Source organism: Actinoallomurus liliacearum (assembly GCF_039542035.1).
Lineage (GTDB): Bacteria > Actinomycetota > Actinomycetes > Streptosporangiales > Streptosporangiaceae > Actinoallomurus > Actinoallomurus liliacearum.
Genome location: NZ_BAABHJ010000004.1, coordinates 57672 through 100251, shown reverse-complemented (window position 1 = coordinate 100251; position 42580 = coordinate 57672). Strand labels below are relative to the sequence as shown.

At 71.6% G+C, this 42580-nt stretch carries 40 protein-coding genes (1 of these 40 running past the window's edge); 14 read left to right on the top strand and 26 right to left on the bottom strand.

What is annotated here, in order from left to right; all coding sequences use genetic code 11:
- Positions 1-281 precede the first annotated feature (281 nt).
- Positions 282-467 carry a hypothetical protein gene (locus tag ABD978_RS07660; RefSeq protein ID WP_345350615.1) on the top strand — a complete coding sequence of 62 codons (186 nt, stop codon included), beginning with the start codon at positions 282-284 and terminating at the stop codon, positions 465-467.
- A 69-nt stretch (positions 468-536) separates the two neighbouring features.
- A complete protein-coding gene (locus tag ABD978_RS07655) occupies positions 537-974 on the top strand; it encodes an HNH endonuclease (protein WP_345350612.1) in 438 nt (145 codons plus the stop codon).
- A 249-nt stretch (positions 975-1223) separates the two neighbouring features.
- Here ABD978_RS07655 and ABD978_RS07650 read toward each other — a convergent pair whose 3' ends face one another.
- Positions 1224-2015, bottom strand: coding sequence for a class II aldolase/adducin family protein (locus tag ABD978_RS07650; RefSeq protein WP_345350609.1), 792 nt, complete (start codon positions 2013-2015; stop codon positions 1224-1226).
- A 108-nt stretch (positions 2016-2123) separates the two neighbouring features.
- Here ABD978_RS07650 and ABD978_RS07645 point away from each other — a divergent pair, with 108 nt between their 5' ends.
- On the top strand, positions 2124-3209 hold the full coding sequence (locus ABD978_RS07645) for a PucR family transcriptional regulator (protein WP_345350606.1): 1086 nt from the start codon (positions 2124-2126) through the stop codon (positions 3207-3209).
- 208 nt (positions 3210-3417) lie between these two features.
- On the opposite strand, the gene ABD978_RS07640 is transcribed toward ABD978_RS07645, so the two are convergent.
- The 4 genes from ABD978_RS07640 to ABD978_RS07625 form a co-directional block, all read right to left on the bottom strand.
- Positions 3418-4185, bottom strand: coding sequence for a LysE family translocator (locus ABD978_RS07640; protein ID WP_345350603.1), 768 nt, complete (start codon positions 4183-4185; stop codon positions 3418-3420).
- A 281-nt stretch (positions 4186-4466) separates the two neighbouring features.
- The gene (locus tag ABD978_RS07635; RefSeq protein ID WP_345350600.1) at positions 4467-4703 is read right to left on the bottom strand and encodes a hypothetical protein; all 237 of its coding nucleotides are present in this window, start codon (positions 4701-4703) and stop codon (positions 4467-4469) included.
- 468 nt (positions 4704-5171) lie between these two features.
- Positions 5172-6581 (bottom strand): aldehyde dehydrogenase family protein, encoded by a 1410-nt coding sequence (locus ABD978_RS07630; protein ID WP_345350597.1) that lies wholly within the window; start codon positions 6579-6581, stop codon positions 5172-5174.
- A 69-nt stretch (positions 6582-6650) separates the two neighbouring features.
- The gene (locus tag ABD978_RS07625) at positions 6651-7421 is read right to left on the bottom strand and encodes an NEW3 domain-containing protein (RefSeq protein ID WP_345350594.1); all 771 of its coding nucleotides are present in this window, start codon (positions 7419-7421) and stop codon (positions 6651-6653) included.
- Between the two features lie 270 nt (positions 7422-7691).
- Between ABD978_RS07625 and ABD978_RS07620 the strand changes: the two genes are divergently transcribed.
- Together ABD978_RS07620 and ABD978_RS07615 are read left to right on the top strand one after the other, a co-directional pair.
- Positions 7692-9155 (top strand): alpha/beta hydrolase, encoded by a 1464-nt coding sequence (locus tag ABD978_RS07620; RefSeq protein ID WP_345350591.1) that lies wholly within the window; start codon positions 7692-7694, stop codon positions 9153-9155.
- Between the two features lie 218 nt (positions 9156-9373).
- Positions 9374-10453, top strand: a complete 1080-nt coding sequence (locus ABD978_RS07615) for an alpha/beta hydrolase (protein WP_345350588.1) — start codon at positions 9374-9376, stop codon at positions 10451-10453.
- Positions 10454-10629: 176 nt separating this feature from the next.
- On the opposite strand, the gene ABD978_RS07610 is transcribed toward ABD978_RS07615, so the two are convergent.
- The 3 genes from ABD978_RS07610 to ABD978_RS07600 all read right to left on the bottom strand — a co-directional run bounded on the left by ABD978_RS07610 (position 10630) and on the right by ABD978_RS07600 (position 13261).
- Positions 10630-11460, bottom strand: coding sequence for a hypothetical protein (locus tag ABD978_RS07610; protein ID WP_345350585.1), 831 nt, complete (start codon positions 11458-11460; stop codon positions 10630-10632).
- Entirely contained in the window at positions 11457-12215 is a 759-nt protein-coding gene (locus tag ABD978_RS07605) for a hypothetical protein (protein WP_345350582.1), read from the bottom strand. Before ABD978_RS07605 ends, ABD978_RS07610 begins: the two co-directional genes overlap by 4 nt.
- A gap of 143 nt (positions 12216-12358) precedes the next feature.
- On the bottom strand, positions 12359-13261 hold the full coding sequence (locus ABD978_RS07600) for a CDP-alcohol phosphatidyltransferase family protein (RefSeq protein ID WP_345350579.1): 903 nt from the start codon (positions 13259-13261) through the stop codon (positions 12359-12361).
- A gap of 262 nt (positions 13262-13523) precedes the next feature.
- Here ABD978_RS07600 and ABD978_RS07595 point away from each other — a divergent pair, with 262 nt between their 5' ends.
- A complete protein-coding gene (locus tag ABD978_RS07595; RefSeq protein ID WP_345350624.1) occupies positions 13524-14945 on the top strand; it encodes an NAD-dependent succinate-semialdehyde dehydrogenase in 1422 nt (473 codons plus the stop codon).
- Positions 14946-14994: 49 nt separating this feature from the next.
- On the opposite strand, the gene ABD978_RS07590 is transcribed toward ABD978_RS07595, so the two are convergent.
- The 3 genes from ABD978_RS07590 to ABD978_RS07580 form a co-directional block, all read right to left on the bottom strand.
- A complete protein-coding gene (locus tag ABD978_RS07590; protein WP_345350576.1) occupies positions 14995-16050 on the bottom strand; it encodes an ABC transporter substrate-binding protein in 1056 nt (351 codons plus the stop codon).
- Between the two features lie 80 nt (positions 16051-16130).
- Positions 16131-16979: an ABC transporter permease gene (locus tag ABD978_RS07585; protein WP_345350573.1), complete on the bottom strand. Its 849-nt coding sequence runs from the start codon at positions 16977-16979 to the stop codon at positions 16131-16133.
- A complete protein-coding gene (locus ABD978_RS07580; protein WP_345350570.1) occupies positions 16969-17814 on the bottom strand; it encodes an ABC transporter ATP-binding protein in 846 nt (281 codons plus the stop codon). Before ABD978_RS07580 ends, ABD978_RS07585 begins: the two co-directional genes overlap by 11 nt.
- Positions 17815-17971: 157 nt before the next feature.
- On the opposite strand from ABD978_RS07580, the gene ABD978_RS07575 reads away from it, so the two are divergent.
- Together ABD978_RS07575 and ABD978_RS07570 are read left to right on the top strand one after the other, a co-directional pair.
- Entirely contained in the window at positions 17972-19567 is a 1596-nt protein-coding gene (locus tag ABD978_RS07575) for an ATP-binding protein (protein WP_345350567.1), read from the top strand.
- Entirely contained in the window at positions 19564-20223 is a 660-nt protein-coding gene (locus ABD978_RS07570; RefSeq protein WP_345350564.1) for a response regulator, read from the top strand. The genes ABD978_RS07575 and ABD978_RS07570 overlap by 4 nt, the downstream gene beginning before the upstream one ends.
- A gap of 520 nt (positions 20224-20743) precedes the next feature.
- On the opposite strand, the gene ABD978_RS07565 is transcribed toward ABD978_RS07570, so the two are convergent.
- Both ABD978_RS07565 and ABD978_RS07560 read right to left on the bottom strand, forming a co-directional pair.
- Positions 20744-21229 carry a hypothetical protein gene (locus tag ABD978_RS07565; protein WP_345350561.1) on the bottom strand — a complete coding sequence of 162 codons (486 nt, stop codon included), beginning with the start codon at positions 21227-21229 and terminating at the stop codon, positions 20744-20746.
- 285 nt (positions 21230-21514) lie between these two features.
- On the bottom strand, positions 21515-22801 hold the full coding sequence (locus ABD978_RS07560; protein ID WP_345350558.1) for a nucleotide sugar dehydrogenase: 1287 nt from the start codon (positions 22799-22801) through the stop codon (positions 21515-21517).
- Positions 22802-22961: 160 nt separating this feature from the next.
- Between ABD978_RS07560 and ABD978_RS07555 the strand changes: the two genes are divergently transcribed.
- On the top strand, positions 22962-23930 hold the full coding sequence (locus ABD978_RS07555; protein WP_345350555.1) for a ribonuclease Z: 969 nt from the start codon (positions 22962-22964) through the stop codon (positions 23928-23930).
- A gap of 110 nt (positions 23931-24040) precedes the next feature.
- On the opposite strand, the gene ABD978_RS07550 is transcribed toward ABD978_RS07555, so the two are convergent.
- The 5 genes from ABD978_RS07550 to ABD978_RS07530 form a co-directional block, all read right to left on the bottom strand.
- Positions 24041-24997: an NAD-dependent epimerase/dehydratase family protein gene (locus ABD978_RS07550; protein ID WP_345350552.1), complete on the bottom strand. Its 957-nt coding sequence runs from the start codon at positions 24995-24997 to the stop codon at positions 24041-24043.
- Entirely contained in the window at positions 24994-26148 is a 1155-nt protein-coding gene (locus ABD978_RS07545) for a glycosyltransferase (protein ID WP_345350549.1), read from the bottom strand. Before ABD978_RS07545 ends, ABD978_RS07550 begins: the two co-directional genes overlap by 4 nt.
- A gap of 177 nt (positions 26149-26325) precedes the next feature.
- A complete protein-coding gene (locus ABD978_RS07540) occupies positions 26326-26919 on the bottom strand; it encodes an arsenate reductase/protein-tyrosine-phosphatase family protein (RefSeq protein WP_345350546.1) in 594 nt (197 codons plus the stop codon).
- A gap of 121 nt (positions 26920-27040) precedes the next feature.
- Complete coding sequence (locus ABD978_RS07535; RefSeq protein WP_345350543.1) at positions 27041-28042, bottom strand: endonuclease/exonuclease/phosphatase family protein; 1002 nt, start codon at positions 28040-28042, stop codon at positions 27041-27043.
- Positions 28043-28170: 128 nt separating this feature from the next.
- Positions 28171-29181: an LCP family protein gene (locus ABD978_RS07530; protein ID WP_345350540.1), complete on the bottom strand. Its 1011-nt coding sequence runs from the start codon at positions 29179-29181 to the stop codon at positions 28171-28173.
- A 234-nt stretch (positions 29182-29415) separates the two neighbouring features.
- Between ABD978_RS07530 and ABD978_RS07525 the strand changes: the two genes are divergently transcribed.
- Both ABD978_RS07525 and ABD978_RS07520 read left to right on the top strand, forming a co-directional pair.
- The gene (locus tag ABD978_RS07525; RefSeq protein WP_345350537.1) at positions 29416-30813 is read left to right on the top strand and encodes an O-antigen ligase family protein; all 1398 of its coding nucleotides are present in this window, start codon (positions 29416-29418) and stop codon (positions 30811-30813) included.
- Complete coding sequence (locus ABD978_RS07520) at positions 30800-31636, top strand: class I SAM-dependent methyltransferase (protein ID WP_345350534.1); 837 nt, start codon at positions 30800-30802, stop codon at positions 31634-31636. Before ABD978_RS07525 ends, ABD978_RS07520 begins: the two co-directional genes overlap by 14 nt.
- 129 nt (positions 31637-31765) lie before the next feature.
- Here the strand turns inward: ABD978_RS07520 and ABD978_RS07515 are convergent, their stop codons facing one another.
- A complete protein-coding gene (locus tag ABD978_RS07515; protein WP_345350531.1) occupies positions 31766-32947 on the bottom strand; it encodes a glycosyltransferase in 1182 nt (393 codons plus the stop codon).
- A gap of 195 nt (positions 32948-33142) precedes the next feature.
- Between ABD978_RS07515 and ABD978_RS07510 the strand changes: the two genes are divergently transcribed.
- Positions 33143-34417 (top strand): MATE family efflux transporter, encoded by a 1275-nt coding sequence (locus ABD978_RS07510; RefSeq protein WP_345350528.1) that lies wholly within the window; start codon positions 33143-33145, stop codon positions 34415-34417.
- Here ABD978_RS07510 and ABD978_RS07505 read toward each other — a convergent pair.
- From ABD978_RS07505 to ABD978_RS07480, 6 genes are all read right to left on the bottom strand, one after another.
- On the bottom strand, positions 34366-35319 hold the full coding sequence (locus tag ABD978_RS07505) for a glycosyltransferase family 2 protein (RefSeq protein ID WP_345350525.1): 954 nt from the start codon (positions 35317-35319) through the stop codon (positions 34366-34368). The genes ABD978_RS07510 and ABD978_RS07505 overlap by 52 nt on opposite strands.
- Before the next feature lie 74 nt (positions 35320-35393).
- Entirely contained in the window at positions 35394-36338 is a 945-nt protein-coding gene (locus ABD978_RS07500; RefSeq protein WP_345350621.1) for a glycosyltransferase family 2 protein, read from the bottom strand.
- A 19-nt stretch (positions 36339-36357) separates the two neighbouring features.
- Entirely contained in the window at positions 36358-36816 is a 459-nt protein-coding gene (locus tag ABD978_RS07495; RefSeq protein ID WP_345350522.1) for a GtrA family protein, read from the bottom strand.
- A gap of 23 nt (positions 36817-36839) precedes the next feature.
- Positions 36840-37547, bottom strand: coding sequence for a WbqC family protein (locus tag ABD978_RS07490; protein WP_345350519.1), 708 nt, complete (start codon positions 37545-37547; stop codon positions 36840-36842).
- A gap of 14 nt (positions 37548-37561) precedes the next feature.
- Positions 37562-38536, bottom strand: a complete 975-nt coding sequence (locus tag ABD978_RS07485; RefSeq protein WP_345350516.1) for a glycosyltransferase family 2 protein — start codon at positions 38534-38536, stop codon at positions 37562-37564.
- A gap of 42 nt (positions 38537-38578) precedes the next feature.
- Positions 38579-39196 (bottom strand): class I SAM-dependent methyltransferase, encoded by a 618-nt coding sequence (locus ABD978_RS07480; protein WP_345350513.1) that lies wholly within the window; start codon positions 39194-39196, stop codon positions 38579-38581.
- 235 nt (positions 39197-39431) lie between these two features.
- Between ABD978_RS07480 and ABD978_RS07475 the strand changes: the two genes are divergently transcribed.
- Positions 39432-40499, top strand: a complete 1068-nt coding sequence (locus ABD978_RS07475; protein ID WP_345350510.1) for a glucose-1-phosphate thymidylyltransferase — start codon at positions 39432-39434, stop codon at positions 40497-40499.
- Positions 40496-41488, top strand: a complete 993-nt coding sequence (gene rfbB, locus ABD978_RS07470; RefSeq protein ID WP_345350507.1) for a dTDP-glucose 4,6-dehydratase — start codon at positions 40496-40498, stop codon at positions 41486-41488. The genes ABD978_RS07475 and rfbB overlap by 4 nt, the downstream gene beginning before the upstream one ends.
- Here the strand turns inward: rfbB and ABD978_RS07465 are convergent.
- Positions 41476-42580, bottom strand: the final stretch of a protein-coding gene (locus tag ABD978_RS07465; RefSeq protein WP_345350504.1) for a hypothetical protein. Its footprint extends 1181 nt past the window's final position; 1105 of the gene's 2286 nt are visible here — the last part of the coding sequence; its start codon lies beyond the right edge, outside the window; the stop codon is at positions 41476-41478. The genes rfbB and ABD978_RS07465 overlap by 13 nt on opposite strands.

Genomic DNA, 42580 nt, shown 5'->3' with positions numbered 1-42580 from the left:
CGGCGGTGCGGCGGTGCGGCGGTGCGGCGGTGCGGCGGTGCGGCGGTGCGGTGGTGCGGCCACGGGTGGGCGGCACGCGACGTCGCCGGACGACCGGCCGGTGCGGCCGTGCGGCTCAGAGGTGGGCGGCCGCACCGGCGGTCGGCGTGGGGTCGCGTGCGGCTGACCGATATGCCCATTGCCGCGGACCGCATCCCGTGGGATATTCCGAAAAAGGCGTTGCCTGCGGTGCCTCCGTTGAATCATGCTATTCCCGATTTCGGGGAAGAAAGGGGGAGAGGGTGTACGACCACATCGAGTCGGCGGACGAGACGCCGAGCGACGCGCCGGCCGCGCACACCCCGCCGGGGCGGCGCTCACGCATGTCCACCGAGGTTCTGACCTGCGGTGACCCGGCCGAGTACGGTCCGGACGAGCACCGGAGACACGATCGAATAGCCGACGGAGACCACCGCCAGGGCGATTGACGCCCTGGTACGACGTCGGCCGCCTCCGGACCTCCGGGAGCGGCCCTTTTCATTCGATAGGGGATTTCGGTGCACGTACTCGTTCTGAACGCGTCGTACGAGCCGCTGCACAAGGTCGACGTGCGGCACGCGGTGCGGATGCTCGTACGCGGCGTCGCGGTGGTCGAGGAGGCGGTGGAGGGCCGGCGGATCGGGCACTTCCCGTTACCGCGGGTGCTGCGGCTCGTCCGCTACGTGGCCATGCGGTGGCGGCACGGCCACCGGCCGGCGTGGGGCAAGCGGGGGCTCCGGCGCCGGGACGGCGGGTTGTGCGCCTACTGCGGTGGGCGGGGGAACACCGTCGACCACATCTTCCCCCAATCGCGCGGCGGCGGGTCGACCTGGGAGAACACCGTCCTGGCCTGCGGTCCCTGCAACAACCGCAAGCGGGACCGTACCCCCGAAGAGGCGGGAATGCTGCTGCTGGTCGAGCCGCGGATCCCGCTGTGGAGCGAGCTCCTGCCGTGACGAACGTCCGTGAGGCACGGGCGACGTGCCGTAGGGAGGGGCGGCGATCGCGTGGATCGCCGCCCCGCCCCGGCACGCCGTGGCCGCGGGGCCGGATCGCAAGGGGATCACTGGAAGGACACCGGCCGTACGACCAGGGCAGAGGCAACTTAGCGCCCGGCCCGCGGTCCCGGAAGGGCGACGGGCCTGACGATAATTTGCAACCGGCGTCAGCGCCGCCGGGTGGGTATCCGCCCGGCGGGCCCGCCGTCACTCGAACAGGTCGGGCTGCTCGCGGACGATCTGGTCGTACAGCGGCTGGTAGTTGATCCACGCCACCAGGTCGTTGCCGAGCTGGTCGTGGGTGAGCTTGGCGTTCTCCTCGGAGATGTGCACGACCCGGCCGGCGGCCTTGGCCAGCAGCTGGACCTGGCAGGAGCGCTCCATCGTGATGAACCACCAGGCGGCGGCGTCGACCGAGTCACCGACGGTGAGAAGGCCGTGGTTGCGCAGGATCACGGCCTTGCGGTCGCCGAGGGCGGTGGCGATGCGCCGGCCCTCCTCCAGGTCCGTCACCACGCCGGTGTAGTCGTCGAACAGGGCGTGGTCCTCGTAGAACGCGCACACGTCCTGCGTGATCGGCTCCAGCAGCTCGCCGAGGGCCGAGATCGCCCGGCCGTGTACGGAGTGGCTGTGGGCGGCCGCCACGACGTCGGGCCGCGCCTGGTGGATCTGGGAGTGGATGGCGAACGCCGCCTCGTTGACGGGGTAGCGGCCCTGGACGACCTTGCCCTCGTGGTTGACGAGGATGAGGTCGCTCACCCGGATGTGCTTGAACGACATCCCGAACGGGTTCACCCAGAAGTGGTCGGTGAGCTCGGGGTCGCGCGCGGTGATGTGCCCGGCGACGCCCTCCTCGAAGCCGAACTTGCCGAACAGCCGCAGCGCCGCCGCGAGCCGCTCCTTGCGATGCCGCCGCTCCTCCTCGACCGTCTCGAAGGTCGGGGGCAGGTTGAAGATCAGCTCTTGCGGGGGCAGTTTGTCCAGGAACTCGTCTGCCATGGGTTGACTCCTCCGATGTTCGTCTCCTAATACCAAACCTGATCGCACGACGTTTCGCCTAGCCGCACCGGCACCAAGGATGCGGAAGGTGATTATCCGAGAGAGCCAATGAACCGCTTCAGCGAGCTGTTGAGAGACGACGACGGCGTGATCGCGGACGCGGCCGTGCGGGCCGCGCGGGTGCACTCGCCGCCGGTCGCGGCCCTCCCGGAGGCCGAGGTCCGCCGGCACGTGCGGGCGGTGGTCCAGGCCGCGATCGGCGCGATCACGGCGGGAGGGGAACTGGCCGAGGCGGACCTGCGGGCCGCCGGGCGGCTCGGCGCCGACCGCGCCCGCCAGGGCGTGCCGGTCGCGGCGCTGCTCGACGGTTTCCAGGCCGGGCGGGCACTGATCGTGCGCACGGTCGTGGAGCGCGGCCGCGCCGCCGGCCTGCCCGCAGACGACCTCCTCGAGGGGATGATCAGGATCGACGCGGTCGCGACGGCGCTGGAGCACCGCATGGTTCACGCGCACCGGATCGCCGAGCTGGAGATGGCGCGGACGACCCGTGACGCGCACGCTCAGGTGCTGCGCCGGGTCCTGCACGGCGAGAGCGGTGACCCCGCGCCGCTCGACGCCGCACGCCCCTATCACTGCCTGGTCGGCGATGTCAGCGATCCGCGAACGGCCGCGTCTCTGGAGCGGCTGCTGACCGGCGGGCTGTGCGCGCTCGTCGACGGCCGCCTCGCCGCGCTCGTGCCGCTGGTGCCGGACCTGCCGACCGGCGCGCCGCTGTTCGTCGCGTCTCCGGCGGTTCCCCTGGCCGATGTCCCCTCGATGTACGCGCTCTGCCGGGCGGCACTGCGGGCGGTCGCGGGCGAGGGCGGCCTGCACCGGCTGCCCGACCTGGCCCTCGCGGTGGCGGCCGCGGGCGCGCCGGACCTCGGGCGGCTGCTGGCCGACACCCTCCTGGACCGCCTGGACCCGGCCGACGACTTCCACCGGCAGCTCGCCGAGACCGCCTTGGCCTACCTGGACAACGACAAACGGATCGAGCCCACGGCCGGTGCCCTGCACGTCCATCCGAACACCGTGAAGTACCGCGTGCGGCGGTTCGGCGACATCACCGGCCGGTCCCTGGTACCGCCGACCGGAGCGGCGGTCGCCCACTCCGCGCACTGGTGGTGGGCGTTGCGCACCTGGCTGGCGCGCTGACGCGCCTTCCAGCCGGAAGGCCGCCCCGCCGGGAAGACGCCTGCGCGCCTCCCCGGCGGGGCTCGTCCGTCAGGAGACGGTGCCCTGGTTCACGCCCAGCGTGATCGTCGCGATCAGGCCGCGCGAGAGGTCGCCGGGTTGCACGGCCGTGAGCCGTACGACGCCGGCGGGGCCGCCGGCCTGGTAGATCCAGGGTCCGGGGCGGCTGCTAGCGGTCGCCGTCGAGGGCCACCGCGGCGCTGATGGCGAGCAGGGCGGAGCCGGCCAGACCGTCGAGGGCCCGGCGGGCGGCGCCGCCGCGCAGCACCCGGGAGATCGGGCCGATCGCCAGCGAGAACGTCCGCCACCACACGACCGCGATCGCGAGGAAGATCACGGCGAGCGTCGCGGTGGTGCGCAGGCGTGGTTCGTCGTGCGCCACGAACTGCGGCAGGAGCGTCAGGAAGAGCAGCGCGATCTTCGGGTTGAGGAGGTTGGTGAACAGGCCCTGCCGGAACATCGCCCCGCTGGTGAGGGGCGCGGATCGGACGCCGTCCGCCGTGCCCGGCGTGGCGGCCGGAGCGGGCGCCGCCGCGGTCGGCCGCGCGGTGCCGGCCGACTCCGCCACGGCCGGCCCGGGAACCGTCGCCTCCGGCAGGGCGGCCGCCGCCGCAGCGATGTCGGCCTCCGCCTCCGCGGCCGGGTCGACGGACATGATGGCCGAGATCAACATCCGGATGCCCAGGTAGGCCAGATAGGCCGCGCCGGCCAGCTTCACCACGGTGTACGCGGTCGCGGACGCGGCGAGGATCGCGGACAGTCCGAGCACCGCCGCGGTCGCGTGGATCGAGATGCCCAGGCAGCAGCCCAGCCCGGTCAGCCAGGCCGCACGGCTGCCGGCGCTCAGGCCGTTGCGTACGACGAGGAGCATGTCCGGGCCAGGGGTCACGGTGAGGAGCGCGACGACGCCCAGGAAGGGGAACAACAGTTCGGGCACGCGCTCATCGTAGGCCGTCGGGTCGGCCCTGACCCGGCACATTCCCCGGCTTTGCGGCGAACTTGACGAATCCGAAATGACCCGACGATGCCCGTCTCGCCGCGGCGACCCCGGACGCGCCCAGGGGTCTGCCGCTTTCACCTACGCGACGCGCCCATCGGCGATCACGTCGTGATCGCCGATGGGCGCCGCACAATGCCGGGGACGCCTGTCTCACGATGTGAGAACTCCGGTAAGTCGCGGGGCAGCACCGGGTCGAGTGCCGTGATCCGGTGGCGTGGTCACCACGGGTACAGGCCATAGCCGCCGTCGTACGGCAGGCAGGAGAATCCGTGCAGCTTGCCCAGTTGGGCGAGGACGTTTCCGCTGTACTGGCACTCTCCGTACGTCGAGTACCAGCGGGGAGACCAGCCTCCGTCGGCGGCGGACGCGGATGCGGCGCCGGAGAGGGAGAGTGCCGCAGCCGCCACGGTGAGGCCGGTGGCGATGCCAAGCCTGCCAAGAGCGGCACGTCGCATGGGTTGCCTCATTTCGGAAGTCGACGATCCTTGCCGAAGGTCCGAATCGACGATAATGGCAGAGTCATCCTTGTGCGAGCATCTCGCAATGACGCCGAGTGGACTTAAGTGCAATTCTGCACGTGAACGGCCATTCTGTCTTGACCTGCCGAGCTATTGTGATATATACCACGCAAAGTGGTATGTCGGAGGTCGGCGACAAAAAGAATTTCCAATCCACTGACCTGCGGAAATAAATCGTCGTCGACATGTCGCGCGGCCGATCCAAAGGTGCGGCGGAAAATGGCGCATCCGCGAGTGAACCGTTTCGCCCCCACATCCGTATGCGGAATTAAGCCGTCATCGGTCAGTGCCGGCCCATGCGCGGCCTTTCGCCGCAGATGACAGCGGACCGCGCAAATTCCTCCCGGCCCGGCCACCGCCCGGCCGGGAGAACTCGCGAGTCGTTCAGCGGACTCCTGGGGGCGGTCAGCGCTTGGCGCGGTGCACGACCTGGGTCTCGGTGAAGCCGACGAGGCCCCACGTGCCGTTCTCGACGCCGATGCCGCTCCACTTGAACCCACCGAACGGCTGGTGCGGCGCGAGGGCCAGATGCGTGTTCACCCACGCGGTACCGCACTCCAGGCGCTCGGCGACCTCGGCGGCACGGTCGGCGTCGGTTCCCCAGACAGAGCCGGACAGCCCGAAGTCGGTGGCGTTCGCGCGGGCGACCGCGTCCTCGACGTCGGTGTACCGGAGTACGGGCAGGGCCGGGCCGAACTGCTCCTCATCGACGATCCGCACCCCTTCGGCGACGTCCGTCAGGATGGTCGGCGCGAAGAAGTAGCCGGGACCGTCGATCGGCGCCCCGCCGGCCGCCGCCCGCGCCCCGTTCGCGAGCGCGTCCGCCACCAGTTCCTGGACCCGCTCGTACTGCGGCCGGTTGTTGATCGGGCCGTACTGGACGCCCTCCTCCAGACCGTTCCCGACCTTCACGGACCGCGCCTTCGCGGCGAGCGCCTCGACGACGTCGTCGTACAGCCGTTCCGGGACGTACACCCGCTTGATGGCCGAGCAGACCTGGCCGTTGTTGGCGAAGGCCTGGTCGAAGACCTTGTCGGCGACCACCGCGGGGTCGGCGTCGTCGAGCACGATCGCCGGGTCGTTGCCGCCGAGCTCCAGTGTGGTCCGCTTGAGGTCCGGGGCCGCCGCGGCGGCGACCTTCTTCCCCGTCTCGATCGACCCGGTGAAGCTGATCTTGCGGGGGACCGGGTGCGAGGTCATCCACGCGCCCAGGTCGTCGCCGCCGCTGACGACGTTCAGCACGCCCGGCGGGAGAACATCGCGCAGCAGCTCGCCGACCTTCAGCGTCGCGAGCGGCGTGTACGGGGACGGCTTGAGGACGAGGGTGTTCCCGGCCAGCAGCGCCGGGGCGATCTTCCACGCGGCGAGGACGAGCGGGAAGTTCCACGGCGTGATCGCCGCGACGACCCCGAGCGGGCGGCGTACGACCTCGACCTTCGCCCGGTCGTCGTCCTGGATGACCTCGCGGGGGATCTCCAGGTCGGCGAAGTACTGGAGCCAGATGGCGGCGCCCATGACCTCGAACCGGGCGTCCTGGAGGGGCTTGCCCTGCTCCGCCGTCAGGGTCTCGGCCAGGTCGCCGCCGGCCGCGGCCAGCAGCACGTCGGCCGCGGCCTTCAGCGCGGTGCGCCGGGCGGTCTCATCGGACCGCCACGCCGGGTACGCCGTCGCCGCCGCGTCGAAGGCCGCGTCGAGCTGGGCTCGCGAGCAGTCCGGCGCGGCGGCGTGCGGCGACCCGGTCGCCGGATTGATCACGTCGAACGCGGCCGTGGTCTCCACGGCGGCGCCGCCGATCGTCATGGTGAACTCGGGCATCGGTACCTCCTGGGAAGCCAAACCGAATAGCGTTCAGTTTGGCCCCAGGAGGTCCGTCTTGGCCAGAACCTATCGACGGCCGGTGACCACGACGCGGAACGACGTCGTCGGACCCGGGATGGTCAGCGAACCCGCCGTCGCCCGCGACCACGCGGCCAGCCGCACCGCTCCGGGCTGCCCCTGCACGACCATCGGAACGAGGACGGCCGAGCTCCGCCCCGGCTCGAGCCCGCCGAGGTCACAGCCGAGGTACTCGCCGTGGCGGGCGCAGCCCTGCCCCTCACGCACCGACCAGCCGGCCGGGATCGCGGCCACCAGCTGCACGTGCTCGAGCGGCCGGTTGCCGGTGTTGGTGAGCGTCCAGCGCACGGTCTGCAGCTCGCCGGGCGAGACCTCCCAGTGCGTGGCCTGACCGGTCATGTGCATGGCGTAGGCCGGCCGGACCGGCATCGGCTGCGGGTCGGCGGGCACGATCCGCACCGGGTGCTCGGCGACCGGCCGGACCTGTTGCGCGTTCCCCGACCGGACGTTCGTGTTCTGCTCACCGGGCCGGTCGGGCCGCGGCTCGGCCCGCCGCGCCTGGACGGCGGTGTGCGCCGGCTGCTGTGCCTGCCCGTGAGCGGCCTCGGCCGACGGCCGGTTCTGCTGCGCCTGCGCGTGGCCGGCGGACTGGGACTGGGACTGGGATAGCTGCCGGGCGTGCTGCGGCTGTGTACGGACGGCGGGCCGGGCCGGCTCAGGCTGTGGGTCCGCCGGCCGGGCGTGCGACGCGGCCTGGGCCTGCGGCGCGAGGCCGAGCAGGCCGGTCCCGATGAGTGCGGTGATCGCGTATGAGCGCATGACGTCCCCCCTGATGGTGATCAGCGCAGACGCTAGCCGGACCCGCCCCGGGCGGCGTGCCGACCGCGCGTGACTTGGCCCAGTCCTGGCGTGGTCGCGATCCTCGATTGACATCGGCCCCGGACCGCTCGCGTCCGCCGGCGGCCGCCGCACGCGTCCCGGACGCCCGGAGCGGCGGTACGGCGTACCGCGTGGCCACCAGAGGTCAAGGAAGCACCGACCGGCGAGTCAGGGATGTTCCTCGGCGCCGTCGATCGTCAGAATCCGCACATGCGATCACGACTCCTCGTCACCGCGGTCGTCGCCACCGCCGTGGCCGCGGTCGGCGGCCCGGCCGCCGCGGACGGCACCCCGTCGCCGACGACCGGCAGCGCTCCGCGACCCGCCGGAGCCCCGGCCGCCCCGGGCCGGCCACGGCTGGCCGACCCGCACCCGTGCCCGGACCAGCCCGGCTTCACCTGCTCCACCCTGCGGGTACCCCTCGACCACCGCGGCAAGGTGCCCGGCACGCTCGACCTCCAGGTCGCCACCGCGGACAATGCCGGCGCGCCGAAGGGCGTCCTGCTGTTCCTCACCGGCGGGCCCGGGCAGCCCGGCGTGCCGTTCATCACCCGGATCGCCACGCAGCGGCTGCCGGAGCTCGCCAAGGACTACCGGTTCGTCATGCTGGACCAGCGCGGCACCGGGGAGTTCGGCGCGATCGACTGTCCGCAGCTGCAGGCCCAGGTCGGCAGCTCCGACATCGCCGCGCCCACCCCCGCCGCCATCGAGGAGTGCTCCGACATCCTCGGTGACCGGCGTGGCCTCTACAGCACCGAGCAGACGGTCGCCGACTACGACGCGCTCCGCCAGGCGCTCGGCGTGCCCAAGATGGTCGTCGACGGCGTCTCGTACGGCTCGTTCACCGCCGCGCGCTACGCCGCCGTCCATCCGACCCACGTCCGCAAGGTCGTCCTCGACTCGGTGCTGCCGCACGTCGACCCGCAGGCCGACGACGGCCTGTACTTCGTCGGCCTGCACGCCCAGGCCCGCGTACTGCGCGACGCGTGCGCGACCGGGCCCGCCTGCGCGTCCGACCCGGCCGAGGACCTGGCCTGGGTGGTCCGCCACCGTACGGCCGCGGACGGCGTCAAGATCTTCGACGCCATCGTCTCCTACGAGTTCCTCGACCCGACCTACCGCGACCCGAACCCGCCCGGCCTGCCCGCCGGGCACGGTGACCTCGTCGGCGCGCTGCACGCCGCCCGGCAGGGCGATCCGGCCCGGCTCGACACGATCATCGCCGACATGGCGCCGGGTGGGGATCCCGTCGCGTCCTACAGTTCCGGACTGCACATCGACGCGTTCTGCTCCGACGGCGCCTTCCCGTGGGGCCGGTCCGACGCGCCCCTGGGCAGCCGGCAGGCGAAGCTGGACCGGGCGCTGCGGCACACCGACCCGCACCGTGTGTGGCCGTACACGCTCGCGACGTCGGCGGGCAGCGGATTCACCCAGGAGTGCCTGCGCTGGTCCGCGCGCCCGGCCGCGGAGCCGCCGGCCCGCCTGCCGAACGTCCCGGTGCTGCTGCTGAACGGTGACCACGACCTGTCCACGCCGCTCGAGTGGGCGTATGAGGAGGCGACGCACGCGCCGAACGGCAAGGTCGTCGTCGTGAAGGGCGCCTCGCACTCGATCCAGAACCGCGAGCGCGGGCACGCCGGACGGGACGCGGTGATCGCGTTCCTCGCCCACTGACCGCCCACGGCGACCGGCAGGGGCCGGGCGGTTCACCCGCCCGGCCCCTCGGGCATACGGATGGGGGAACACGGCGGGTCCCCGGCGCTCCTCTCGCGGGCGGAGCCGAGCGGATTCCCGGGTGAACATCGCTCGAAAAGCGGATGAATCAGGAGCCGGGGCCGCGAGCCGCCACTTAGCCTCGGCCTGCTCGCGTCAACGGTTCTTCGGGGGACGACATGGGACTGATGGGCTGGCCGCTTCTCATCGCGGTCGTCCTGCTCGCCATCGGGGGGCCGGTGGCCTGCCTGTACGTGTGGAACCGCGTGAAGGGACGGCTCGCCGTCACGGTCCGGCTGTTCATGATCGTGATGTGCCAGGTCTTCGCGCTGTTCGTCGGCGGCGTCAGCCTCAACCACTACTTCGAGTTCTACGCCTCCTGGAGCGATCTGTTCGGCGGCGGCAAGGGCGAGGGCACCCCGATCGAGCAGGTCGGCGCGGGAGGCGTGGGCGGCGGGCCGGCGCGCTTCGAGCGCACGCCGAAACTGGACCCGGACGTCTACACCGCGACGATCACCGGCGAACACTCCGGGGTGCGCTCGCGAATCCTGGTCTGGGTGCCGCCCGGGTACGGTTCGCCGGCCAACGCCCACCAGACCTATCCCGTCGTCGAACTCCTGCCCGGCTACCCCGGGACCCCCTCGACCTGGTTCCACGCCGTGCACGGCGCCGCCGCCCTCAAGGAGGCCATCACGGCCGGCCGCGCGCACCCCTTCATCCTCGTCGCTCCGGTGACGACGGTCGTGCACGGCCGCGACACCGAGTGCGTCGACTTCCCCGGCGGGCCACGCGTCGAGACCTGGCTCACCGACGACGTGCGCCAGGCGGTGACCAGGGCGTTCCGCGTCCAGCCGGACCGAAGCGGCTGGGGGCTCATGGGGTTCTCCACCGGCGGCTACTGCGCGGCGAAGATGGCGATCCGCCGGCCGGACCTGTTCAGCGCGGCCGTCACCATGCAGGGAGACGCCGTTCCGCAGACTCCGGAGGTCCGCCGGGACCACGCGTTGTTCGCGCAGAACTCGGTGCTCGACCTGCTGCGCGCGCACCGTCCGCCGGTCAGCCTGCTGCTGGCCGGCACCCGGCAGGACCGCAACTCCGACCAGGCGATCAACCAGATCATGCCGCTCGTGAAGCCACCGACGGCGGCCTTCCTGTACGTCCTGCCCAAGGGCGGCCACAACGCCTCGGTCTGGAACTCGATGCTGCCCCAGGCGTACGCCTGGCTGAGCGGCCGCCTGTCCGCTCCGCACCCGGCCTGACGAGCGGGACGACCGTCACGCCCGCGAGCGGAACGCTCGGAGCAGCCGCTGCCGCCCTCGCCGTCCGTCCTGATCCGGCAGGCGCCCTCGGCGGCCGGGACCGACTCGCCGGCCGCCCGAACAGAAGCGGCGGGCACCCGAGGGCGCCCGCCGCTTCGACGGCCTGGTCGGCGGGGTCAGAGGGAGGTGAGACGTCCGAGCAGGTCACCGTACGCGCGCAGCGCCGTGCGCAGGCGTTCGGTGTCGGCGTCGCCGTTCCACCGCTCCCGCAGGCCCCGCTGCTGGTCCTCCAGGGCGGTGGTCAGCGCGGTCACGGCCTCTTCGCACAGGGCGCCGGCCTGCTCGACCGAGGCGCGGGGATCGTCGACGAAGCCGGCCTTGACCTCACGCCACCGCGAGTCGAACCGGTCGGCGTCGTCCCGGCCGAAGAACCGCTCGGCGGCCGTCTCACCGGCCGGGATGTCCGGAGCGGTCTCCTCCGCCACGGCGTCCGCGCCGGACCCGGCCGGCAGGGAGGTGCCGGACTCGCCGGCGACGGTGGCGGGGTCGGAGCCGTCCGCCGCGACGGCCACGCCGGGGGAGTCGGCCGGCGGCCGCTCGTCGTCGGCGCGGGCCGGGGTCGTCCAGGGCGCCGGGCCGACTCCGTCGCCGGCGGGTCCCGCGTCCGTCGGCGCGGAGCCCGTCGACTCGGCCGGCGAGCCGCCAGGAGCGTACGACCGGGCGGTGGCCGTGGGCCCGGCCGTACGCTCGCCCAGCGGGTCGGCCGGGCTGCCCGGCTCGATCCGGGGCTCGCGAGTGTCGTCGCGTCCGGACCCGGTGGCCTCGCGGGTCTCGTCCTCCGTGCGGCTCGACAGGATGATCTTGTCCGGTTCCGTGTCGTGGTCCTCGGTACGGTCGGCCGTCCGACCGCGCCCCTCGTCGGCGCCGGTCATCGGCATGCCCGCGACGGGCCGGTCGCCGGGCATGGGACGGGCGCGCTCGTCCGTCCGGTCCTGGTAGTCCTTCATCGTCTCCGTCCCTCCGCGACCTCCGCGTCCCTCCTTGACTCGGCCGACTCGTCGGCCCGCCGCCCGTCGGCCGACCCGCGGGGGTCGGCGTCCCGCCGGGACGGGGCCCGCTCGGTCGATACGACGGGCCCATCGGTCCGGGCCTCCCGCGCGTGTCCGGCGGCATCCGTCCGGGCGGAGTCCGTGTCGGAGACATCCGTACGAGAGGCGCCAGTGAGCGACTCGCCGTCGCCGAGCAGTTCGGCGAACAGGGCGCGGTAGTGGACCATCGCCTGGCGGAGATCCTCGGTGCTCGCCCGGCCCGCGTCGGCTCGGCCCCGGATGTCGTGGGCCGTGCGATACCGGTCGATCGTGCCGGCGTGCTCCACGGACAGGTCGGCGACCTGCTGTTCGTAGTCCTCGGTGGGGTAACCGCGGTCCTTCATGACCCGGACGAGGAGGTTGTCCGCCTCGGCGACGGCGCTCTGGGGGGAGTCCACGAAGTGCTCCTGCACCCGCTGCCAGTCCGCGCGGTACCGATCGCGTACCGTCGGGTCGAGGTCGCGGATCCGCAGTTCCCGGTGACGCTGCTCGCGGGCGCGCAGTTCCTGCTCGGCCTCGCGGGCGCTGTTATGACGTTCCACGGTGCGGTCGTATTCGGGCCCGAACCTCTCGCGCAGCCGGCGGCGCTGCTGCTGCCGCCAGACGAAGAGGCCCAGGGCCGCTACGACCAGAACCGCGACGATCACGATGACGGCCACTGTGGCGGTCGACATGATTGCCTCCGGTGGGTGGGCGGTGATGGACGCCACGTGCCCGTAAAAAGCGGGTCAAAACACATCGCCCGGGTCGTGGGCCGCCGCGCGGCGGCCCACGACCCGGGCGATGTGCTCGGACTACGGGAGGCAGGGAGGACCGGTCACCCGACCCGCGCGGGCTGGGAATCGCCGGCCCGGATCTCCGCGAGGGCGCGGGTGAAGTCACGGGAGGACAGCCACAGCTTGTACATGATCGCGAACTCGAACACGAGCAGCAGCGCCGCCGCGCCGATGGTGACGGGGATGATCTGGTTCACCAGCGGTCCGATGATGAACACGGCCATCTGGAACTCGATGCCGCTCACCAGGTGCGTACGGACGCGGTGGTCGCGCAGCCAGTCACGGACCCGGATGTACCACGCGAAGCGGGAGCGGAACTCCTGCTGCAGGTCGATCACCTCGACGGTGCGGGTCTTGATCTCGTCCGGGTCCAGGTCGGGGTCCTCGCGCAGCAGGTCCTCGGCGAAGACGGGCGTCTGGGTGGCGGCCGACTCGGCGATGGCCTTGGTCAGCTCGCCGCGCATCTGCCGCCGGACCTTCGCCACCTGCAGGGCGTCGACGTAGCGGAGCATGTCGAGGAAGACGACCGCGACGCCCAGGAGGAGGTAGATCTCCTTGTCGGTGGCGCGGTACTCCCCCCACATCAGCGCGAGGGTGCAGGTGAGGACGCGGATGCGGTCGAAGACGTAGTCGAGCCAGCCGCCGAGCACGGTACCGGTGCCCTTGAGCCGGGCGATCTTGCCGTCCATGCAGTCCAGGACGAAGCTCAGGTGGTAGAGCACGGCACCCAGCACCAGCCACTTCCAGTCCGCCGTGAGGAAGCAGCCGGCCGAGCCGAGGCCGAGGAAGAGCGCGCCCCAGGTGATCTGGTTCGGCGTGATGGAGGTCCTGTTCGCGGTTCCGACGACGAGTCGGCCGGCCAGGGGGTCCACGAGGAACACCGTCCACCAGGCGTCCCGAGCCTTGAAGGTCTGGGACTTCACCTCTTCGAGCGTGAACTTCATACGGTTGGCCCCTTGGTCATATGAGGGATGGCCCGGAACTCGCCGAGCCCGGGGATTTTGATTGGTACTCCGTCAGACGCTCCGGCGAACTTCAAGGTTTACCCCCTGTTTACGCGAATTTTGGCTTCGGTCGGTTTATCGCCTGGTGGGCGACCACGGGAGCGACCGCACCACGGTCGGCCGACCGGTGCCCGACCTGCGATGGGTTGCCCTCGGCCTGGCGGGTAACGTGCGGTGCGAGAGGCTCTGGGAGGCGATCGGCATGGAGAACCGGCTTTACATCGGCGGCACGTGGACGGCGGCGGAGGGGACCTTCGACGTCATCGATCCGTCGACCGGCGAGGTGTTCGCCTCGGTCGCGGACGCCGACGCGGACGCCGCCGTACGCGCGCTCGACGCCGCCGCGGCCGCTCAGGCCTCCTGGGCCGCGACCGCTCCACGCGACCGCTCGGAGATCCTGCGCCGGGCGTACGAGCTGATGCACGAGCGTGCCGAGAAGCTGGCCCGGCTCACCACCCGGGAGATGGGACGGCCGATGGCCGAGTCGCTGGGTGAGGTCTCCTACGCCGCCGAGTTCCTGCGCTGGTTCGCCGAGGAGGCCGTCCGCGTCGGTGGCGAGTACCGGGTCGCGCCGGGCGGCGACTACCGGATCCTGACCACCCGGCAGCCGGTCGGTCCGGCCTATCTGGTCACGCCGTGGAACTTCCCGCTGTCGATGGTCACCAGGAAGGTCGGCCCGGCGATCGCCGCGGGCTGCACGATGATCATCAAGCCGGCCGAGGCCACCCCCCTGTCCGCGCTGGCCCTGGGCCGGCTGCTGGCCGACGCCGGCGTGCCGGACGGCGTTCTCAGCGTGCTGCCGACGAACCGCGCCCCCGAGGTGACGAACGCCCTGATCGCGGACGGGCGACTGCGGCTGCTCTCGTTCACCGGCTCGACCCCGGTCGGCAAGAGGCTCATGGAGCAGGCCGCGGGCAAGGTGCTGAGGACGACGATGGAACTGGGCGGGAACGCCCCCTTCCTCGTCTTCGACGACGCGGACCTGGACGCCGCGCTGAACGGCGCGGTGGTGGCGAAGATGCGCAACACCGGAGAGTCGTGCGTCGCGGCGAACCGGTTCATCGTCCACGAGGCCGTCGCCGAGGAGTTCGCGGCGGGTCTCGCGGAGCGGCTCGGTTCCCTGCGGCTCGGTCCCGGACTCGACCCGGAGACGGAGGTCGGCCCGCTGATCGACGAGCGGGCGCGCGACCGCGTCGCCGGTCTGGTGGCCGACGCCCTCGAACGCGGCGCGACCCTTCGTACGGGCGGGAAGGTGTCGGACGGCCCGGGATGGTTCTACCCGCCTACCGTGCTCGGCGACGTGCCGGTGGACGCCCGGGTGATGCGCGAGGAGATCTTCGCTCCGGTCGCGCCGATCGCCGTCTTCCCGGACGAGGAGTCCATGATCGCGGCGGCCAACGACACCGAGGCGGGCCTGGTCGCCTACGCCTACACCCGTGACCTGAAGCGCGCGCTGCGGGTCGGGGAGGCGCTCGAGACCGGGATGGTCGGGCTCAACCGCGGGCTCGTCTCCAACCCGGCCGCGCCGTTCGGCGGGGTGAAGGAGTCCGGGATCGGCCGCGAGGGCGGCTTCGAGGGCATCGACGACTACGTCGAGCTGAAGTACCTCGCCGTCGACATGTGACGACGACGCGTACGGCCCCGGGAACCCGTTCCCGGGGCCGTACGTTCGGTCACTGCTTCGGCGCCTTGGAGACGTACTCGGTGGTGTAGGTCTTGGACAGGTCGACGGTGTCCTGCTTGCCCTTCACGTTCGGCGAGAACTGGGCGAGCACGTTCAGGACGTTCTTCGCCCCGTCGGCGGGCATGACGCCGTCCGCGGTGAACATGCCGATGGTGTCGTTGACCGCCTGCTCGTACAGCTTGGGGTCACCGCCGGCGTAGTCCGCCGGCATCTTCGCGGCGATCTCCGCCGGCTTGTGCGCCTTGATCCAGCCCAGCGTCTTGACGAACGCGTTGGCCAGCTTCTGCACGGTCGCCGCGTTGTTCTTGACGTAGTCGCAGTTCATGTACAGGGAGCTGGACGGGTACAGGCCGCCGAGCGCCGCCTTGGTGCCCGCCTCCGTCCGCATGTCGAGCATGACCTTCCCCTTGCCGGTGCTGACGAGCTTGGCGACCGTCGGGTCGGTGGTCATGCCCGCGTCGATGCCGCCGTTGTTCAGGGTGGCGATGAACGTCTGGCCGGCGCCCGCCTTGACGGTCGTGTACCCGGAGGTCGGCACGCCGTTCTTGGTCGCCAGGTACTGCGTCAGGAAGTCGGTGGAGGAGCCGGGGCTGGTGACGCCGAGCTTCTTGCCCTTGAAGTCGGCCGGGGACTTGATCTGGCCGGCCTTCCCGGCCGCCACGACCTCCACCTCGCCCGGCACGTCGGCGAACTGGACGACGCTCTCGATGCACTTGCCCTTGGTCTGCAGGTCGATCGTGTGGTCGTAGAACCCGACGACGCCCTGGACGTCGCCCGAGATGAGGACGTTCTCGGCCTGCGCGCCCGCCGGCTCGGTCAGCAGCTGCACGTCGAGGCCCTGCTCCTTGAAATAGCCGAGCTGCTCGGTCAGCTTGGCCGGCAGGTAGATGACCTTGTCGATGCCGCCGACCATGATCTGGACGGTGCCGCCCTGCTTGCCCCCGCCGCTCCCGCCGGACGAGGTGCGCGAGTCGCGGCAGGCGGCGAGGGACAGGGCGGTCGTGGCGGCGAGCGCCGCCGCGGCGATACGGGTGGTGGTGCGCATGTGAGCTCTCCTTGGGTACGCGCCCGTCCGCGACGGTGCGGACGGCGGGCGGGGGAGGGTGAGGTTTTGGGGGAGGGGGGTCAGATCCGTGCCTCGTTGCCGGCGACGGGCGGGCGCCACCGCAGCAGCCGGCGTTCGAGGAGGGTCAGGAGCCACTCGGCGAGCAGCGCGATCACCGTGATGACGATCATCCCGGCGTAGATGCCGGCCGAGTCGAAGGTGCCCTGGGCGTGGTTGATCAGCAGGCCGAGACCCTTGTCCGCGCCGCTGTACTCGCCGACGATCGCGCCGATGATGGCGAACCCGAACGCCGAGTGCAGGGAGGCGAGGATCCAGGAGGTGGCGCTGGGCACGACGATCGTGCGCAGCACGGCGGTACGGCTCGCGCCGAGGATCCGCGCGTTGTTCACCAGGTTGCGGTCGACCTCGCGGGCGCCCTGGAAGGCGTTGAAGAACACCGCGAAGAACACCAGGATGAACGCGGTCGCGACCTTCGACGACATGCCCAGGCCGAACCAGATGACGAACAGCGACGCCAGGATGATGCGGGGGATCGCGTTGGCGGCCTTGATGAACGGCGCGCACACGTCGGACAGGAACCGGCTGCGGCCCAGGACGATGCCCAGCACCACGCCGCCGACACTGCCGAGCACGAACCCGATCAGGGCCTCTTCCAGCGTGTAGGCGATCTGCGTCCAGATCGACCCCTGCGACGTGCCGTTCGTGAACCAGTCGACGAGCCGGTGCCAGATCGCGCTGGGCTTGGAATAGTAGAACGGGTCGATCCAGTACGTCGCCGCCAGCTCCCACGAGCCCAGCACGGCGACGACCAGCAGGACCCGGACGGCGTTCACGGAGAACGCCCGGCGGCGGCCCGCGGCGCGGGCCTGGGCGACGGCGGTCGCGTGGTCGTCCAGCTCAAGCAGCATTGCCGGTACCCCTCTCCCGGGTGATCTGGACCTCTTCGCGCAGCGACTCCCACACCTCGCGGTAGATCTCGAGGAACTCGGGGGTGAGCCGGATCTCCTCGGCGTCGCGCGGCCGCTTCAGCGGCACGTCGAAGGACGCCTTGACGGTGGCGGGGCTCGCGGTCATCACCACGACCCGGTCGCCGAGCACGACGGCCTCTTCCAGGTCGTGCGTGACGAAGACGACGGCCGCGCCGCCGCCCTTTCCGAGAGGGTCGTCACCGGCCCACAGGCGGAGCAGCTCGTCCTGCATCAGCCCGCGGGTCTGCACGTCCAGGGCGGAGAACGGCTCGTCCATGAGCAGAATGGACGGCTCGTTGACGAGCGTCTGAGCCAGGGCGACGCGCTTGCGCATGCCGCCCGAGAGCTGGTGCGGGTAGTACGACTCGAAGCCGCCGAGACCCACTCGGCGGACCCAGTCGCGCGCCTGCTCGCGCGCCTGTCGCTTGGGGACGCCGCGATACCGGGGGCCGGCGGCGACGTTGTCGAGGACCGTGCGCCAGGGCAGCACGGCGTCGGTCTGGAACATGTACCCGACCCCGTCGGGGATGCCGTCGACCGGCCGCCCGTGCACGAGGACCTCGCCGGCCGACGGAGGCTCCAGGCCGGAGACGAGGGACAGGGTGGTCGACTTGCCGCACCCGGTGGGGCCGACCACGGCGACGAACTCACCGGCGCGCACCGTCAGGTCGAGGTCGCGGACGGCGGTGTGCACTCCACCCGACGAGGAGCGGAAGCGCTTGGTCGCGTCGCGGAGCTCGATCGCGGGGCCGTCAGGCTCTGCTTGCGTTGGCATGCCGGGAGGTTACGAGTGCGTTTCCGGGCCGTTAAGTCTTGCTCGCGATGTAATCGCAAGCCGTGTTTCCGGAGGTTAGCGATCTTTGCGACGTTTATCGCATTGTGCTCACCCGATTCGGCGGAAGCAGGCCTGCTTAGGGCTAGTGTGCACGTTGATGTCCTCCCGTATCCGGATCCGCTTCGCGCACCAGGTTCTGATCCTGCAGATCAGCGTCGTGGTGCTCGTCGCCCTGACCGGGTACTCCCTGGCCGCGTGGATGCAGCGCGACGAGCTGCGCAACCAGTACGCCTGGCGGGCCCTCACCGTGGCCCGTTCGGTCGCGGCCGATCCGTTGATCGGCGACACGGTGGCGACCGGCGGCGACCCGAACGGCGTCGTGCAGAGCCGGGCCGAGCGGGTCCGGCGGGCCACCGGCGCGCTGTTCGTCGTCGTCACCGACCGGAACGGCATCCGCCTCTCCCATCCGACCCGCGCGCTCATCGGCAAGCGGGTCAGCACCGACCCCTCGGCCCCGCTGTCCGGCCGGGAGGTGAGGGTGATCGAGCGCGGCACCCTCGGCCTGTCCGCACGCGGGAAGGTCCCGCTGTACGACCAGCGGGGCGACCTCGTCGGCGAGGTGAGCGTGGGCATCGACGCCGGGGAGATCGACCGGCGGGTGCACCGCACGATGGCCGTCGCCGCCCTGTTCGCCGCGGCCGCCGTCGCGCTGGGCGTGGTCGCGTCGTTCGCGATCGGGCGCCGCCTCAAACGCCAGACACTGGGCCTCGAGCCGTACGAGCTGGCCGAGCTGGTGCAGGAACGCGCGGCGGTCCTCCACGGCATCAATGAGGGGGTGCTCGCGGTGGACGCGGCCAACCGGGTCACCGCCTGCAACGCCGAGGCGGCGCGGCTGCTGGGCGTCACCCCGGCCCGCGGCGAGCCGGTCACCGAACTGCCCGTACGCGGCCGGCTGAGGTCGGTGCTCGACGGCAAGGAGGAGGCGCACAACCTGTTCGTCGTCGCCGGCGAGCGCGTCCTGGTCGTCAACCGGCGGGAGGTCCGGCACGACGGGCGCCTGCTCGGCACGGTGATCACGCTGCGGGACCGCACGGACGTCGAGTCCCTCGCCCGGGAACTCGACGCGGTGCGCGCGCTGTTCGACGCGCTGCGCGCGCAGCGGCACGAGTACGCCAACCGCATGCACACGCTGTCCGGACTCCTCCGGCTCGGGCACTACGAGGAGGCGGCCGGCTACATCCAGGCCCTCGCCGAGGTCCCGGAGGCCCGCGAGGCGCCGCCGGACAACCTTCCCGATCCCTACCTCCGGGCGTTCCTCGCCGCCAAGGCTGCCGTCGCGACGGAGAAGGGCGTCGCCCTGGAGATCGCCGAGACGAGCTGGGTGCCCGGCCGGGTCGTCGACCCGCTGGACGTGACCACCGTGCTCGGCAACCTCGTCGAGAACGCCATCGAGGCGGCACGGCTCGGCACGTGCCGCCCGGCGCGGGTGGAGGTCGAACTGCTCGGCGACGGCACCGACCTCCACGTCACCGTCGCGGACTCCGGCGAAGGCGTGCGGGAGGAGCTCAGAGAGGCCGTCTTCCGCGAGGGCGTGTCCACCCGCCGATCCGAGGACGGCCGGCCGCGCGGGCTCGGCCTCGCCCTCGCCCGGCAGGCGGCCCGCGCGCGGGGCGGCGACGTCGGCATCGCCGACCCGGAACCCGGCGGCCAGGGCGCCGTCTTCGTGGCGAGCCTCCCGGAGGTGTTGCAGTGATCGAGGTGCTGGTCGTCGACGATGACTTCCGGGTGGCGCAGATCCACGCCGGGTTCGTCGAACTGGTCCCCGGCTTCCGCGTCGCCGGGCGGGCGCACACCGCCGCCGACGCCCGCGCCGGCGCGGCAGGGGTCGACCTGGTGCTCCTCGACGTCTACCTGCCGGACGAGTCGGGGCTGTCCCTGCTGCCGGAGCTCGAGGCCGACGTCATCATGGCCACCGCGGCGACCGACCCGCACTCCGTGCGCACGGCGTTCTCCCACGGCGCGCTGCACTACCTCATCAAACCGTTCACCGCGGAGGAGCTGGGACAGCGGCTGCAGGCGTACGCCCGCTACCGGGAACACCTGGCGGCGGCCGGTGAACTCGGCCAGGCCGACGTGGACCGCGCCGTCCGAGCCCTGCACACGGTGCCGCGCCCCGAGGGCCGGGCGGTGAAGGGCCAGTCGTCGGTCACCGCCCGCCTCGTCGCCGAGGCGCTGCAGCGCGCCGGCGTGCCGCGGTCGGCCGCCGAGATCTCCGACGAGGTGGGCATCTCCCGCGCCACCGCGCAGCGCTACCTGGCATCGCTCGCCCAGTCCGGACGGGTCCGCGTCACCCTGCGGTACGGCAGCACCGGCCGTCCCGAGCACCAGTACACCTGGCGAACCCGCTGACCCTCGGCCGGGCCGTCCCCCGCGCGGACACCGTGCTCGCGCGGCACGTCGCCTCGGCTCGGCGATTGCATGACACCGAAAAGTGCCTCGCGGTCGGATACTTGGCGGGCTTCCGGAAATGCCGTTTATTCTGCGTGAGGCGGAGGCGGTATTGCTCGATCATTAACCCGGTATATGTCCCGTTGGACGGCGAGACGGGTATCCCTAATCTCGTCAGCTCCATTACGGCATGAAAAGCCGGATACTCGTCAGGATGAAGGTGTCGAAATTGACGTACTGCCATAAGCAACGACCGGCTGAAGCGACCATCAGACTGCGTCCGCTGGCTCTGGCCGCGGTCATGGCGTTCAGCGGTCTCGCGGTCGCCGCGGCCGCGGCGACGCCGGCCGAGGCGGCGCGCGGGGCGCAGCCGAACAACCGGGGATCGGCCGCTGTCAGCGCCTACTGCGAGGGCATGCCTCGCGAATACGCGAGCGATTGCACGGAGAGCGTCGGCCGGTTCCTTCCGCCCAAGAGCCAATCAGCCCAAGATGACAAGGCCAGCCCGGACGACGTAAACCTGGATAATCACCCACACGTCATTCGAGACAGGGACGTCCGTGAGTCCGGGGGCGAGACCAGGAGCCCACGGCGCCGCCACGGCCGGCGGGGCGGGGCGGGCGAGGCCCACAAGGGACGGCGGGCCGGTCACCACCCGCGCAGGACCGAGGGCGCGCAATCCGCGCATGGCTCGCGCCGGGGTGAGGGCGATCAGTTCGCGCAGAGCCCGCGCCGAGGGGAGAACGTCCAGTTCGCGCAGGGTCCGCGTCGGGGTGAGGGCGATCAGTTCGCGCAGAGCCCGCGTCGGGGTGAGGGCGACCAGTTCGCGCAGAGCCCGCGCCGAGGGGAGAACGTCCAGTTCGCGCAGGAGCCGCGCCGGGGTGAGGACGCGCGACAGGGCGAGGGTGACCAACTCACTCAGAGTCCGTACCGGGGTGAGGGCGCACAGCGCGGTGAGGGCGACCAACTCGCCCAGAGCCCGCGCCGGGGCGAGGGCGCGCAGAACGTCCGCAAGCCGCAGAAATCGCAGCGCCCCGTGATCCGCATGAGCATCACTCGGCGTTAACACGGTGCGCGGCGTCCGGTCTCGCCGCCTTAGGCGTAACCGACGGCCGCCGCGGTGGCAGACATCACGGGCGGGTGCCGGCGTCCGGCGCGGCACCCGCCGCGTTTCCGCGGTCATCCTGGCCGCCGCGTCGTCGCGGCCGCTCCGGTCGCCCGCCTCGGCCGCCCAGGGTGGCTCGACGGCCGGTCAGAGCCGCTCCACGTGGTCCGAGACCGGCAGCACGCCGCGGGTGTCCAGCAGCAGGCGGGCCCGGGCGGCGACCAGGTCGAGGTCGAAGGCGCGGTGGGGCTGGAGCAGGATCGCGAGGTCGGCCGCCCCCAGTGCCGTCTCGAGGTCGCGCCGCCGGACGACCTCGACGCCCTCGACCGTCCAGTCGTCGACCAGCGGATCGACGTAGTGGACCTTCGCCCCGGAGGCGTGCAGGCGCCGGGCGAGCGGCCGGGCCGGCGACTCCCGGTCGTCGGCGACGTCGGGCTTGTAGGTGACGCCGAGCAGCACGATCGTCGCCCCGTTGACGCAGTGGTGGTAGCGGTGCAGCAGCCGAGCGGCGCGTTCGGCGACGTACGCGGGCATCCGATCGTTGATCTGCTGCGCGAGCTCGGCGAACTGGAACTGGTACCCGAGCCGCCGCACCCGGTGCGACAGGTAGCTCGGGTCGATCGGGATGCAGTGCCCGCCGACACCGGGGCCCGGCCGGAACGCCTCGTAGCCGAACGGTTTGGTGGCCGCCGCCGAGATCGTCTCCCAGACGTCGACGCCGAGTTCGTCGCAGAACATCGCGATCTCGTTGACCAGGCCGATGTTGACCTGGCGGTAGGTGTTCTCCAGCAGTTTGGCCATCTCGGCCTCGCGGGTGCCGCGGACGGGCACGACCCGCTCGACGAACTTGCCGTAGAACGACACGGCCCGGTCGAGACAGGCGGGCGTCAGGCCGCCGACGACCTTCGGGGTGTTGCGCAGGCCGAAGACCGGGTTGCCCGGGTCGATGCGCTCCGGTGAGTAGGCGAGGTGGAAGTCGATGCCCGCGCTCAGCCCGCTCTTCTCCAACAGCGGCCGGACGACCTCCTCCGTCGTCCCCGGCCAGGTGGTCGACTCCAGGACGACCAGGGTGCCGGGCCGCAGCCGCCCGGCCACCATCTCGGCCGCGCCGGTGACGGCGCCGAGATCGGGCCGCCGGTCGCCGTCGAGCGGCGTGGGCACACAGATGATCGCCGTGCCCGCCCCGGCCAGCACCCGCGGATCGGTCGTCGCGTGGAATCCCCGGGCGAGCAGGCCCGCGACCTCCTCGTCGGAGACGTCGTCGACGTGGGAGACGCCCGCGTTCAGGCCGTCGACGCGACGCTGGTCGACGTCCACTCCGACCACGCGCATTCCACTGCGCGATACCTCGCGGACGATCGGCATCCCCACGTAGCCGAGTCCGATCACGGCGAGGTCCCATTCGACCGCTCGATCGTCTCGTGGCTGGTCCATCGCACCTCACCGAGATCGTCACCCATGGTCAACATTCGAATGCTAAGCGTGATGTCCGATCGGGCCGGTGATCGACACGCTCCCCGCCCTGGTGGGGTCCGACCGGTCCCACCGGTCGCCGTCCAGCGACGCGTCCCCTCGTCGGGAGCATGATGGGACCATGTCAACGCGCGATCTCGTCGTTCTCGGCACGGCCAGCGCCGTGCCGACCCGGGCCCGGAACCACAACGGCTACCTGTTGCGCTGGGACGGACACGGCATCCTCTTCGACCCGGGGGAGGGCACCCAGCGGCAGATGCTGCACGCCGGCGTGAGCGCGAACGACATCACCTGCCTGTGCCTCACCCACTTCCACGGCGACCACTGCCTCGGCGTGCCCGGGGTGGTCCAGCGCATCGCCCGGGACGGCGTCGCCCACCGCGTCCGCGCGGTCTTCCCCGCGAGCGGCGCGGAGTACTGGCGACGACTCCGGCATGCGGCGGTCTTCGCCGACACCGAGGTCATCGACGAGGAGCCGATCGCCGGCGGCGAGGTCCGGATCGACCTGCCCGGGGCGCCGTTCACGCTCACCGCGCGTCGCCTGTCGCACGGGGTCGAGTCGTACGGCTACCGGATCGAGGAGCCGGACGGCGTCACCATGCTGCCGGAGCGGCTGGCCGCCCACGGCGTGACCGGACCGCTCGTCGGGACCCTGCAGCGCGAGGGGGCGGTGACGGCGCCGAGCGGCCGTACGGTCACGCTCGAGGAGTGCGCCGTCCCGCGTCCCGGCCAGAAGGCGGCGTTCGTGATGGACACCCGTGTCTGCGACGCGATCGCACCGCTCGCCGCGGGCGCCGACCTCCTGGTGATCGAGTCCACGTTCCTCGACGCGGACGCCCGCCTGGCGGACGAGTACGGGCACCTGACCGCGGCGCAGGCGGGCGCGATCGCGGCCGCGGCGGGGGTCCGCCGTCTCGTCCTGACGCACTTCTCCGAGCGGTATCCCGCGGCGGAGCAGCCGAGGTTCGCCGAGGAGGCGGCCGCCGCGTTCGACGGCGACATCGTCGTCGCGCGCGACCTCGACCGGGTGCCCATGCCGCCCCGCCGCCGGCTCGCGCCGGTGCCCGCCGTGGGGGCCGGCCCCGTCTGACCGTCGTACCGCTCCGCGCGTACGGCCCGACGGGCCGCGGGACCTGGGAGTGGACCGGCGCCGCCGGATCGCCGCGCGCGTCCCGAGGACGCGTTCATCGGTCCGGCACGTCAGCGGGCCGTAGGGTCCTGGAGGTGGACCGGCCGGTCGCGGAACCACGCGACCGTCCGCTCGAGTCCCGTCTCCAGCGGCACCGCCTCGATGCCGGGGAAGAGGCGGCGCAGCCGGCCGTCGGCGGCCTGTGAGTCGTGGACGTCTCCCGGGCGCGGCGGAACGTGGACGACCTCGACCGGCCGTCCCAGCACGGCGGACAGCCGCCCTGTCAGTTCGAGGATCGACACTCGCGTGCCGAACGCCAGGTTGACCGGCCGCGCACTGGTCACCCCGCGGAGGACCGAGTCGGCGAGCACCGCCACGACGGTGCCGACGTAGGTGAAGTCACGGGTCTGTGAACCGTCGCCGTGCACGGTCAGCGGTTCGCCGCGTAATGCGCCGTCGATGAAGGCCGGGACCACGGCCGCGTACGCGTGGTCCGCGGGCTGCAGGGGGCCGTACACGTTGAAGAAGCGGAGAGCCAGGACCGGAAGGCCGAAGCTGGCGCCGTACGCCAGGACGTACGCCTCGGCGGCGAGTTTGCTCGCTCCGTAGGGGCTGAGCGGACGCGTGGGCAGGTCCTCGTGCTTGGGCAGGTCCGGTACTCCGCCGTAGACCGAGGAGGACGAGGCGGCGACGACGTGGACGGAGCGCCGACGGCACGCCTCGAGAAGCAGGAGCGTGCCGGTGGCGTTGGCGGCGTGACTCGCCACCGGAGCCGCCAGCGAACGCGGGATCGACGGGCGCGCGGCGAGGTGCACGACCGCGTCCGCGTCGGCCAGGACGTCAGAGACGAGCCCCTGGTCGAGGATGCTGCCCTCGACGAGGTCCGCCCCGGAACCCTCGAGGTTGTCCACCCGGCCGGTGCTGAGGTCGTCGAGGGCGACGACCTCGTCGATGCCCGGCCGGGCCATGAGCTCCCGGCACAGGTTGGCGCCGATGAAGCCGGCGCCGCCGGTGACCACGACCTTCACCGGGCGGCCTCCTCGGCCCGCGCCGGCCGCCGGCCCCACGCCTCGGCGATCGACGCGTAGATCTCGGCGATGTCGGACACCAGCCGCTCCGGGCCGAACCGCGTCGTCGTCCACGCCCGCGCCTCGTCGCCCATCTTGCGGCGCAGCGGCTCGTCCTCGAGCAGCCGCACGATGTGCCGGGTGAGCTCGTGCGTGTCGCGTCGGGCGAGCAGCCCGGTCTCCCCGTCCCGCACCACCTCCGCGACGCTGCCCACCTGCGTCGCGACGCAGGGCAGTCCGGCCATCCCGGCCTCGATGAGCGAGACCGGCATGCCCTCGTTGTCGGACGTGAGGATCACCAGGTCGGCCGCCGCGTAGACGGTCTCGACGTCGGCGCGCCAGCCCAGCATGGTGCACATGCCGCCGAAGGTCCGGGCGGCGGCCTCCGTCGCCGGCATGGCGTCACCGCCGCCGGCGATGACGAACCGCACCTCGGGGTGGAGGCGGCGGACCTGGCGCGCCACCGCCACCAGCCGGTCCGGCCGCTTGATCCTCGTCAGCCGGCCGACGTACGCCACGACCGGGCCGTCGACGGGGATCCCCAGCTCGAGCCGGGCCTCGGCGCGGCCGGGGAGCGGGCCGAGCGAGGTGCCCGGCGGCACCACGGCGTACTGCTCGGGACCGCCGATCCCGGCGGCGATGAGCTCGTCGCGGACGCGGGCGCCGACCGCGACGAGCCGGTCCGTCATCGCGGCCGCGGCCCGCTCGGCCGTCACCACGAGCCGGGTCTTGGCGGGCGAGAAATAGCCGTGCAGCAGGTGACCGTGGTACGTGTGCACGCGCGTGGGCACGCGTGTCAGTACGGCGGCGGCCCGGCCCAGCAGGCCGGCCTTGGCGGTATGGGTGTGCACGATGTGCGGCCGGTACCGACGCATCTCGGTGACCAGTGCGGCGATGGCGCGGGCGTCGTCGCCCGGCCGCACCGTACGTCCGAGGGCCGGTATCCGGTTCGGGGTGACGTCGGCGCCGCGAAGGTCGAGGTGGTCCGCCTCGCCCGGTTCGACGGTCCCCGTGTACAGACGCTGGTCGAAGAGCCCGGGGTCGAGGCCGCGCATCAGCTCCACCGCCTGGAGTGCCGGGCCGCCGACGTTCATCCGGGTGATGACCCGCATTACTCTGATCCGATCGTCCACCACCATGCGCCCCCCGGCACCTAAAGTGATCACTTACGTACCTCTCCGTTGCTCGCTTTACGAACGATCCGGCTTCGCTAAAGAAAGCGGAATGGACGCCGCGCGCCACCCGATGAATCGGACGGCGCGGGATATCGCCCGCGTAACCCCCAGAGATCACGCCGGCTCGGACAGGATGTACCGGAGCGGCCGATCGAGGGCCCGGTCGATCGCCGTGGCGCAGGCGCGGTACTCCCCGTCCGAGCGCTGGTAGGGGTCAGGGATGTCATCGGCGCCGGCCGCGCCGGGCGGGGTCAGGCCGCGCGTGCGGGCGGCCTCCCGTACCAGCGACACGGCCCGGGAGACGACGCAGGTGCCGGTGAGCCGGCCCGCGTCGAGGCGGTCGACGAGTCGCGCGAACTCCAGGATCGTGAACACCCTGGAATGAGACGCCGGCCGGCACGCGACGACGGCCTCCAGGTGCCGGCGCTCGGCGGTGAGGACCAGGTCGGCCGTTGCCGCCACGGCGGCGGTGACGGCCCGGGCGGAGAACCCCGCCGTGTCCCCGCCGAGGGACCGCAGCAGCGCGACGGCGCGCGGATCCATCGCGGCCCCGTCGCGTCCGCGAGTGCCGGCGCTGCTCACGGCGAGGCGCGACCCGTCGGACCGTCCGGTCGTGCGGATCTTAAGCCGGGTCAGTTCGGCCGCGATCGGCGACCGGCAGATGTTCGCGGTACAGACGAACAGCAGGTGGAACCGCTCAGGCGTCATCACGGGCCCTCCGGTCTCCGCGTCCTCGAGGCGGGCCTCCGCCGGCCCGGGAAACTCGAGGCGGGGCCTTCGCCGGCCCGGGGAGGCTGACCGGGACGGAGGCCGGCGGCCGTCGGGCTGGTCACGGCAACCGCACCCGTGCGAACACGGCGCGGTGGTCGCTGCGGGGCAGGGCGTACACGTCGGCCCGCCGGACCGCGCAGCGCGCGTCGACCAGGATGTGGTCCAGGGTGATCGGGGGGACCCACCAGGCCTTCCGGAAGGTCGGGACCAGTCCCTTGCCCGTCAGGTCGGCCGCGTCGGCGTACCCCTCGCCGAGCAGGCCGCGCAGCGGAGCGTGGTCCAGCGTGGCGTTGAAGTCACCGGCCAGGATCCGTACGACGCCGTGCCGAGCGCCGGGGAGCAGCACGAACGCGCGACGCCATTGCCCGACCCCGGACGGGCTCAGCGGCCGGGCCAGATGCACGCCGAACAACTCCACCCGGCGACCGCCGGGCAGCCTCATCTCCGCGTGCGGCATCGCGAGCCCGATCTCGCTCACCGGGAAGGTCGGCAGCGCGCGCAGCGGATGGCGCGCGTACAGGGCCGTCCCCTGCGCGCCCGCCATCGGCATGGCGACCTTGTACGGCAACAGCCTCGTCAGTCCGGCCCGGTCGAGACCGGCGTCGGCCCGGGCGGTGAACTCCTGCACGCTCAGCACGTCCGCGCCGGTCCGGCGTACGAGACCGACGATCGCGTGTGGATCCGCCAGACCGAGGCGAAGGTTCGCGGTGAGCACCCGCAGGGACGGCCCGTCGGCCGCGGGCCCGGAGCCGCCGACCGCCCGAGGCACCACCGCGATCGCGAAGGCCGCCGTGACCGCGACCGTCACGGCCAGCGCCCGCCAGCGCCGGAGCACCAGGGCGCAGCCGATGAACACGGTTGACAATGCGGCGGCATACGGCGTGAAGGCCAGCACCGGGACGAGTATCCCGGTGAGGAAGGAGATCCGGTCGCCCCCGGTCAGGCGCGCCACCGCCCAGAGGGCCAGGATGACGACCGACCACCGCACCAGCACGCGCGTCACCTCGCGCGTGCGCGTCCGTGGCGTCGTGCCGGTCGGGGCCGCCGTCGCCGTTCTCAAGGAATCCCACCTCTTCCGACTCCGGTCGCACCCGGTCCGCGACACACTGCTGTCGTTCCGTCGCGGAGAGTAGCAGACGCCTGGTCGCGTCACTCGCATGGCCGCGCGCCGCGGCGGATCGAGCCGGGTCAACGATCCGGACAGCCGGGACTCGGGCAGTCGGTCACCAGGACCCTGGCGATCTCGCTGACCTCCGCCGGGCTCAGCGTCACGACCCGACCGACGCCGGGGACCCATCCGTGCCCGACGGTGGAGATCACGGTGGGCGGGAGGTCGCCCGTTTCGCGCAGGGTGAGCGCCAGGCGGATGAGGTCGTACAGGTGGGCGCCCTCGTCGGTCGTGACCATGCCGGTGCCGTGCGCCACGAGCGAGAGACCGCGCACCGGGTTGAGGGCCACGCCGGATCCGGCCATCGCGCGGACCAGCGCCGTGACCAGCCTGCGTTGATGTTCGGCGTGGTCCAGGTCGCCGCGGGCGTCTGCGGCGGCGCGCAGGTACGCGAGCGCCTGTGGCCCGGAGAGACGGGGGCAGGCCGCCGGCGGGCCGGGCGCCCTCGCCCTTCTCGCCGTGCCGGACGGCCGCGGCCCGGCCGTGGTCGCGACGGTCGGGCGGGCGCAGATCCGCACGCCACCGACCAGGTCGACGAGCGTCGCGAGGCCGGTCAGGCCGATCTCCAGGTACCGTTCGACGCCGACATGCGTGACGGACTCCGTCGTCCGTACGAGCAGCTTGGGGCCGCCCCACGCGAACGCGGCCCGGAGAGAGCCGGCGCCGTGCCCGGCCACCGCCGGGGCGTAGGCGTCGGGCGGCAGGTCGATCAGCGTCGGCCTCCTGCCGTTGGAGGGGAGGTGGAGCAGCATGATGGTGTCGACCTGACGCCGCCCCGTGCCGATCCCGAGCGTCGCGCCCGCGCGACGCTCGTCGCGGCGGGGCCCGTCGTGCCGGAGCTGATCGGCGCCGGACCGGTCGGCGCGGGGCCGGCCGTGGTCCGGCTCGTCGTAGAGGACGAGCAGCCAGTCCTGCCCGAGCCCCCACGTGGGTCTGCCGGGGTAGTAGCCCCCGATCGCGTCCACCCGGCGCGGTGCCGTCTCGGCGAAGGCGCAGCAGCCGATCAGTAACACGATGAGGACGTCGAGCACGGCGAACGGCCACCGCCCGCGGCCGTACGGAGACCACCGCGTCCACCGGGGGCGCGGCGGCACGTCTCCGCGCGCTCGGGACGCTTCCTGGGATTCGTCTTCCATGGCACCCCCGGATGTCGGCCGTCCGGCCGGCACGTCGACTGCTACGCTCCGTAGTTATATCCGTTCGCACCGTGCGGGACGGCCACGGCCTTCCGGGTGTTCCCGCCGCCTCGGACAGGAGGGACCGGCGTGGGGGTGTTCCGCCGCGGCCGTGGCGAAGGCTCCCGGGACGGCGCGTCGCCCGGCGCCGCACGCGCGGCGGCCGCGGGCTTCCGAGACCTGTGGCGACCGGCGACGGTCGTGCTGCTGCTCGTGCCCGTGAGCATGCTCGGCGCGACGTCGGCCGACGGCCGGTTCGCCGCGGTGGCCGGGACCGCCGCGCTCACGCCGGTGGCCGCCGGCCTGCTCGCGACGGGCGTCCTGCCGTTCCGGCTCTGCTACCTGTGGATCGCGCTGTTCGCCGGCCTGCTCCTCGTGAGCTTCTTCCGCCCCGCGATGACGATCCGGGTGGCACCGCCGGTGCGCCCCCGGTTCGCCGACCACCTGCACATCCTCGGCGGAGCGGCCCCGCTCCAGCTCAGCCGTCTCGCCGATCTCGTGGGGCTGCTGTCCGGGCTGGCGCTGACGGGCCTCCTCATCGCGTCGAGGCCGCATCCTCGGCAGGTCGCCCGCGTCATCGTCCTGTCCGGCGCCGCCGCGGCCGCGTACGTGCTCGTCCGCGGCGAGTTCGTCCACGCGCGCCTCGCGGGGCTCGGCTGCAATCCGAACTATCTCGGCTGCCTGCTCGCGGCTCCGCTGGTCGCCGCCGTGGGGCTGCTGCGGTACGCCCGCAACGTGAGGTGGCTCCTGCCCGCCGCGGTCTGCGCCCTCGCGCTGGTCCAGACCCACTCCCGGAGCGCGTTCCTGGCGGCGGCCGTCGGCGCCGCCTGCGTGCTCTTCCTCGACCGGTCGTGGCATGCCCATGTCGTCCTCGTCGCCGGACTCGGCGCGGGGGCGGGCGTGGCGGTGGCGACCGGGATGTTCGGCCGGTTGTCACGGCACGTCGCGAACCTCGGGGCGGCCAACCGGACGGCCACGGATCTCAGCGCCAGCAACGGACAGCGCGCGCAGGTGGCGGAGCTCGCCGCGCGCGTCATCGCGGACCACCCGTTCCGGGGGATCGGGTACGCGATGTTCCCCGCCTACGCGCAGCGGTCTCCCGGGTTCGCCGTCTATCTCGGTACCCACAACGACTACCTGCGGCTGGCGGCCGAGGCGGGCGTACCGACGCTCCTCGTCTTCCTCGTCCTCTTCGGCCTTGGGATCTTCCACCGGCGCCCCGGCGAACTGGCGGTGCAGCAGGCCGTCATGCTGACCTTCGGGGTGTTGCTCATGTTCGCCAATCCGCTGGCGAATCCCGTCGTCAGCGCGCCGTTCTGGGGAGCGCTCGGGTGCCTGCTGGCATGGCGACCTCGCCGGGCCCCGGATCCGTCGTGGCCCTCGATCGCGTCTCGCCTCCGCAGAGCGTCCGGCCACGGGCGCGGAGGCCCGCCGGTGCCCGGACCGATCGCATCGTGGGAAGGGACCGAATCGCATGCTCCGCACTGAAACGGAGGGCCGCCGGGCCGACCGGTTCGCGTTCGGCAGGAACTGGCGTTCGTTCGCGGCGCTGGTCGACGACGCGCGGATCGAGGCCGCCGGCGATTCGCTGCTCGGACCGCTGGAACGAGCCGACCTGGCAGGCTGCGCCTTCCTCGATGTCGGGTGCGGCAGCGGGCTGTTCTCCCTCGCCGCCCACCGGCTCGGGGCCCGCGTCCGCTCGTTCGACTTCGACCCCGACTCCGTCGCGACGGCGGCCGGACTGCGGGACCGGTTCGCGCCGGGGAGCGACTGGCTCATCGAACAGGGGTCGATCCTCGACGCGGGATTCACCGAGGCGCTCGGCACGTACGAGATCGTCTACGCGTGGGGGGTCCTGCACCATACCGGGGACCTGTGGGGTGCGATGGACGCGACGTCCCGCCTGGTGGCGCCGGGCGGCCTGCTCTATGTCTCCGTGTACAACGACCAGGGGCCGCGCAGCCGGAGGTGGTGGCGGGTCAAGCGCCGCTACAACAGGTCCGGTCCGCTGACGCGTCGCCTGCTCCTGGCGGGCAGCGCCGCCTACCTCGCCCGGCGCCTGCCACTGCGCCTGCTCGAACGACTCGTCCGCCCGGCCGGCCGCCTACCGGCCGGGCTGGTCCGGGCGCGCGGCATGTCCGCGTGGCATGACCTCCTCGACTGGGTCGGCGGGTTCCCGTTCGAGGTGGCCAGGCCCGAGGAGGTGTTCGACTTCCTGCGGTCCCGCGGTTTCGCGCTGTGCCGCATGACGACCTGCGGAGGCGGTCTCGGGTGCAACGAGTTCGTCTTCGAACGCTCCCACGGGGCCTGAGGCCGCGTCCCGGTCGACCGGCCGTGCGCGTCGTCAGGTGGTGTCGCGGTCGACGGAGCGGCGTGCGTGTCGTCAGGCGGTGTCGCGGCGGGTCCTCGGCGCCGGGCGTCGGCGAGTCGGCCGGTACGCCTACGGGCGCCGCGCCCGCCCGACGAGGTCGGCGTAGAGGCGGACGTGCTGCTCGACCATGGCATCGGCGCTCAGGTGGACGCGGCTCCACGCGCGGGCCCTCGCCGCCAGGTCGGCCGCGAGCCCGGGATCGCCCAGCAGCCGTTCGAGGCCGTCGGCCAGCGCCTCCGGGTCGGCCGGAGGCACGAGCAGGCCACGGCCGTCGAGGAGCTCGCCGGTGCCGCCGACGTCCGTCGCGACGACCGGGCGTCCCGCCGCCATCGCCTCCATCACCGCGTTGCTCATGCCCTCCTCGAGCGAGGCCAGGGCCACGACGTCGGCCCGCGCCAGCAACGGCCCGACGTCGGTGCGGACGCCGAGGAATCGGACGTCGATCCCCAGCCGTGCCGCCTGGTCCTCCAGCGCGGGTCGCTCGGGCCCGTCGCCGACGAGTACGAGGGTGCAGGCCGCGCCGCGCGACCGCAGTCGCGCGATGGCGTCCAGGAGATGCCGGTGACCCTTGTACGCGATGAGGTTGCCCACGCACAGGACGACGGGCGACGAAGCCGGGAGGGCCGCCGGGACCACGGGGTCGAAGGCCGAAGCGGGCAGCCCGTTGCGGACCACGGTGATCTTGGAGCGGCGGACCCATCCGTCGCGGAGCGCGTCCTCGGCGACGAGGCGGGCGTTCGCCACCAGGTGATCGGTCATCCGCGTCGCCACCGCCTCGACGACCCGCAGCAGCGGGCGGGCCCGGACGAGGTTCGCCAGGCTGCGGCGGCCCGCCACGAGCACCGGCGTCCCGGCCAGCCGAGCGGCCGGCGCGGCGGTCACGTAACTGTGGAAGAGGAACGCGTGCAATGCCTGTGGCCGGGTGCGGCGCAGGTAGCCGACCAGCCGCACGAAGGCGGCGACGTTTCCGGCGAGCATCCGGGGGCCCGCCGGCCTGCGCCGGAAACCGAGATGCTCGACGGGGACGCCCCGGGCGCGAAGCTCGTCCTCGCGAGGGCCGCCCTCGAACATCACCAGCACACGCGCGTCGACGCCCCGGGCGCGCAGCCCGTCCGCGAGGAGGACCACCTGCTTCTCGGTGCCGCCGAGGCCGAGCTGGCCGATCAGCAGGAAGACCCGCCCGAGCCGGGTCGCGGCCGCGCCGCGGGGCTCGGCCGGGACCGTGGTCGGATCGTCGGTGCGCGGCTTCATCTTCTCCGTATTCTCCGCGCCGCGGCGGCTTCCCGCCGTCCGGCCCCGCGTGTCGCCACATCTGTTGAGAAGGTGTTTGTCGAACCGTTTCAGAAGCGTTGATCGCGGCCTGATCGCCTGCCATTAGCGGCCTGATACACAGATGACGTCGGCGCGAAATCCCTGGTGGCCAACGACGAAAAAGGCGCGGTATTGATGATCAAAGCACCCTTGCGGCGCAGTGGTTGGGTCCTGGCCGATTACGGGGTCTCCGCGGCGACCAACATGCTGCTGACCGTCATGGTGGCGCGAAATGTCACGCGCGCCGAGTTCGGCGTGTTCGCCGTGCTGTACGGCTATTACGTCCTCGTCGTCGAGTTGTCGCGGGCGACGTTCAGCGAGCCGCTGCTGGTTCGCGTCTCCGGCGCGTCGCGCGACAGACGGAACCTGGCCGACAGCGCCGGCGCCGCGGCGGTCTTCGGCGCCGTGGCCGCGACGGTCCTCATCCCGCTGTCCATCATGGTGCGCGGCGGCCTGGACCCCGCGGCCGTGGTCCTGGCGCTGGCGCTGCCCGGCCTGTTGGTCCAGGACGCGCTGCGCGTGGGGTTCATCGCGCACGGACAGGCCGCGAGGTCTCTGGCGAACGACCTGTTCTGGGGGGCGTCGCAGGCCGTGGCGCTGGTCCTGCTGTTCACCGCCGGCGCCGGGCTGGTGTGGGCGCTGGCGATGTGGGCGGGCGCCGGGCTCGCGGCGGCCGTGCTCGGCATGGCTCAGGCCGGTGTCGTGCCGCGCTGCACCGCCGTACGCGGGTGGTGGCGCGACTACGGGAGGCTGTCCCGCCCGTACGCGGTCGAGGTCGCCGTCATCGCGACCGCCGCCTACGCGGGCACGCTCGCGGTCAGCGTGGTGGCGGGCGTCGCGGCCGTGGGCGCCCTGCGGGCCGGGAACACGCTGCTGGGACCGGTCGGTCTGGTCTGCGCCGCCGGACGCACCATCGCGATCTCGGAATGCCGCCGGGCGATCGCCCACTCGCCGAGCCGGCTCGTGCCGACGATGCTGGTGATCGGCGGAAGCCTGGCCACGGTGGCCGTCTGCTGGGGGCTCGTCATGCTGTCGTTGCCGCCGAGCCTGGGCGACCGGTTGGTGGGGAGTTCCTGGACCACCGCGCGTGTCGTGCTGCCGCCGCTCGTCGCCGTCCAGTTCGTCAGCACCATCGCCATGACGATGGGCGGTGCGATGCGGGCCCTCGAAGCGGTCCGCGAACAGTTCACCCTGCGCGTCCTGGGCGGGGCGCTGGCCTTCCTCGGCCCGGCGGTCGGCGCGGCCTGGTACGGCGCGTTCGGTGCCGCGGTCGGCCTGGCCACGCTCAACGCGCTCGGGTGTGTCCTGACCTTCCTCGTCTTCGTCCGTATCCTGGCCCGGCGCCGGGCGGAGAACCTTCACTCACCGGGCTCTCCGGTCCCGGTCGCCGAACAGGCCGAGGTGTCGTAGAAGCGCCGTGCCTCGAGCGGCTCCGGAGCGCGGACCTGGCTGAAGACCCGCCCGGTGAGGCCCTCGAGGATGCCGATGACCTGCTGCAGGCACCAGGCGGCGCGGCGACGACGCCCCGTCGCGAGGAAGAAGACGACGCCTCCCATCTCACGGACCAGGATGGGGGCGATCAGGCGGGGGCCGTAGTGGCGACGATAGACCCGCCCGGCTCCTCGCGCGTAGTGCCGGCACTTCACCCGATAGAGGAGGTCCTCGGGGGTGCCGTTGTAGCCGGTCTCGTAGACGGCGATCGCCGGGTCGAAGAGGATCGTCCAGCCGGCTCGCAGGCCGCGCAGCAGCAGATCGAGGCCGGCCGTCGACTGCCAGGGGGTGGGATTGCCGACGCCGAGCGTCTCGTCGAATCCGCCGACGCCACGCAGGAACGCCGCGCGGAAGAAGCATCCCGCCTCGATCGTGTTGGTGCGGACCGTCGCCTTCGTCAGGACGGTCCGTCGACCGCCGGAGATCCGGTGGCTGCGATGGCCGCCGGGAAAGTTCACCGCGCCGGATACGACGCCGATGTGGTCGCCGGTGGCGAAGGCGGCGGCGGCGTTCGCGAGGGCGTCGGGGGCGAGGCGGACGTCGTCGTCGGGGAAGGTGACGATGTCGTAGTCGTCGCCGAGGGCGGCCAGGCCGGTGTTGCGTCCGAGCGAGGCGCCGCGGGCGGAGGTGAGGCGGCGCAGGGGGAGGCGGTCGCGCCAGGTGTCGATGACGTCGGCGGTCTTGGTGTTCGTGCTCTGGTCGACGACGATGACGTGGCTGGGTGGCAGGGTCTGGTCGGCCAGTGACCGCAGGAGCGTGTCCAGGTGGACCGGCCGGCCGATCGTGGCGACCACGCATGCCATCCGTGGCTGTGAGGACATGTCTCGATGATCGGCGGACGGGCGGGGGACCGGCCGCTGCCCCGTCGGCCTTGGACGCTCTTTTGCGGCGGAGGTTACCGCTTCATTGCCCGGTCCTTCATCGCCCCGTCCGGCCCGGGAGACGGAGCGCCGTCGCGGAAACGGCGTTGTTCGAGCGGCTCGGGCATGGCGGAGTAGGGAAGGACGTGACCCGTCAGCCCCTCGGCCCGGCCCAGTGCCCGCTGCCAGTGCCAGCGGGCTTCGGCGCCGCGCCCCGTGAACGAGCACAGCAGGAGGCCGCCGAGCGGGCGGAGCACGCTGATGAGCTGACGGCGAATCCCGTGGTGCCGGCGGTAGACCCGCCCGGTGCCGCGAGCGTAGTGGCGCGCCTTCGCCCGGCACCTCGGCTCGGCCGGGCCGTCCTCTTCGCAGGTCTCATGCACCGCGATCGCCGGGTCGAAGAGGATCGTCCAGCCGGCTCGCAGGCCGCGCAGCAGCAGATCCGTCCCTTCCCCGGACTGCCAGGGGGTGGGGTTGCCGACGCCGAGCGTCTCGTCGAAACCCCCGACGGATCGCAGGAACGCCGACCGTACGCTGGTGGCGCCTTCGGCGGCGACCCAGACCGTTCTCTCGGTGAGGGGCGTCGGACGGGCCGGGGCCTGCTGCCTGTCGAGGCGGCCGGACGGGGTGATCAGAGCGCCGGATACGACGCCGATGTGGTCGCCGGTGGCGAAGGCGGCGGCGGCGTTCGCGAGGGCGTCGGGGGCGAGGCGGACGTCGTCGTCGGGGAAGGTGACGATGTCGTAGTCGTCGCCGAGGGCGGCCAGGCCGGTGTTGCGTCCGAGCGAGAGGCCGCGGGCGGAGGTGAGGCGGCGCAGGGGGAGGCGGTCGCGCCAGGTGTCGATGACGTCGGCGGTCTTGGTGTTCGTGCTCTGGTCGACGACGATGACGTGGCTGGGTGGCAGGGTCTGGTCGGCCAGTGACCGCAGGAGCGTGTCCAGGTGGACCGGCCGGCCGATCGTGGCGACCACGCATGCCATCCGTGGCTGTGCGGACATGTCAGGCGTCGCCTCGCTTCCGGAAGGTCCAGGTCCGATTTATCGCGTAACTCAGCGGCGGGCTCATCAGGATGATCAGGGCCTGCGCCACCATGAGGGGAACCCCGCCGAACTCGACCATGATCGGCAGGCCGATCACGGACGCCGTGAGGAAGCCGAGCCCGACCGCGTAGAACCGCATGAAGCCGGGCAGCCAGTCCTCGTCGGAGACCTTGAAGATCGCCATCCGGTACATCGGATAGACGATCAGGGCGGTGATGAAGTGGCTGCCCACCACCAGGAACAGGTACGGCACCCGGTCCTGGGCGGCCAGCAGCCCGACGCCGAGGAGCACGTAGTAGACCACGGCGGTGACGCCGCCCGCCAGCAGGTAGGTGACGCGCTCGCCGAAGAGTTCTGAGATCCAGGCCCAGCGCGCGGCACGGGTTCTCAGCGTTGTCCGGCCGTTCGATCGCGACATGGCACGCTCACTCCGGGTGTGGCTCACGAACGGGTGGACGCCGGGGCGGCGAACTTGAGGTATCGGGCGGCGGCCGGTCCGGTGTTGACGATGAGGTCGAGAATGCTCACCTGGTGGTCGAACGGCGGATGGACCTGGGGGTACTCCGGGTATCCGGAATAGTCGAACCAACGGACGTCTATGCCCGCGTCGTGAAAGAGGCTCTCATCGAGATAGGCGCGGGCCGCCGGGCCTGTCACGTACTCGTCGGCACCGGCCTTCACGCACAGATCCACCAAACGCTCGGTCTTGGTCCCTGTCGGGTCGTAGTCCTCGGCCCGGCTGAACTCGGCCCGGATCCGGAGGATGTCGCAGACGCCTTCGAGGAAGTGCCGGTTGATCGTGGACAGCCGGGTGCTCTCGCAGCCCTGGTAGAGCCGTTCCAGGATCGGCGCCGCGTCCGCCCAGTGCGGAGCCCTGCGGTACGCCTCCGTGAGGATCCGCCAGTGTTCGAGACGCCAGTCCGGGTCACCGGACTCCACTTCATTGATCGGCCGGTTCCGCGCGCCGCGGATGACCGGGATCGAGAGCCATCGGACGCCGGACGCCGTCTTGATGCGGTTGCGATTGCGCCAGTCCCTGGTCGTGAACTGCACGTTGTCGAGCAAGATGAACTCATCGACCGCGGCGATCAGGTCGAAGTAGCCTTTCCACGGGATGTAGTTCGACTGCACTATCGCGACTCGTTTCACGCATTCCACCCCTATTATGACCGCTGGGACACGACTTCGGGGACGCGAATCTGACCCGTGCTCGCGCCGGTCACGCCGACCTCTGTTCGCACTACATACGTGGGGCGGCCCATGCCGCCGGAGTGGAGTCGGCCGAGATATTCACCAAGGACCCCGATGCCGAGCATCTGCGCGCTCGAGAACAGCGCGATCATCGAGGCGATGCTGGTGAACCCGGCGACGCTCGTGTGACCCGAGAAGTAGGTCCACAGGAAGAGGCCGAGGAGGCAGGCTCCGAACCCGCCGACGAGAAGACCGAGGTAGCTCACGAGTCGCAGCGGCGTCGAACTGTACGCGACGATCAGGTTGACGGCCTGGCGCAGTAGCGTGCGCAGCGTATAGCCGGACCTTCCCTCGCCGCGCTGGTCCATGTGCACCTCGACGTCCTTGATTTTCGTGGTACACCAGTGCAAGACGACGTCGAGACACACAAAAGGACCGGTCACGTCGCCCAGACCGCTACGCAAGAACGCGCGGAACGCGCGGAACGCGCTCAGCGACCTGGCGTCTCGCGCGCCGAGCGGTCCGGACAGCCCGAGTTTGAACAACTGCGACGAGAGATTGCGCAGAATCCCGTGCTCCTCCTCACGCGGGTGGCCGTACACGAGATCGACTTCGTCGGTGAGCGCGGCCAGCAGGCGCGGAATCTCCTCCGGCGGGTGCTGCAGGTCGTCGTCCATGGTCACGATGACCTCGTGCACGGCGGCGCGTACCCCGGCGATGGTGGCGTTGTGCTGGCCGTAGTTGCGCGCCAGCCGGATCGCGCGGACCTCCGGGCGGTCCCGTGCGAGTTCGGCCGCGACCTCCCAGGTGTCATCCGGGCTGCCGTCGACGACCAGCACCACCTCATATCCGATGGCCGCCGCGGGCAGGGCGGTGGCGAGTCGGCCGACGAGCGACGGCAGGGTCCGGGCTGATCGATAGCACGGAACGACTACGGAAACGAACACCTTTACCTCGCAGGATTACCGTTCGGGAGCCTGAGGGGCGCGCTAAAGGCGCACTATGATCGTGAAGTCGAACCCGTTGTAGTCGTGTAGCAGTGCGACGTTGCGCGAGAAGTTGCGCTTGCAGTAGTCGAAGTACAGGAGAGGGTCTCCGTAATAAAGGTCGTCTCGCATGTGCTCCGGATCGGAGTATGACGTGAGCATGTTGAAGGCGAAGCCCTTCTTGCTCACCGCAGCCATGCGCCCGACCTCCTCGATGGCGTACTGCTGCCAGGTGTCGGAGTCGCAGTCGAGTTTGATGTTGAAAATGCCGCTGGCGACGCTGTAGTCGGCCACCTCGAGCTCGGCGTAGTCGCCGACGAAGTGTATTCGCGCGTCGCTTGCGTAGAGCGATTCACCTGCGACTCGCATCGCTTTCGAGATGTCGAATCCGCAGTAGGTGAAGTCGGTCCAGCGGGCCGCCAGAACCTCCACCAGCGCGCCGTATCCGCTCCCGTAGTCGATGATGGAGAACGCCTTGTCACCGTCGATCACTTTGACGAGTTGTTCGAAGCGGCCCGTCTGTGCGGTCGGGGTCATGAAATCCACACCGAAATGGGTGGCGCCATGTGTCTTGATCTTGTCTTCGAAGTAGGTCTCGACAACCCGCAGTAGTTCCTGCATTCCACTCCTTTGTCCGAGTTATCGATGAGTTGCTCGCAATCAGAGCGGCCGGATCCGCCGATGTAGATATCCTAAGCAATGGATGCACGGCGGCCGGCGTGTCCTATCGCCTGGTGCGCAAATAGGTCATTCGATCTCGGGCAGCGATCGGCAAAGACGCGGTGGCCCTCGTTCTGCGTATGAGAACCGCATGCGATCGTGGTATGGCCATGCGCCGAATCGAGGGGGAGCCGGCATGAAGGCATTGGTCTTGGCCGGAGGGCGAGGCACCCGCCTACGTCCCCTCACCCATACTTCGGCGAAGCAGCTCGTCCCGGTGGCGAACCGGCCGGTGCTCTTCTATGGCCTGGACGCGATTCGCGAGGCGGGGATCACCGAGACCGCCATCGTCGTCGGGGACACCGGCGACGAGGTCCGAGCCGCGGTCGGCGACGGATCGGACTTCGGGTTGAAAGTGTCCTACATTCAGCAGGAAGCGCCGTTGGGACTCGCGCATTGTGTCGTCATCGCGCGGGAATTCCTCGGTGATGACGACTTCGTGATGTATCTCGGCGACAATCTCCTCATCGGCGGGATAGCGGATCTGGTGGCCGCTTTCCAGTCGAGCGCCTACGCGGCACAGCTCCTGCTCAGCAGGGTCGCGGAGCCGCAGTTCTATGGTGTCGCCGAGCTCGACGCCGACGGCGCCATCCTCAGCCTCCAGGAGAAACCGGATGTGCCGCGGAGCGACCTCGCCATCGTCGGGGTGTACATGTTCTCGCCGGTGGTGCACGAGGCGGTGCGGGCCATCACCCCGTCGGCGCGGGGGGAACTGGAGATCACCGATGCGATCCAGTGGTTGATCAACCGCGACCACAAGGTGCATTCGTACCTGGTCAGCGGGTACTGGAAGGACACCGGCAGGCTGCGGGACATCCTCGAGTGCAACCGTATCCTTCTGGAGCGGGTCGAGGCTCGAACGGACGGCACGATAGGTGGGCGTTCGGAGATCGAGGGACGGGTCGTCGTCCATCCGGGCGCCGTCGTCGAGGACTCCGTCCTGCGCGGGCCGATCGTCATCGGGGCCGGGACCAAGGTGGTCCGCTCCTATGTAGGGCCGTTCACGTCCATCGCCGAGGACTGCGTGATCGAGGACGCGGAGATCGAGTACTCCATCGTCCTCGGGAGCTCCACCATCCGGAGCGTGCCGCGCATCGAGCACTCGCTGATCGGACGGGACGTCGAGGTGACGGGCACCTCACGCGTCCCCAACGCCCACCGGCTCATGGTGGGCGATCACAGTAAGGTGCAGCTACGGGCATGAGGTTTCTCGTCACCGGCGGAGCCGGTTTCATCGGATCGAATTATGTTCGCGCGCTGCTGTGCGGTGCCTATCCGGGTTTCGAGGACGCCAGGGTCACCGTTCTGGACAAGCTCACCTACGCCGGCCGGCTGGAGAACCTGTCGGCGGTGGCAGGACATCCGGATCTCACCTTCGTACGCGGCGACATCGCGGACGGTGACCTGTTGAGGCGGCTGGTCCCCGGGCACGACTTCATCGTCAACTTCGCCGCGGAGACGCATGTCGACCGATCGATCGGCGCCGCCGCCGACTTCGTCGGCACGAACGTGCTCGGCACGCAGCGGCTGCTCGAAGCGGCCGTCAAGTCAGGGATCCAGACGTTCGTCCAGATCTCCACCGACGAGGTGTACGGGTCGATAGACGAAGGATCCTGGGTGGAGACGGATCCCCTCCTGCCCAACTCTCCCTACTCTGCCTCGAAGGCCGGCGCGGACCTGCTCTGCCGCGCGTACCACCGGACGTACGGCCTCGACGTCCGCGTCACCCGCTGTTCGAACAACTACGGCCCGCGGCAGTTCCCGGAGAAGATCATCCCTCTCTTCGTGACGAACCTGCTCGACGGACGCGGGATCCCGCTGTACGGCGACGGGCGCAACGTACGGGAGTGGCTGCACGTCGCCGACCACTGCCGCGGCATCCAGCTCGTGCTCCAGAAGGGGTCGCCGGGGGAGACGTACAACATCGGCGGCGGCGTCGAGCTGACCAACGCCGACCTCGCCCGGCGACTGCTCGCGGCGCACGGAGTGGGCTGGGAGATGGTCGAGTACGTGCCCGACCGGCCAGGCCATGACCTACGCTACTCCGTCGACACGACGAAGATCCGCGGGCTCGGCTACCGGCCCGAGGTCGACTTCGACGAGGGACTCGCCGAGGTCGTGCGCTGGTACGCCGACAACGAGGCGTGGTGGCGCCCCCTCACTTCGCGCGACGCGCGAGATCAGATTTCGTAGACGGCCCAGTCGCCCGCCGCGTACCGCAGGCGCGCGAACCGGTCGAGTCCGGGCCCGGGCCGGTCCTCCCGCCGGTCGACGAACAGCCAGCGCACGCCGTACCGGTCGCGCAGCCGCCGCACCGTAGCGGGCGACGGGCGGTGGAAGGCGGCGTCGTTGTCCGCCAGCCGCCGACCGTCCCAGAACGGTACGGAGGCGTCCTCGACGTGCTCCTTCGCCGCTTGGTCCTGGGTCCTCATCTCGTAGATCCAGGTCTCCACCAGGAGGCGCCGTTCGGTGTAGGCGGTCACCGAGAAGTGGTTCAGGTCGCAGACCCGGGCGTCGGACGCCGTGCAGGTCGCGTTCGTCGCGACGATGTCGTCCGGGCGCGAGTGGTCACGGAGCCAGCGTCCCGCTCTGACGGTCCCCGGGGGTACGACGGTCGTCGGTGACCCGGCGGAGACGTTGTGCCACGTTTCCTTCACGTGGGCGACGCTGGCGGGCACCGCCAGGCCCATGACGAACGCGGCGATCACCCCCGGCGACACCGCCCGCAGCGCGAGGCGCCGGCGTCCGGCCACGAGCAGTGTCACCGCGAGGGCGGCGATGAGGAGCACGAGCACGGTGACGGGGCCGACGATCCGTCGCACCATCTCGTCGGCCTCGGGCCTGGCCGTTCCGTCCAGTCGGCGGACGGTCAGGATGACGGCGACTCCACCGGCCAGCGCTCCCACCAGGGCCGGTACGGAACGCGACCGGGCGATGTCCGGGCGGGGGAGTACGGCCGCCAGTCCGTGGACCGCGGCGAGGCACAGGTACGGCGTCGCGCCATACAGGAAGTAGCGCTGGGAACTGCCCGGGAAGCGGAGGGTCACACCCGCCGCGAACCCGGCCACCCCGATCCCGAGGAGCAACAGAACCGGCGGGTCGAGCAGCGCTCTGGGCCGTAGCCCGAGGAGGAACACCCCAATCCAGAAGCAGCCCAGTCCGAACACGCAGGCCACGACGACCGCGAGCTTCAGCGGAAGAGAAGGCTCGGCCGTCGAGCCGATGTCCGCGGCGAGCGTGCTGAAGACCGAGAGGGGGTGGACCACCAGCCCGTCAGAGGCCCCA

Excerpts from the sequence above, each read along its gene's own strand:
- ABD978_RS07560 (WP_345350558.1), bottom strand. The coding sequence starts at position 22,801 with ATGGACCAGCCACGAGACGATCGAGCGGTCGAATGGGACCTCGCCGTG.
- ABD978_RS07580 (WP_345350570.1), bottom strand. The coding sequence starts at position 17,814 with ATGCCAACGCAAGCAGAGCCTGACGGCCCCGCGATCGAGCTCCGCGAC.
- ABD978_RS07600 (WP_345350579.1), bottom strand. The coding sequence starts at position 13,261 with ATGAAGTTCACGCTCGAAGAGGTGAAGTCCCAGACCTTCAAGGCTCGG.
- ABD978_RS07500 (WP_345350621.1), bottom strand. The coding sequence starts at position 36,338 with ATGGCATGCGTGGTCGCCACGATCGGCCGGCCGGTCCACCTGGACACG.
- ABD978_RS07650 (WP_345350609.1), bottom strand. The coding sequence starts at position 2,015 with ATGGCAGACGAGTTCCTGGACAAACTGCCCCCGCAAGAGCTGATCTTC.
- ABD978_RS07540 (WP_345350546.1), bottom strand. The coding sequence starts at position 26,919 with ATGACGCCTGAGCGGTTCCACCTGCTGTTCGTCTGTACCGCGAACATC.
- ABD978_RS07625 (WP_345350594.1), bottom strand. The coding sequence starts at position 7,421 with ATGCGCTCATACGCGATCACCGCACTCATCGGGACCGGCCTGCTCGGC.
- ABD978_RS07495 (WP_345350522.1), bottom strand. The coding sequence starts at position 36,816 with ATGTCGCGATCGAACGGCCGGACAACGCTGAGAACCCGTGCCGCGCGC.
- ABD978_RS07545 (WP_345350549.1), bottom strand. The coding sequence starts at position 26,148 with ATGCGGGTCATCACCCGGATGAACGTCGGCGGCCCGGCACTCCAGGCG.
- ABD978_RS07475 (WP_345350510.1), top strand. The coding sequence starts at position 39,432 with ATGAAGGCATTGGTCTTGGCCGGAGGGCGAGGCACCCGCCTACGTCCC.
- ABD978_RS07480 (WP_345350513.1), bottom strand. The coding sequence starts at position 39,196 with ATGCAGGAACTACTGCGGGTTGTCGAGACCTACTTCGAAGACAAGATC.
- ABD978_RS07585 (WP_345350573.1), bottom strand. The coding sequence starts at position 16,979 with ATGCTGCTTGAGCTGGACGACCACGCGACCGCCGTCGCCCAGGCCCGC.
- ABD978_RS07645 (WP_345350606.1), top strand. The coding sequence starts at position 2,124 with ATGAACCGCTTCAGCGAGCTGTTGAGAGACGACGACGGCGTGATCGCG.
- ABD978_RS07555 (WP_345350555.1), top strand. The coding sequence starts at position 22,962 with ATGTCAACGCGCGATCTCGTCGTTCTCGGCACGGCCAGCGCCGTGCCG.
- ABD978_RS07630 (WP_345350597.1), bottom strand. The coding sequence starts at position 6,581 with ATGCCCGAGTTCACCATGACGATCGGCGGCGCCGCCGTGGAGACCACG.
- ABD978_RS07620 (WP_345350591.1), top strand. The coding sequence starts at position 7,692 with ATGCGATCACGACTCCTCGTCACCGCGGTCGTCGCCACCGCCGTGGCC.
- ABD978_RS07615 (WP_345350588.1), top strand. The coding sequence starts at position 9,374 with ATGGGACTGATGGGCTGGCCGCTTCTCATCGCGGTCGTCCTGCTCGCC.
- ABD978_RS07610 (WP_345350585.1), bottom strand. The coding sequence starts at position 11,460 with ATGAAGGACTACCAGGACCGGACGGACGAGCGCGCCCGTCCCATGCCC.
- ABD978_RS07590 (WP_345350576.1), bottom strand. The coding sequence starts at position 16,050 with ATGCGCACCACCACCCGTATCGCCGCGGCGGCGCTCGCCGCCACGACC.
- rfbB (WP_345350507.1), top strand. The coding sequence starts at position 40,496 with ATGAGGTTTCTCGTCACCGGCGGAGCCGGTTTCATCGGATCGAATTAT.
- ABD978_RS07575 (WP_345350567.1), top strand. The coding sequence starts at position 17,972 with ATGTCCTCCCGTATCCGGATCCGCTTCGCGCACCAGGTTCTGATCCTG.
- ABD978_RS07635 (WP_345350600.1), bottom strand. The coding sequence starts at position 4,703 with ATGCGACGTGCCGCTCTTGGCAGGCTTGGCATCGCCACCGGCCTCACC.
- ABD978_RS07515 (WP_345350531.1), bottom strand. The coding sequence starts at position 32,947 with ATGAAGCCGCGCACCGACGATCCGACCACGGTCCCGGCCGAGCCCCGC.
- ABD978_RS07505 (WP_345350525.1), bottom strand. The coding sequence starts at position 35,319 with ATGTCCTCACAGCCACGGATGGCATGCGTGGTCGCCACGATCGGCCGG.
- ABD978_RS07605 (WP_345350582.1), bottom strand. The coding sequence starts at position 12,215 with ATGTCGACCGCCACAGTGGCCGTCATCGTGATCGTCGCGGTTCTGGTC.
- ABD978_RS07510 (WP_345350528.1), top strand. The coding sequence starts at position 33,143 with ATGATCAAAGCACCCTTGCGGCGCAGTGGTTGGGTCCTGGCCGATTAC.
- ABD978_RS07520 (WP_345350534.1), top strand. The coding sequence starts at position 30,800 with ATGCTCCGCACTGAAACGGAGGGCCGCCGGGCCGACCGGTTCGCGTTC.
- ABD978_RS07595 (WP_345350624.1), top strand. The coding sequence starts at position 13,524 with ATGGAGAACCGGCTTTACATCGGCGGCACGTGGACGGCGGCGGAGGGG.